Consider the following 56,705-nt stretch of genomic DNA (forward strand, 5'->3'; position numbering starts at 1 on the left):
CTCCGGTGACGGCGACTTCCGCTCCCTGGTCGAGGCCGTTCAGCGCCGCGGCGTGCGGGTCACCGTGATTTCCACGAACGCGAGCCAGCCGCCGATGATCGCCGACGAGCTGCGCCGCCAGGCCGACGTCTTCACCGACCTCGTCGAGCTGCAGTCCAAGCTCGGCCGCGACCCGTCCGAACGCCCCGCCCCGCGCGACCGTGAAGCGCGCGGACACACGATGAAGTTCTTGCAGCAGCCGAAGGGAAACGATCCGCTCGATTGAAGCGCCCACAACTCCTTTTTGCCAGATCGCACTCGTCTTGCTACGTTGCGCGAATATCAGCACAGTAGGTTGTTTCAGGTTGAGGCTCCACGACCGCTTCAATGAGAACGCGGCCTTGCGCTTCCGTGTTTTCCTGATCGTCTCCTTCAAGAGCGCGGCCGCTTGGGTTGATGGCATTTTTCCCGATGGAGCAGCCCGGATGCGGCCGGGGATTTCAGGAGGCACGATCGAGAAAAACCGTCCAACAGGATCTGGGAGGTCGCTCGCGAAATGGCGCGGCGCAAGAGCGCGTCGAAGCGGTACTTCGCGTCGGCTCGAAAAACCGAAGGGCCCAGCGGGTCTCTCCAAGCCTTCGGGCGGACATCGTGATCAGCTTGGTCATCTGCGGAGGTTCTGAGCCGTGGCTAGTTAGAGCGACGAACCGAGGTCCAACGCTCAAGCATATAGTCAAACTTAGACACAATCTGATCAATCAGAGATCGATCATTCCTCGCTCGACGCGTTCAATGGAAGGCGGGACCGAAACAGCGCTTACACTTGGACAGGCTTCTACGCTGGCTCGCGTGGCCTGCTTCTTAGGGACCGGGGCCAAATATCTTGCAGCAAACTTCCAGCTAGTGCGCAGTTTACGTAGCTGTTGCATACTGCCTCCTTGAACGGGCACACTAGCCGCCTAGATTTCCTCGTCGGGCCGACCGATGATCTGCAACTTCCATTTCATCTGCGACTGGCTCTGCTTAATGCAGAAGCGTCCGTCAATGACCGGAAGTTTGAGCACCGAGCTGGGCTGGTTGCGGCAGCAACTTTGCGAGCTGTCGGGAAAACCAGGCTGGTAGAGATACAACCGGGCGTAAAATGGCTCCACAGAAATCAGAACATCGACGGTCTTGACGGCTCGTGGCAGTTTGGCAGAAAGATCCAGCAACCGATCTCCCGGATTACATGCCAGAGCAATCAATGTAAGTGCCAGAACCATGAAAGTACCTTAGCTCAACGCAAGCGCTCGGTCAGCGACAATCCTGAAGCCGAAGTCAACGCCCACCAAGCAGCTACCAGAGCCGCAGCACGTGACGGTTCCGCGACAGCAGTCGGATGATTCCGCTCATGCAATTCGTCACAGGCTGAAAGACGCTCCCACGCGTAACCCCAAGGTTGTGATCCCATTGATCGTAGATGGCAGCGATTGATAATTGCACCCACTTACGAGGATAAACCCAACGGGAAATTGACCGGTAACAATTCGAACGATTGTGCGTCGGATATCAAGCTATTCTCAGCCCTTGACAACATCGTCACGGATCATCTCAGGCGTCCAGAGCGCCGCCCGCACCCGTGGGGTTGTCCCGCGGCTCCTGGCCCCGGGGGGACGAGCGCGGTATTCCTTAAGAGTTGCACAGGGTGTAAGCTGGATATCACCAGCACTGACACGGCTACCTGATTTCGGGCCAAAGCTACATACTGAAGTTGAAGCCTTGCTCGCCCCAATTTCGGCGCGGACGCTTCACCGTGAGCTACAACGACGACACCCTGGGACGAAGCTTCTGCGAGAAGCAGCCGAATTCCGCTTCTCCGGTCGAGGAAGGTGGCGCTATAGGTTGCTCCTGCCGAGGCATTTGGCGTGATGGTGGCGCCTGAAATGGTTCCCAGTTTTGCAATGGCCTTTTGATCCGCAAAACGTAGCAGCGGTTTTCCCCTTCGTGTCCATTCCCGTTTGAGGTTCAGGCGCCTGCTTCGGCTGCGATCCGCCTCTGCGTTCGTTGGAACCGCGCGACATAGGAGTAACGCAGAACGATTTGGCCAGAGGTTGGAAACGAGCCCTTCCAGTGTATCAGTAGCTCACGAGGCCGCGTGGTTTGATTTGAATGACAGCACCAGAAGTCTGCGGTCTTCGTTCTCTCACGGGATCTCGCTTCGCGATCTTGTCGACTGCATCAGACAAATAATCAGGATGGTGATGACCATAGGTGTTGAGCAGCACATCGAGCGACATTCCGAGATAACCTGCTGCTTGCCAAGGGTCCGCGCCCCTTTGCATGAGCCAAGTCGCTGCTGTATGTCGCAGTGTTTGAGGTGAGATACCCTGACCGAGCCCCGCCAGCCTCACCGCACTCTTGAACGCTGTTTTGACCGACTTGACTGCCTTCCCGTTGTATTCGATAAAATGCTGCGCCTCCGGATCAATCCGATGCCAGCGTCTCAGGTGAGCCAGCAGGCGCATGGGTATTGGTACCGTGGGCTGCCGCTTGTTCGTTTTAGAACTTCCCCGCTTCAGCCGGTAGTATCGCCCACGCTCCAGGTCGACATAGGAGCGACCGATCCCCGGATTGGGGGATGCGGCCGCAATCGCTCCCGCACGAGTCCCGCTATAGACGCCAAGCAAGATGAACCGAGCAAGGTGGCGCAGCGGACGTCTGCTTGTCGGGACCTTTACGTCGTCCGCGGATCGGTGTGACCTTTTCTGCATCTCGCGATAGCGCCAGCAAGTCCAGATCAATCTCGCCGTATCGCTACGCGTCAGCCACTTATCTCGCGGCTGGCCCTTCTCAGGCAGCGAGACTCTAACGATTTCCCGATGATATCCTTCGGCCGCATGGTAGCCAATCGCGGCGCGGAGATCTTCAAGGTCTCGGCGCGCGCCTCCCCTTTTACAACGCTGTTTGGCATAGGAACGACATGCCTCTCCGTTAAGTTCACCCAACATCTTTGCTCCCCACCAATCGTTTAGCCGTCCAATTCGCTTCTTGAACTTGCGAACGTCGGGAATGGAATCTTCGCGCTTGGCATCCACGTTAAAGCGCTCCCGAAGCTTCTCTAGCTGCGCCTCAAGGTAAATCGAGAGGAGATCCGCAATTGCGATGTCGTCTGCGTGACGAACCCGACGCTTTGGGGTGTGGTTCGAGATATTATAATTCCTCAACATTTCTTCCGTGGCCGCAATCTCATCGGCAGGGCAGCCTGCGGTAATATCCCGGCCTTTGCCCCTGAAGATCGAGGCTGCCTTGTGAGCAAGCTGTCCGCACTCCTCTTGACGAGCGGCGTTGAGCTGAACTCTCGCCCCCTTGCGCCTTCGCGGCATAAATTTCGCATCCGTTCGACATAAGCCAGCGTTGTGAATTCCTTGCCGGCAATCTTTTCAATTACGAGTCGATTGCAAATCGCGCTCGCGCCGCAACCCTGCGACCGTCGTCCCGCCCCAAAGGAAAAGCGATCTTCACCGCATCAGCAAGACGAAGAAGCGCATCAGATGTAACTTTCGTTTGCGTTCGAACTGTCATCGACTCTCATGGATCGATTAACAAGACCAAAGCGATGATGCCGGCATCAACGCGAATGTAAAGCTGCACCTTCATGCTGTCGCGGAATCGGCGCTCTCCTCGCAAAAGCGAGCGGATCAGACAGGGTTCGGATTGTTAAAACAACAAGCCGATTTTTGTCCGGTTGCGCCGGACGCCGCACCGACACGTCCCCTCAAGTCCAAAAATTTCAAGCTCGAATTCTCTGATCTCGGTTTTTCGTCTCTCCTCGCGTTTCTCCGATCAAACGCCACTCAGGATCGTCTGCGACAAACGAACATAAATTGAGCCTTGGTCCACTCGGCAAAGCCGGTGTTGATCGGCAACCTGAAGAACTGGTGTTCGCAAATCTCCACGAACGTGTTCGCTTTGATACATCCGAAACCGGGCGAGTTATCCGGGTGCTCCAGGCCGACGGCGAGATGCCAATGGTCCGAAGCGGCTCAAACGGCCTCGACGACCTTGCCGGCGAGGGGAACCTGAGTTTCCCGTCGGCATTGCAAAGGGCGGGGCGCCCGGCGCCGAGCCGCCGGGTGATCACAAGGTGCTTTCACGATCCGAGTTTGTGATCGCAGCAAGAGGATGCAGCAGGTTATCGAGTGGTCGAGTCCGCGCCGGCTCGGGAAGTCGATCGCCCGACCGGCGAAATCACGGTGAAACATACGGGCAGGATGGTGACAGCAGCGAGCACGGGGATGCCAACCTGCCAATCCAGATGAACCTGATTTGGCGGCGCCTTGCTTACACGATGACGGCCGGTATGCGGGCCAAACTGGTTAGGCAGTGAGGGCAAGAGCCCGTTGGCGCATTTGGGGCCGCCGTCGGGTCCGACGCTCAGCCCTCGTCAATATCTGGCCGCTGCGAACATGAGGCCGGTTGGGCGGCCGCTCGACCTGATCACGTCAACTCCGAACCCGCGTCTGCGCTGGCTATTCGACCCTGTCCCGGGGTTTGCAGGTGCCGTGGATGCCGCGCTTGCGGGAGAAGCGGTGCCCGACCCCGTCGTTGTGGATGGGTTGGCCGAGCTGGCTTTGGTTGCTGGGGCGCTGGTCTGGTTGGACGCGGTGGTGTCGTTACCAGCGCTGTAGAAAACTGCCGCGATAGCGGCGATCACGACAATTGCGACGACCACCCAGGCCATGGGGTTGTCCCGGTAATTCCGTTCTCGATTGGACATGGGGAATCCTCTCGGGCTAGACAAGCCACCAAACCCGAGATCCCTCCAGCGTTCCTGCCGCCGGTAACACTCACTTTGCCGCCCTGTGAGCAGAGGCGGCGCGAACGGTAACCTCGATTTCCAACACCTCGACCGTTGCTGCGATCGCGCGGTTGAATTGCGGCTGGACACGCTTCCACAGGATCTGTGCATATTGTCTGCGACTAGCATGACAGCGCGGCCAAGTCAGGCCAGGGATGGGGTCGAGGCTTGATTCCAGCAATGAAACTCATCGCCGAACGTCCGTTTGCCCATCCGAAAGTCGCCGCCCGCCAACTCGCTCTGCTGGCTTCGGGTATCGAGGCGGTACAGGACGGCAGAATCCATATCGAGAAGATCAACTACCTCTTTCTCTACACGCTGCGGCCGGTTCCGGCCAGGATCTGCTGGCGACTGCAGTAGGAACCTGGCGTCCTTGCCCGGCTTGCTGCTTCGCTGGCTCGCCCAAGCTAGCGGAGCGGCCCCGGCCCTATCCTCCCAATGACCCTCCAAGCCGGGGCCGTCTCTCCTTCGATAGAGGGAGCCTTCAGCGTTGCTCGATGGTTCGCGCCGCCAATTCCCGGTCCAGCTCCTTCAACCGTCCGAGGAGGTTTTCAACGATCTCCATGCAATCGGAATGCCCCAATGATTGCACACCTCGCGCCGCCAGCTCGCGCTCCAATATACTCGCTAGGATGACTTGGATGCTCACAGACCCTCCCGCCAAAGATTGCTTCGCCAGGTACGGTTCAAAAACGAATTGGGTTCGCTCAGGCGAAAGGCCGCAGCGTGGTTCCAGCCCCACTGCGGCCATCCCGGGAAAATCAACAAATTGGTGCTTAAATCTCGCCGGTGTTCCTACGGTAGAACACCCCGTTCTGAAAATGGACTCCGGAAAACTACCGTACCCCGATCTTCTACGTATTGTCGTCTGAACGTGAAAATGGCACGGCTCGATTTCCAGCCCCTAATGCTCCCGGCAGCCGATCCAATTGCGGATTAGAGCGCCGGGAGTGCCGCGGCCGCCCGTTAGGCGCTGAGCATCTGGACCGGCGTTTCATTCAAGGTGCTGATGCCGCACGTTCGTGTCGCGCCGCCGTCCAGAAAGTCTCGGCCTCGGACGGCCCGATGTCCATGCCGAGAACCTCCCCGGCCGTCGCTGTTGACGCCGACCGCGACAATCACCGCGACTTCTGCGGCCATTCTGGCGTATCTCAGGTAGGTGGCGTCGATCCAGAGATACCGCCAGTCGCCTCGATCGGACGGGCGAGGAAGGCCTGCACCTTGTCGTCGATCTCGCCGCAGCTCGGCGGACCTGGCTCTTGGAGATGCCGGTCATGCCGATGCCTGCACCAGATGGTCGACCGAAGCGAGTCGAATGCCCTGCACACTCCTGCATCACGGCGATGAGCGCCTTCTCGGCCATCCGTCGCGGCTCCGGGAAGTCCGGAAAGCAGGAGCCCTTGCGTAGCTTGGGATGTGCAGCTCGACCGCGCCGGGTCGCCCGGATCCGGTCGCGGTAACCGTTGCGCTGGGCCAGTCTCGCCTCCCGCCAGCTCCCTCAGAAGCTGGGCGGCAAACCCGATCAGCTCGCGCAGAAGATCGGCGTCGGGGTGTTCGTTACCAGCGCGCGCAGGTTGTGTCGTCGGTCGTGTTCCTCGATTGCATTGGCGTGTCGCAACCCGATCCTACCGGAGAACTGCCGGTGGCAACCGCAAAGCCGCCCGCCCGCTACGGCGCTCTTGGGGGCGCGCGTCCGGGCCGCTTTGCTAACCGAGCTACACCACCACTGGGGACACGACCGAGCTCGATCTTAATCAGCTTTGCCAGGTCGCGCGTGAATGCTCTGAGGTCGGTCAATTCGCCGGAATCGGGTGAGATGATGCACAGAATAAAGGGCTGGCGTCCTGACACCGCTCATCAAAAGCCGCGCCTGCGCGGTCTCTACCAAACAGAAGAGCTCGGCGCGCCAACCACCTCGGGTTCCGCCATCGCGCTTCAGGTACAACAGATGGCCATCAGTGGAGCTGAGCGGTGATCGCCCTGAGCGGAAGGATTGCCCTTTTCAACCACCAGCAAGCACCTTCACGAGGAGACGCCGTGCCGGGCTGAGCAACCGGCTGTGGCTGGGGTTGGCCTGCGATGGCCGAACGTCTAGCCGCTATCGCATGCTACAGGCAGCCGGAATCGAGACATGTCGGGTCTTCTTGGCGACACTAGCATGTGGCTGATGGCAGGTCTTGGACCTTGGCACCCGAGTGCTGCAGATACGCTCAGGAAGTCGCGGTCGCCAATGGTCACGCCCGCCCATCTAGGCGCAAAAAGTGCCCACAGTGCCGAAGATGCCTTTGAATGCATTGTTCAAACAGGAAGGCGCGGCACGCGCCCCAACTGAACGGCACGCCGAAACTGAAGCCGTGCCAATGGCTTGTTGTTCGACCGGCGAGCCCCTTTTATCTAGCCGTCTTAATCGGTCGTGTCGTCGCTCTCTTCTCAGCCATTCTCGCTTCCTTTCTCGCTTGCGACAAGCCTCTCTGATCCACGCCATGACACGATGCGCCGCGATGCTCACGAGTCCTGATGCGCCGTGCAGTCTTCCGCGCTCATCGACGACACAAACTCGCTGCAGCAAGGCAGCGCGGACGCCGTCGCGGCGCATCTTTCCATCGGCATGACGGAGCCACATCACAGGCAATCCGGCGCGATCGGTCGGCATCCGAAGATGCATCGTCGCAGGCAAGATAACGTGCGTTCCGTCGTCGTTGTGCTGCACCAGTCCTCATCCGCCGGCGGCGGAGCTCCATGTTCAGGTCGCGGCGATCACCGCGTCGTTGCCAGGTTGAAGGATCACGCGCCTCATGCGTAAGCCCCCAGCAATCTGCGCTGCTTGGCCGTTGTTTCGGCGCGCATCTCCGCCCTCGAGGCGTCCGGATCGCCACAGTAGAACGTGCCGCTGGTCCACATCGCGTGCATGATCACGGCGAGCTTGCGCGCCACCGCCACCGTCGCCTTGCGGTGCGAGGAGCGCTTGGCCAGCGCCAGTCCCCACGCCTTGACCTTGTCTTTTTTCTTGTAGCGGGTCAGCAACGCGCTGGCCGCCTCATACAGCGCCCGCCGCACATCACCGTCGCCCGCCTTGCTGATCCGGCCCCTGACGTCGATCGACGAGCCGGACTGCCAGCGCCGCGAGGTCAGGCCAAAATACGCCGCCACGTCGCGCGAGCGTCTGAACCGCGAGGGGTCATCGACCGCGGTCATAAAACTCAGCGCCGCGATCGGTCCGACACCGGGAATCTGCATGAAGCGCCGGCACAGCTCATGCCCGGCGACCAGGCGCACCACCAGATCGTGCAGCCGGCAGTACTCCTTCCACAGCGCCGCCCGCGCATTCAGCATGGCGTCGATCAGCTCGCTGACCAGCGCATCGTGTGCGACCGCATCGCGCACGGCTTGCGCAAAACCGCCGCGCCCGACCCGGTTCAGCCGGATGCCAAACACCTTTAACGAGTGCCGGATCGCGTTCTCCAGGTCCAAAAACTTGCGCTTCAAATTGCGCCGGTGCGTCAACAACAGCCGCAGACGGTAGCAGGCCTCGCTCTTGATATGGGCGCGCCGGAACCAGCCGGTGCGCATGATGTGGGCAATGCCGAGCGCATCGGCGCGGTCGGTCTTGTTGCGCTGCGCCTTCAGCGCCGCGCGCACATGCAAAGTCTCGAGGCAGACCGCCGGAAGGCCCAGCCTGAGCAGCTCCGGATGCAGCCAGGGCGACAGCGACCCCGCCTCGTGGCCGAGCCGCCGCAAGCGGCCAAGATACGGCGCGAGCGCCGTCTTGATCGCCTCCGGATCGGTCACCACCGCCGTCTCCAGCACCACCTTGCCCGTGGCGTCCACCACACAGATTGCTGTCTCGTCCATGCCGACATCCAGGCCACAGAAGAATTCCATCACACGCCTCCCGCGTTGCTGAAGATGCGCATTGTGCCCGTCATTCATCCCGCAAGCCACTTGATCGCCTGCCGCAGGTCCCGGCGCAGACCGATTACGGGCGGCTTTCCTAATCGGGCGTTCAAAGTCAACTCATTCCTACGCTTTTCTTCGACTCTCTGCATTTCAGTCATCACACACTCCTTGCAACAACAACGCGCACACCGCACCAAAGCCGCGACCGCGGTTTGCATTCTCCAGGCGGGATCCATGCGTTGCTTCGCGTTCAGCACATCGGCCGTCGCATGCTCTTCATCAGGTTCGTAAACAGGGCTGTCCAAGCAGTCTGGCGCTCTCATCACGAAGATGGCAGCAGGCAAGAGATAGCGGACATTCCCCGTTTCGCGGCCCCGCCAGGGGACGCTCACCGCGCGCGCGGATCTCTAGTTATTGCTCCTTCTCAACATGCCGGCCGCAACACCAGCGCTACACTTTTGCGTTCCCGCAGCAATTACTGCGCAGGCTTCAAACGCAATCTTTGTGTGACCCTGGCGCCGAACCCAACGTGGAAGTCGGTCTGATTGACCCACATCCTGTGCAGGATGCTCGCAAGCTTGCGTGCGACCGCGACGATCGCGCACAGCATGCTCGACCGTTTGGCGATCCGCAGGCCCCACGCCCGCAAGGCCGACCATTTCCTGACCCGCAGCAGCAGGCTTGCCGCCGCCTCGCAGAGCGCCTCGCGAACCGCGACGTCGCCCTGTTTGGTAATTCGGCCTTCGTAGTCGATGGACGTTCCAGACTGGTGGCGTCTTGGCGTCAGGCCAAAATGCGCGCCGACTGTCCGGGATCGTGCAAACCGAAGAGGGTCATCAACACCGACCTTGAACGAAAGGGCGGCAACGGGACCGACGCCAGGTACGGTCATCAATCGACGACAGATCGCATCATGCTGGACGACCTGCAGGAGCACCTTACGCAATCGTTCGTAGCCCTCGAAGATCGCTCGCCGTACGTCCAACATGGCCTCAATCATCATGGAAAATACCGGATCGCTGTGCTCGATGAGCTCGCGGATCCGCGCTTCGTATCCTCCGCGGCCGACCGCCCCAACCATCAGACCGTACGCCCTCAGCGTGCCACGAATGTGGTTTTCGAGGTCGATCAGTTTGCGCTTGAGCAACTTCCGGCTGGTCAGCAGCGTGCGCATTTTCTGCATGTCGATGTTCTTGACATGGACGGCGCGGTACCAACCCAACCGCATCATCTGCGCGATGCCACGCGCATCATTCCGGTCGGTCTTGTTCCGCATTGTCGACAGCGACACGCGTATATGGCGTGCTTCCACGACAATGATCGAAAGCCCGGCTGGCTGCAATTCGCGATACAGCCAGATGCCAAGCGATCACGCTTCGACTCCCACTCTATCGAGGCGATCCGCGTAGCTCTCCACAGCCGAGCGGATCGCCTCCGGCTCGGTGCTGACCTTCACTTCGCGAACCGTGAGACCCTCACCGTCGACGATGCAAAGGATGGTTTCTTCAAGACCGACGTCCAATCCAACGTAGAGTTTCATCGGAGTTCTCCTGTGTGGCAACGACGACCTAAGTCGTCGCACCGGGCTCCGGATTCGGCCACACGGCAGCTATCGCCGTGCACCGCTTTCTCGAAGCCCGATTTGAAGAGCCTTCCTAATCGGGCGTTCGTAAGCGTCCGGTTTCTGCACATCTTCCTCCTCGTGCGATGTCGTTCTATTTCGGGTTCTCTGCTGCTGTGGAGATTCTCTGGTGGGACCGAAACACTTCCAGAACAAAGCGCGACGTGAATGGTGGTCGCTGCACATCGAGGCATGGCGCCGAAGCGATCTCGGAATCCGTAAATATTGCCTTCAGCAACGCCTCACCGAGAGCACGTTTCGGCGCTGGCTGAAGCGGCTCGCCGGCGACGAGACTGCGCTTAAGCTCGACAAATATCAGACGGAATTGCGCCGCGAGCGCTGCCGGGACAAACGCGAAAAGGCGCTGCGAAAGCAGAAGCAGCGCAGGTTCATGGTTACTGCGGACGTCCGCAATCAGGCCTTTCAGGCGTTCTGGGCAATGCATGTGGAGGCGATGAATTGGAGCGGAATGGGCCTGCGCGCCTACGCCGCCGCAATGCAGCTGTCGCCGCATTCGTTGCGCAAATGGCGTGACCGACTGGACGCCGGCGAGTTCGCAATCGACTGGCGCGCGCATCTTCACCCCTCCGCTCGCTCGGCCGTTAGCACTAGTGCCAGGAACTCGGCCCCCGAACGTCGCTTGACAGCCGCGGAAATCGGCGATCCGACGGCGCCTCGAGCGCCCGTTCGGCGCTTCTTCAGCGATGAGGAGAAGCTCGCGATCGCGAAGGAAACCGAGCAGCCGGCGCCAAGGTCTCTGCCGTTGCGCGCAAGCACGGGATCGTCACCGGGCTGCTGTTCCGCTGGCGGGCAGTTCGGCATCGCGCCAAAGAAACGCTCCGAGACTCGTCCGTGTCGTGCTGGCCGATGACATGTCGCGCGAGCGCTGCACGACCTCGTGCGTCAGCCGGAGGCATGATAGCGGTCGACCTCGCCGAGGAAGGCCCCACTTCGCTCCAGCCGGCAGCGATCCCGATGCGTTGCGAGCGCAGATCGATCGCGAAGATGTAGCACCATGAGGGCGGCTTCGTGGGCCGGTCATGCCGGGCTAGGACCGCTCGAGCACACTCACATCGGCGCAGCTCGCGATGCTGAACGAAGGAATCGACTGCCGGGCGCCACAACCGTCTGGAAGACCGCAACCGAGATGATTCGCAAAAAGTGCAATATTGAGTCGCGAACTTCTACGAACTAGAGTGTCCGAGAGTGCCATCGGACATGCAGCTCGATCTCGCCAATCTCCCGTCCGGTCCTGAATACTTCGTAACATAGCCGCTATCACCGGCATATTGTTCCGAAGGCTGGTACAACACGGCTGAGCAAGCTCCTACCGGCGAAGCTAGCGGCCGTGAGGGTCACCGGAACGCCATCCGCAACGCTGGTTCTGAACGATCTTGTTGCTGCAACCCGACGGAATGTCAGTTGTCGAATTGTACGATGGGCCACGCGGTCCGGGCTCATCGGCAGCGATCGAGATGCAGTCCGCCGCCAGATCATGCAGCGGGAAACAGCACGATGATGATCGTACTGGCCGACGGGAAGGTGCATCTTGCTGACGCAGCCCGATCGCAAGGCAACTCGGTTGATGCGATCGGATCGACGTCGACAGAACCTTAGCCGCCCAAAAGGTGGTCTCTTTTCTGTAAGACCGCCAAGAGTCATGGTCGAAAGCAGATACCCACCTGCTCCTGAATTCGGGCGTCACTGGACCATCGCGACCGTTAGCAATCACAGCGTTGTAGTTGCGTCCTAATCCGGATTTTGACGCATGCATTCCCATGCAATGTCCCTGGCTTTTGCATTTTGCGGACTTTGGTACGATCCCGGCGAACGCAATCCGAAATCGAACATGACTTCATTTGCAGGCATTGCGCGCATGGAGAAAGAAAATCTTCGTTCGATAGCTCGTGCGACGATTTTTTATATCCTTGCCAATCATTTACGCAGAAGACGCCCCTGCTCAGTCATCCACCTAGCCCGTGCGAGATGGCTTTGAAACGCATGGCGTGCGCGATCCGGCTCCCGAGCAGGATCGATGTGAAGAACGATTCGGGCCACATCTTTCCAGTTTGCGCTTTCGCTGTCGGCCTGCAGAAGCCGAATGTAAGTCACGATATGCAGTTCGTCGTAGTCCGTCAGCTGAGCAGCAGTCGGGGCCACATCCGCGACGTCCGGGTCTAGTGGTAGTGTCTTCATCTAAGTGTTTTTCTTGACAAGAGCCGCACCAAATCTACGGCCAAGCTACCTAAATATGTTGGTTATAGCCAGTGGTTTAATAGCCTGCGAAATGGCTGCTTCCGCGCATGGACGCTCGTGCGCTCGTGGCTTGGAATGTTCGTCGGATCCGCGTCAATCGCGGTGTCCCTCAAGAGCAATTGGCGTACGATGCTGGTATCGATCGTTCATACATGAGCGGCATTGAGCGGCAGGCTGAGAACCCGACCATCGATCTGCTTGACCGGCTCGCCAAGGCTCTTGGTGTTCAACTCTCCGAATTCTTCCTTCAACCTGTCCCTGGCGCAACGACACCAAAGGCGTTGCCAAAGGGTCGAAAGCCAATCCGATCAGCCCCTAAAAAGAAGTAGCTCCTTCGCGATCTGATAGCGGATCAGAATAGCTGCTTGTGAGACCATTGGGTGTCCTGATATTACTCGCTCCATCAAACACTTTGTGTCATCAGGTTCGAGCCACCCGCCCTGATGAACTTTGCCGCGCGAGCGCGGTAATCCGTCAACGGAAGCGAAAAGCCCTTTGCGGCTTGCAGCGTTTTCCACATAGCCCCGCCTTGATCCCCTTCGTTGCGCCGAAAAGCCCTCATCTTGCAGAGAACGGCCTCGATCCTCATAGATGCAGGCAAAATCGGCTCTCGTCCGCCCTCACGATGCCGCTTGGACGTATCGGCGTATACCGCGTCAGTGCCGCGCCGATTGGCCAGGTAGCTCCGGGTATTCCGAATGCCGGGCGCCAGAGATGCGATCGCAGTATACTAGAAGCCAACAATCCCGAACTCGCTGCCGACCTCGTTGGTCGTGTCCCCAGTGGTGGTGTAGCGCGGATAGCAAAGCCGCCCGGACGCGCGCCCCCAGTTGCGCCGTAGCGGGCGGGCGGCTTCTGCGGTGGCACCGGCAGTTCTCCGATAGGATCGGTTGCAACACGCCAACGCAATGGAGGAACGTCGATCGACGACAGAACCTGCGCACGCCGCTAGAGAAGAGCCCCGACGCGATCTGGTGCGCGAGCTGATCGGCTTTACCGCCCCCCAGCGTCTGATGGAGCTGGAAGTGGGAGGGCAGACCAGGGCGGCCTATGGCGAACCTGAGGCTCTATGGCAAACCAGGGGTCTATGGCGAGAAGAATCTTGAACGGCCTGGCCTGGCGCGAAGGTTACCGACCGGATCTGGGAGACCCGGCGCGGTCGAGCTGCGCATCCCCAAGCTGCGTAAGGGCTCCTACTTCCCGGGCTTCCTGGAGCGCGCCGCATGGCGAGAAGGCGCTCACCGTGGTGGTGCAGGAGGCCTATGTGCAGGGCATTTCGACCCGCTCGGTCGACGATCGGGTGCATGCCATGGGCATGGCCGGCATCTCCATGAGTCAGGCCCGCCGACTGTGCGGCGAGATGCAAGGTGAAGGGCATTCCTCGCCCTTCCGATCGGGGCGACTGGCCGTATCTACTGATCGACGCACCTACGTTAAGGTGCGCCAGAACGGCGGTATCCTGTCGGCCGCAGTGACAGGCTCCGTTGGCGTCAAGTGACCGCCGGCGGGAGGTTCTGGGCAGGGACATCGGCCCGTCCGAGGCCGAGACGTTCTGGACCGTGTTTCTGCGCGACCTAGCCCGCCGGCTGCGCGGTGCTAAGCTGGTCCTGTCGGCCCCCAACGCGCTGGCGCATGCCGGCATGATCGGCTTGCGCGCGGTCTCCGCCTTCATGTTGCCAAGACGATGACAAGGCCGCAACTCCGCAATGGAGCAAAGTCGCCGATCAACTCCGCCCCAAGCTGCCAAAGCTTGCCCAGCTTCCGCCACGAGGGCGAGAACTGAGTTGCTCGCCTGCATGACCTTCTCGTCGCAGCATCGGACCAAACTGCACTCCACCAACCCGACTGACCGTATCACCCGCGAGAGCAAGAGCCGGACCGAAGTCGCTGCTTGTCTCTCAGTGAAGCTTTCATCGTCCGCCTCGCCAGAGCAATTCTGGTCGAGCAATCGCTTTCTGCGTGCCCGCTACACGAGCCCAAACAATCGCGCCATGGAGCTCGATCCGCCCCTCAGCCTTCAGGCTATCGCCGACCGACACCCGGCTCTCGCTGCCGAGCGCGGCGACCGGCCGCCGGCTACACCACGGTAGGTGAGACGGCAGGACTCGAACCTGCAACCAGACCGTTATGAGCGGCCGGCTTTCCGATAGCGCTCGTTGGGCTTACTACGTTTTTGTTCGGGTTCTATCCGGTTCGATAAACTTAATCAGATCATTCGATTGCCAAACTGGTGAGATCGAAGCCGGACTTCAGGCGCGATGCGAGTTTTGTCCTCGCCTCGCTTCCGCCGTGCCCCGGCCCCCAATGAAGACCTCGAGCCGCCACATCGATTCCGTGAGAGCAATACGCACTATGCCCATTCCAGGCTTAACTTTGAAACCAACCTGCAACTCGCAGATCACACCGTCATGCTTGCAGCATCGGTTTTTATGCTGGCAAATGAACGATGCTGCGTCGTCCGAATACAGGGAGTGAACGAACGGACCGATCGGCACTGTCCCAGGCAGCCTCGCTCTGCTCGCAATCGAGGTCGGCGATCACATCTTCGAAGGCAGAGATTGCCTGTTGAAGGACCGCGATCTGCCTCATTTCATCGTCGTCGATCTCACCCACGCGATTTCGTAGCGCCACAACAAGTTCTCGACGGCGCTCCTTCAACTGAACGAGTGGCAGGCCGTGATCAGGCGGATAATTCATCGCGATATCTCCGTTTCCAAGCCTATCCATCTTAAGCCAGACCTGCTTCAACTGCGTTGAAACTGCTGCTAAATTTTTATGGTTCGCCTAGACCGCAAGTGCAGCTTAGCTCGTCGTGGAGATCAGGTTCGACGTAACGGTGCATGTGATCCAGCAGACCACAAAAACGACGGGGGCGATGGGCATCCTCTGATCCACCAGCCCGGAAAGCTCGCCCTCCTGGAGATATTACTGCACTCCGTTGAAGCGACCGCATTGAATTGGCACGGAGGCCGCACCGATAAAACTCCCGGACGTCCCGCCACCAGCTGCGCATCGGTCGGCCTGCTGACAAAGCGTCGTCAGACGAAAGGGGCTTCACGCGGTAAGGTTGACCGGTTAGGTTAAAAACCGAGTCGTATTGTTTGTTCCGCGAGCTGCGCTATTGCTCTGCCCATGGGCAAAAAGCAAACCAGGACTTCAGACAGCCAGCCGCCATCCGAAGCTCTCGGCCGCATGCACCAGGAAGTACTCAAGCTGAGGGAAGAAGTCGAAGCAGAACAAGCGCGAGCGGATCGATCAAAGCTCCGCGGCGCGGTCACGTGGCACATGTCAAACAGGCGGGCCCGTTCCAATTCGAAAGCGTAAAGGGCGGCGTGCCGGGCGGTACCCCGACTCGAACATTCGATGAAGGACGACGGCCCAGTACGAGTAGACGATCAGGTGCGCGATGCTGAACCGAAGTGCAACGTAATGCCTTCCGGGAAAGTACTTTCGTCTCCCCTTAGCATCGCACAAAAACCTCTCAGCCGAACGCGCGAGCACGGTTTTCGTCAGCCACATTCCCGTCGCTCGCCGCAGCCCGCTGTCTCGAAAGTTCTGCACCGGACCTTAGTGCCGGGTTTTTAACTTGAAGGCGCATACGCTAGACTGCAAACGGAAATGAACTATCCCGTGCATCAAGCACGGAGTTTGATGGCTTCGTCCCGATCGACTGTTTCCCGAAGCTCGCGACCTACGTCCCACATCGAACCCCGGCTTCTTCAGACTTGCCGCACCCGACACCCCTTCGGAAGATGAAGGGACATCAGCCGTCTCACCCGTTGTCTGCCCAGGCGCGATTCGTGCTCACCGCTGGACCCGTCTTCTTGTTTCCCTTTCCGGTCGGCCCGAGCGAGTAGACATTGTAGTCGCCCTGCTCAGTGACGGAATACTGATAGGGCCGACCCCAGGGATCCTGCAAGGTTCTGGCGTTCTTCAAATAGGGGCCATTCCAGCGAGGAGCTTCCGGAGTCGCTTCAACCAGCGCCCGGAGTCCCGCGCCCGGGCTCGGATATGAACCATTCTCCACATAATACATCTCGAGAGCCGTGTTGATGTTCTCGATCTGAAGCTGAGCGGACTGCGTCTTTGCTTTTCCGAAATACCCCATGACTTGCGGTGTCGCCATGGCAGTCAAAGCCGCGAGAATGCCCATCACAACGAGCAACTCCAGCAACGTATAGCCGGCCGCCGCGGATCGCGGCTTGGCATGACGAAGATTTTTGAAGCGACGTGGCGCTGAAGATTTACGCGTGTCGACGGTCATGATGCCCCCAAACAGATACGCTCGTATTTCGGGGTATCCTCATCGCGTCCCGTGTTCATCGGGTTAACAGAACCGGTAACTTCGAGCCAGCCTGAATACGGGCGTAGTAACCCGGTGAAAATGCCAGGCTGCGCGCAAGGAAGGCGTTAAGCTTTTCGGCGAGTTAACGGCACTGATAGATGTGCCAGATCGGCCATCAAGCTTAACCAGCGACTCTGTTTGTCGCGCGGTCAGGCCATTCCTATAATCCGCACCATAGCTCGTAAGGTCAGAAGCCAACCTGAATGGTTGCGGGAGTAATCGACTTGCAGCGTATCAACATATCCAAGAGCATTGTGCTCGACCCGGTCGAGAAGTCTCTATGCCTGCGCTATGCAGAGGTTCTCGCGCTTCGCAAGGCCGTACGGAAGGAAAGCTCTACCCTGGCAACCAAGAGGCCCAAGCGGAGTGAGCTCAAACGAATGCATGGCAACGGGAAGTGACCTTCATTCACGCCGTATCTTGATCGATGCTTGCTGCGGCTCACGCTTAACGCCGTAAACCAATCCGTCAGCACTCGACCCGATTAATCGCAGCGGTTGAGAGTACGCAATCGCGGCCCGTCAAACCAGACCAGACGACACCGCACCGCGTCGGGCCGTCCATAGGCGTCTCGCGCCCACTTACCATAAATTGCGTATTCGCCGTATCCGAAGGGATAGTCGTAACCGTCATCCAATCTGTTGTGGACGTAACGTCCAACCGGGTGGGAGAGATCTGGTGTCACGACTGTCACAACAGGAGGTACAATCCTGGAAAGGCGGGCATCGTAACCGTACGCGTTGCGCCAATGAGGCTTGCGATAAGGTCCCGCCCTGTCGTTCGCTTCGACCATGGAAGGCGCGAACATTGTCAAAACTGCAACGGTGGTTAGTGTGAACGTCCTGGCTTTCATGGATCTCCTCGCTCTGTTCGGCCATAACAAAAAGCGCGACGGTGATCAGTCTATCCTGGTCATGGACCAGACAAGTACTTCTCGCCTGAGATGTGGTTAAGCTTCCAGCGAGGTGATGGTTAAGATGCACTGACCAATGCAAGGTGCCGTGGTGCCAGGGGCACTCATCGCTAAAAGTTATCGACGTTTGGCCCTTTGCCCTGCATAAAAGGAGCATGAACAGATCGATCGTCACGACGACGCTTGCAATTGCTGCCTGGGGAATGGTGTCCCTGATTGGCTATGCGACGCTGACCAAAGTCCAATTCATCTATGTCGTCTACGGAAAAATAAAGCCGTTTTTGTTCGGGGCGAACATGGCGACGTGGGCGCACCTGGAGCACGTGATCGCCTTCTCGATGCTAGGCATCCTGTTCGCACTGGCTTACCCACGGCGTCCGCTTGTAACATGCTCGATCGTAGCCGGCATCGCTGTGGTTTTTGAACTGCTTCAAACACTAACTCCCGATCGGCACGGCACCCTGATGGACGCGTCCGAGAAGATCGTAGCCGGCTGCATCGGCATTGCCGTCGTCGCAACGATTCAGTTCGTTCGATCTGCCAACAAGCCTTCGGGCTAGAGGCCCGGCGCCGCTTGCTTGTTTATCCAGGAAGGGTTGCCATCGGATCGAATACCCACGCCAGCCACAGCCCAACGGCGAGATGGGGGCCAAACGGAATGGCATGCCGCCCCTCGACTTCGTATCGCGCAGACCTGAGCAGAAACGCGCTGGCAAGCGCCGAGACGACAGCGATCAAAAGCAGGGCCGGCAGCGAACCAAAGCCGATCCATAATGTAGCGGCAGCGAGAAATTTGACGTCGCCAAAGCCAAACCCGTCGTAGCCACGGACCCAACGATAGATCGAACGGAAAGCCGTGATCGCGATCAGCACGATCACGACTTCCGCAAGCCGGTACATTATCTCGCCCAGATCCAGGAGCCACACTGCTGCGAAGCCGCAGACAGCCAGCGCTCCGACAAGTCTGTCCGGGATGATGCCAAAACGGGCGTCGATGGCGCAGATAGCTGCCAAAAGTGATCCGAGCATCACGCTCAGCAACAGATAAATGGTCCACGTCTGATTGGCAGACCCGGACGTGAGAATCCCGATTAATCCAGCAACAAGGAGCCAAGCGACAATTACCTGGTCTCGATAGGGCTCGCGGCAAGCCAGAGCACGCGCCAAATAGTGTCCGGTCCGCGTCGCTGTTTTGCGCAGCGCTGCGATCATTTCGCCAGGACAGTCAGCTGCAAGGTCTGCCGTTCACCATCAGCCTCGAGCACAATCTGGTTCGGCTTGATTTCGGAGAGCCGCCAGCCCAACCATTGCTCATTCAACGCGATCCAGAACCCCACCGGGTTCTCCGAAAAGGTCAGAAACGCCTTGGCTTGCTCGCCGTTGATGAAGACACCTCTGAGCGCGACGCTGGGGTCGAGCATCGCTCGCGTCGATATCGATGGGACAACGGCAGGAGGCGCGGCAACAGCCAGAAGCTGGCGGCTCCTGGAAAAGAGCGGACGCTGCAGGATGTTCTCGTAGGTTCCGCCACTCCGGCTCTCCCGACCCGCCGATGCTCGGTTACCAGCGCCTGACGCCGACTGGTTGGCAATCGCCAGCTCCAATGACACGATGGCCAGGATCGGCCCAACGGCGGCGAGCCCTGTCAGCACGGAAAGACCGACCAGCAATCCTCGCCTGAGAGGCGCCAACGACTTCAGCTCGCGGCGGCTGGGGATTTGACCCGGCAGACGCCGGCGAACACCCGCGGACGCCAGTTCAAGACGGGACCTCAGGGCTGATTGCCAGTGTTGCCACCGAGTGTTTTGGGAAACCAGCTCGGTCATTTGTTCGCCGCCTTCGCGTCGCTGTCGTGCCGGTTCTCGGTCAACAACGGTCCGGCGGTCGAAGCAGGCGAGCTACGCAGCGCTCCTTCAACCGTCAGGCTTGCGCGCATACGCATATCGTCTCCCTCGGTGAGCGTTCGTAGCGACAGGTCTGTGACGAACAGGAACGGCGTCTGCGTCTCGATCGCGGCAATAAGCTCCCGCACGGCCGCAGCCGCGCCCTCGACTTCCAGCCCGACCGCAACTGCTCGCCACTGTCCCGCCGGACGCCCCGCCAGGCCGCGGACAGCCTGCACCGCCAAACCCTTCGCGCCGGCCACGGCCTGCAGATTGGCCTGAAGGTCTGCACTCGCGACACGCTCCTCGGCTCCCGGCAGATACGGGTCAGTATCCGATGGAGAGGACTTGGCGATCCTGGACGCCTCATCTGCGACATGCCGGATCTGTGCGAGCTGCGCTGCGCTATCCAATATGTCATCGTTTCGCTCGGCGAAATGAGAGGCGATTGGGCCCGTAATCGTAAAGAATACAGCCGATACGATCGCACAGTTCATGCCGAAGAAAATCAGCCGCCGCCGGAGAAGTGCGCCAGTCATGATTGTGGCCTCTCCGCCGGCATCGCAATCCGGCCCGCACCCTTCCGGAGCTTCAGGCTGATGCGAAACCGGTCCCGCTGCTCGTTGGCATCCGGCGTGATCGGCCCGACCAGAGTTGCTCCCGTGAAAAGCCGGGAACCGTCCAGAATCCGCACCAGTCGGGCAGCATCAGACGACACACCAGATAACGTGATGGTGCCCCCGGCAACCCGGACTTCCGTCAGGAATGTATGGTCCGGAATGACACGAGACAGTTCGTCCCAGGCCGCGAGGCTGCCCGGCACAGCTTTGAGCGCCACAAGTTGCGCAGGCGATCCTGCACCCTGTTGCCCAAGTTGTACGCCCTGCTTTGCTTCGTAAAGTTCTTCCTCGAGCCCCGCCGCTCGCCTCGACTGCCACCACTCGAATGCGAGCATACCGGTCATCGTCACAACCAGCAGAGCGAGCGCAAGGATGCGGGTCGCTCGCAACACCCAGGCTGGATCCTCCTGCCGGCTTTCTCCGAGGGTCACAACGGCGATCGGAGTACCAGTCGCCGGCTTGACCGCAATGAAGTCGATCTCGGATACCTGAAAACCCAGCCGTGCAATCTCGGACCCTGCCCGATCCTTGGGAATGATCCAGTGGCGGAAGCCCGCCACGCCGTCATTCGAAGGCTTGTCCGGAGTCACACCATGCCAGATGTCGGGAAGCTGAAACGGCGTGCGGTGAACGACTTCTTGCGCGAGAATCCGTTTCAGCGCGTCGAGCTCTGATCGAGGTAGCCTGAACTCGCGCTGGAAGAAAAGATCGGACTGCAGTACGACACCGACCTGTACGGCATCGCCGGTGCATCCACATTCCTTGATCCACTCATCCAGCTGCAGGCGATTCAGACGACTTGCCTGGAAGCGGCATTCCCGAACGCCAGGCGGAGCCACCAGGTGACACACGACGGTATCGTCCTCCGTCCAGACGAATAGTCGCCTTTCACTTCGAGCCTGCAACGCGTGACGCCAGGCGGCTGGCATGCACTCACGCAACTCATCCATCCACCAATGGGTGAATTGCCGCCACCCCTCCGCAAGCGCACGCGGGGTCTGCAATCTGCTCACCGAGACGTGGGTCATCGGCCTGATTTCCCTGCAAGTCCGAACATCGAGCTGTCGAGTATATTTACCAATTGTTTACGAGGTGTAACGCCGGGTGTGGATTACGAGCCGCCCGGCATCCCTTCGTTACGAAGCGCCACGATCATCGCGGGACCGTTGCGTCCCGTGTCCCTGAAATTCATGCTTATTTCGACCAGCGCAGGCAACCGCGCGGCCTTGATCCAGTCGTCGCGCCACACAGCATCGCCTTCCCTGCCAGCGACCCCGAAATAGCGAAAACGTATGTCGCGCAAGCCCTTGACGATGGTCGTCGAGGAAACCGGCGACTTGCGAGCCTCGCTTTCTTTCAACAATCCGAATACCTCGACAATCAGTTCATCGTTACGGCGACGAATGCGGACGTCCTGCAAGCCCCCTTGCAAGGTGCGCCCCTCGCTCAGAACGACGAGGCGCAATTCTTCTTGTTGTCCATCAAACAGCAAGCTGCCGGCCTGCTTCGCACCGGGCGCAGGCATGGCCGAAGCGATCAGGCTGCGGAGGCTCTCTCGCGCCGCATTGGTCGCCGCTTCGATACTATTGCGTCGGTCTGCATCAAAGGCACGAACAGCCATAGACAATCCTCCGACGATAAAGCCGGAGAGGATCGTCAGGATCGCCAGCGACACCAGAAGCTCGATCAAGGTAAGCCCGCGCTGGGACTCGTGCTGACAGGATCTGCGAAGCCTTTTAAGCCGAAGTCGGGTCATTGCTTCTGTCCTGGGGCAAGCTTGAGAGCGGCCAGCCTGGCTTCTGCTCCTGCCTCATCCTGGACGACAATCTCAACCCATAACATCGTCAACAGGGTTCCCGCTGGAGCGGCTCCATCCGGCGTTCGGAGTTTAGCGGGCTGAACGGGCGTCACGATCTCGCGCCAGCGGTATCGCCCGATCCGCCCCTCGCGACGACCGCTCCTGAAGGGGGCGGCGCGGCCAACCATCTCAAGCCTGGATTCAGCGATCTGATCAAGGACCTGCTTGTTATGCACTTTGGCATCGGCCCGCAAAGCCGTCGTGATTCCAACCACCAGAGTGCCGAGGCCAACGGCAAGCACAACGAAGGCGATCAGCACTTCTATCAGGGTGAAGCCGCGTTGGGCTGCGAGGCGCCTGCCATGAGCGGGCGAACTGTATGTAGAAGTGCGAGCGGACATCACTCGATTCTCGAGTCGCCGGTGAACCAGTTGACGACGACGCGCTCCCTCCGCCCCCGATAAGTGAGCAGGATCTCTCCACCGCTCGAACGGCCATCTGGATAGAATCGTACGCCTCCGACTGCACCATGTCGTTCAGTCACCGCGACGGTCAGGGCCAGCTCCATACCCGCAGGCAACTGGCGCATCGCGTCGATGGCTCCGAAGCGGCCGTTCTGCGTATCGACGCCAACGACAATTTCAGCGTTGCGAGCCCGGGCCCTGCTGCGGGCCAGCTGGAGACTCGCTGCAATCGAGCGAGCTTCGGCGTTAATCCGCGCAGCCGCTGTTCTTGGCTTCGCTGCCATGACAGAGGCCGAGACAAGCGCTATGATCGAAAGCACAACGAGTGTCTCTATCAGCGAGAAACCGCCAGAACCGGAAGCGATCCTTTTCATTGATACGCCAGATTGTTGATGGACAGAACTGCGCTCATCACCTGTAGGATGAGGGCTCCCACCAGTCCCCCGATCCCGACGGTAAGTAGCGGAGTCAGAAGTCCGACAAGTTGCTCGATCTTGCCCTGAACTTCACTTTCCAGGCTGGAAGCGACGCGGACGAGCATTTTTCCAAGCTGGCCGGTCTCCTCGCCCACTGCGATAAGGCGTATCATTGCTGGAGGAATCAACCCCGATCCACCGAGCACCTGACTCAGCGCCTTGCCCTCGGGCACCTGACTGATTGCCTCGCTGTAACGGGCGCTCAGATATCGATTGTTCACCAATGAGCGTGCCGTTTGCAGCGCGGCCATGAGTGGTACCCGGGCTTCCACGAGGCTGCCCGCCGAGCGAGCGAACTGGCTCGCCTCACGTCGCTGGATGAGAGATCCGACGACAGGGAGGTGACATTTGAGATGATCGAGCCTCTTCATCGTCTGTTCGTCACTGACTATCCTACGACAGGCGATCCAACCAGCGATCGCCGCCAGTACGCACCAAAGCAGAAGCCGGGCCCAACTATCCGGAAGATCGGCAAGGACTGCCAGAATGCCGGGCAGGGGCAGACCTGAGTCAGAGAAAATCGGCGTGAGATTCGGAATGAGCACGAAGATGATCACGGCAATCGACATCAGCGACATCAGCAACAGAATTGCAGGATAGACCAGAGATCCGCGGATTTTGTTTCTGATCTCAACCCGCCGAGCCAGCATTTCTGCGATCAGCATGAGCGCCTGTGCCGTCTGTCCTCCGGCCTCTCCGCCTGCCAGGATTGCAATGTAGTCAGGCGGGAAAACCTCTGGCCTCCGCCCCATCGCCTCAGACAGCTGCAGGCCGGCCAGGATATCCTTCAGTAATCCGTTCGCGAGGGCAATCCGCCTCGGTGACGCGCCAGCGCCGGCGAGCACTCGAAATGAAGCATCGACCGGAATGCCGGAACTCACGAGTGACGCAAGCTCAGTGGTAAATGCAGACAGCTCCTTCAGTCCGACGCGCCTGGAGCCCCGCCCACGCAAGCCAGCATTTCCGGGTTCAATCAGAGGGGTAGTCGAATGTGAACGGCTGTCCGCGCGAAGCACTGTCTCCACTGGCGTGAGGCCGGCGCTGTAGAGCGCCTCGACCGCCGCATCCAGCTCTTCGGCGACGATCGTGCCCGAGGTAACGACGCCTTGCCTGGTATAAGCACGATACTGGAAAGTGGACACGCGATGCTCCCTAACTCGATCGCGAGACCCTGAGCACTTCCTCAATCGTCGTCTCACCGAGAGAGACTTTGATGAGGCCGGCCTCGTAGAGCGTGTGAAAACCCGCACGTCGTGCGAGAGAGATCATGGTCCGTCGATCGTTGTTCCGTCTGCCAACTGCTTCCCGCATGTCGTCGTCAACAACCAGAAGCTCGGCAACGCTCGTTCGCCCGAGATAACCGGTGCCGTGACAGGCGTCGCAACCGACGGCCTCACGTGCACCCGACCAGTCAATTGCAAGTCCTTCCGGAACTGGCCATTTCAGGCGCGACGTAACCTCGGCGCGATAGGCGGCTGGACACGCGCAGTGCGGGCATAACCTGCGTACCAGACGCTGAGCCATCACACCGGTGAGCGTCGAGGCGAGCAGATAACGTTCAATGCCAATGTCCATCAGGCGGGTGATCGCGGCGATGGCACTGTTGGTGTGGAGCGTGGAAAATACAAGATGACCGGTCAGCGACGCCTGAACGGCTATGCGGGCGGTCTCCAGATCACGGATTTCACCGATCATGATGATGTCCGGATCCTGGCGCAGGATCGAGCGAAGGACGGCGGGGAAATCCAGCCCGATCTGTGGCTGGACCTGGATCTGATTGACGCCACCGAGTTGATATTCAATCGGATCTTCAACAGTAAAGAGCTTCGATTCCGGGCGATTTAGCTCGTTCAACGCAGTGTATAGCGTTGTCGTCTTGCCACTTCCTGTCGGGCCCGTGACCAGAATGATGCCGCTTGGCAGCGACATGAGACGATGAAGCCCCGCCTGAATGTCTTGATCTAGACCGAGCTTGGAAAAATCCAGTTCGACCCTGGTCCGGTCGAGAATTCTGAGGACAAGGCTCTCGCCGAACGCCGTCGGCAGCGTCGAGACGCGCACGTCAATCTCGGTTCCGCGGACTGCGGTCTTGATACGCCCATCCTGGGGCAATCGACGCTCGGCTATGTCCAGCCTTGCCATGATCTTGATGCGTGTCGTCAGTGCAGCCTTGAGCGTCGATGGCACAACGCGCTCTTGTTGTAGAAATCCATCAAGCCTGATTCGAACCAGAACTGTGTCCCGTCCCGGCTCGATGTGGACGTCGGACGCTCCACGCTCGACTGCACCTGCGATGATCTGGTTCACCAGACGGATGATCGGCGCTTCATTGGCGATGTCACGCAAGCGTTCGACGTCAATCTCGTTTCCATCCGCTACGCCGGGCGCGACAATGCCCTGATCGTCGCCGGATGCTTGCGCACCAGTATCCTGGTAGAGCTTGCGAAATGCGCGCTCAATGTCCGCAGGAGCGATGACAGCGAGATCCACCTTCCGGCCAAGCATGTAGCCGATCGCTCTGTGCGCCTCCTCGTCGAACGGATCGACAGTTGCTAACAGCAGAGCCCCGTTGGAAGTCGATATCGGCAATGTGCGACTGGTCTTCAGGAAAGGGAGCTTCAGGCGATCTGCGAGCACCGGTTGCGCCGGGACATCGGACGATCGCACGACCTCGAGCCCGCAATAAGCAGCATATGCACCACAGAGATCAGCCTCCGAAAGCAGGCCGAGCTTCACCATGACGATATCCAGGCGCTCGGAAGCGGCTTCCGAAGCGCGCCTCGCCCGGGCAATCGCTCCTGCATCGACAAGGCCTTCGCGCACCAGAAGCGCTGAGAACGCATCGGCGAAGCCGTCCTCCTTCGGCTTGGGAACATTGACCAAACCCGTCGTCGGCGACTCCTCGCATATCAATGTCTGTGCATGGGCGAGCATGGGTTTTCGGAGATCCTGACATCCGGCCATCCACACGCTAGAACGATTTTGTTAATTAAGGCTTTTCATACTTTATTTGCCATTTTCATATACGAACTCGCAATCGATGCGGCGAACGAGGTCAATCCTTGCAAGGACGGTCCATGTCGATTGCGCCTGCATGTCGCCGCATGCGGCATCGTCGCGAAGTCCCGAACAGCCATCCCTGCGGCTCCTGCGGGCGCCGCGGCTTCGCGTTGATTACGGTGATCTGGGGTCTTGGTCTCCTCACGCTGCTCGGTGCAGCCGTGATCGTTGGCGCTCGTTATCGCGCCAGGACCGCGCTGGCTGACGGCTCGGTGCTCTCAGCGGCTGCAGCTGCAGAAAGTGCCGTGAATTTCTCCATCGCAAGCATGCTCTCGCCGACGCCGGATACCGGCTTTCCAAAGAAATGCCGAATGCCCGGAGGCGAGCAGGCCGAAATAGTCGTCGAGGAGGAGGTCGGCAAGATCGACATCAATGCCGCCGGGCTGCCGACCCTGGAGCGTTTTTTCGTGGCGGTCGCGAAGGACAAGGCGCTCGGGGACAGAATTGCCCAGAACGTCGTCAATTTCCGGAAGTCACTCCAGCACAAAGAGACCGCTAGTCAAACCCCGCTCACCGGCAATCAGACCGCACCAACGAACGCGCCGAACGACGTAAAACGCTCGGGCTTTTCGACCAACCTGGAGCTGGATCAGATCGACGGCATGTCGCCCGCATTGCTCCGCTCAGCAATCCGCTACACAACCACTCTATCGGGCCGGGTAGAGCCTGTGCCAGAGGCGATGACGCCAGCCTTGCGCCTGCTGATGGGTCTCGATCCAGCGCGGGCCGAAACCAGACGCCCGACCCTGCCCGGGAGCTTCACCATTCGGGCCGACATCCGCGCAATCGACGGGTCACGGTACATTCGGGAAGCTCTGGTGTCATTTGGAGGAGCCTCCACTCAACCCTACCTCATCCGCGAATGGCGACGTGGCGACGTCATCTCAGCCGCCGCCGCAAGCCAACTGACGAACAGCGGCCCGGCCCAGACCTGCTTCAAGCTATAAAGCCGACACAGGACGTTCAACCCTTTGACCGAAGAACGGCCTGAGACCTGGAATTTCTTGCTGACTCCTCCAGCCGCTCTCTCTCTTCGGCTACAGCAGGACCAGGCTCGAGCACCGTGCATCCCTTCGTACGCTGAAGATCGGTCAGAGCATCCAGCCGCCGGCGTTCGTCAGCCAACTGCTTTGGTGCATCGAGCGGAAACCGGTCAGAATCATAGCCCGCCAGCGATCCTGCCGCGAGCCAGTATTCGAGGCGAGCAGCGCGCTTGACCGAGAAGCGGAACGAGCCCGCGATCGCGTTGCAGGACATGGATTCATCGACGGGCAACAGCATATAGGGTGGCGGCGGATCAATCACGTAAGGCTGGCTGGTCACGCAGCCGGCCAATAGATACGGCAATGCGCAAACGCTAACCAACCGGGAGACCAGGCGAGCGCCTCGTATCACGGCGTCACCAGGCGCTGCGCGGTATTGAGGGGCGCCCGCTGGCGCGTTGTGGCGTGCGGCATATAGACATTCATCTTGCGGCGATATTCTTCGGTGACCAGCCGGCTTTCGGTCCCGTCGCGAACAACCTTCGGCGTGATCAAGATGACGAGCTCAGTTTTCGCAACCGCGTCCTTCTTGTTTGCAAACAACGCACCAACCCCCGGAATGTCTCCCAGGATCGGCAACTGGTTGCTGCTTTTGCTGGCGCTGTCCTGGATCATGCCGCCCAGCGCCAGGACCTCACCGTCGCTCACGACAACCGTCGTCTTGACCCGTCGCTGCTGAATGGTGGGAGAATTGATATTCGACGTCGTTGTCCTGACGACACTACTGACTTCCTGCTCGATATCGAGCTGGACCCGCCCGCTCTCATTGATGCGCGGGGTCACTGAGAGGATCACGCCCGTATCTTGCATCGTGATGGAGTTCACGATTGCTGTCTGGGCGGTAACCGTGCTCGTCGCAGTCTGCGTCGTGATCGGAACCTGATCGCCGATTTGAAGGCGCGCCGTCTTGTTGTCGAGCACCATCAGGGACGGTGTGGAGATGATATTGACATGAGTCAGGGCGTTCAGCGCGCTCAGGGTCGCCGCTATGTTCGCAGTGTTGATGGCATAGTTGAAACCGGGGAACGCGGCTGCCACGCCGCCGGTAAGAGCATTGGAGAATGTTGCGGTCGGAGTTCCATTCTTCGCAAATTGCCACTGCAGCCCAAACTGAAGATCATCATTAAGGGTCACCTCCGCGATCACAGCCTCGATCAAGACCTGGCTCGCCACCACGTCAAGACCCTGCACGACGCGCAGCACGCGTTGGTAGTCGCGCTCATTGGCCATGATCAGCAGCGAATTCTTGGTGTCGTCAGCAACAATCTTCATCACTGGCTCAGCGCCCGTGCTGGATGCCGTGTTGTTGTCCACCATGTCAGCCAACGCTCCGTCGGGATCGCCGTTTGAAGAGCGCGATGCCACCATCGTGTCTGCCGCTTTCCCCAATCCTGCTTGCATGGTGAGGTCCGAAGCGCCGATGCCGGTCGCCGAGGATTTGCTCGCATCGCTTCCGAAGGAGATCTGCTTCGATTTCGGCGAGACGTTGCGGCTTGTCGGGCGCACGACCTTCATCTCTTGCGAGAACATGGACTGAAGGATTCCGGCGAGTTCACCGGCTGTCCGGTTCTGGACTTGATAGACGTGAAGTTGCGGTTCTGTGCCGCTGGCGCGGGCGTCAAGCCGCCTGATCCAGGATTGCGCGCGCGGGATGTAACCTGGATTCGAGGTCACGACGAGGATTGCACCGAGCCTAGTGTTGGCGATGAACCGCACCCTCCCCTTCAGGGGGCCCTCCTTGTCAGAGGCAAATACCGCTTTCAGCTCGTCGACCATCCTTTCAGGCTGAGCTGCCCTGACAGGTACGACTGCGAATGACATGCCCTTCATCACATCAACGTCAAAGATCGAAACCGAGTCGAGCATGCTGTCGATTTCGGCCTGTGAGCCCTTCAGCGCGATGATGTTGCGCCCATCGTCCGCCTGCACAATAGCTCCCTTTGGCACCATCGGTTCGAGCACGCGCGCCACTTCCGTGGCTGCGACGTATTTCAGCTGGACGATGCGAACGCCACTGCCGGTAACCGCACTGTTGGTAGCATCGCGGACAGTGCTTACAGCCCCGGTCGCAGACTGGTCGGCCGGAGCGATCCGGTAAATGCCACGGTTCTGTACCAGCACTGCGCCGATCGGAGCGATGGCCGTCTGGAAAATCTCGAGGGCATCCGTTTTGGAGACCGGGTTGCTGGTCTGGACCGAAACGACGCCGTCGACCCGGGGGTCGACTACATAGTTGACGCCGAGGAGATCTCCCAAAACCGTCTTGGCTGCCTGCTGCAAGGGAACGTTGGCCAGATTGAGGACGACATTGCCATTGGCAGCCACCGAGCTTGACTTGGCCGCTGCCGAGCCGATCATCCGGCCGTCGCCACCCTCAACGGTGGCGACTGCCCTGGATGATGGTGACGGCAGCGCGATGGCACCCGTCGGCATCAGGTCCTGGGCGTTCGCCTCGAAGGATACCGGCTGGCCTGATAACCTGGGCTGAGCGTTCAGGGTCGGACTGACGATTCCCGGGGCGCCACAGCCGGCGACGAGGCTTGCGAGCAGGCAAACCACAGAACCCGTGAGGGGGCCACGAGACATCGGCAAAGCAAGCTCCGAACATAAAAAGGCGCACGCGCGGGAATTCGAGCGTAAACAACTGGTAAATCATCATGGTTAACCCAACGTAAAAGCCGTTCCGGCCCCCGGGATCCCGGGCGGCGGGTTTCAGCGCGTGGGGAAGCTGAATCGGAGCGATCCTGCCTCAAGCCGGTTCTCTCGGGACGGCAGGGCTGCACAGAGCCTTCCTCGAGACGAGGCGCAAAAGTGCACGGTCAGATTGGCTTCGAGACTGCCGTAGCGCCGAATAACCGAGCAGGGGTCCCGGTAGATCTTACCTGGGTTGGCAACTCTGGCGACAGACCTGCGCCTGGCTGTCACAGGACGCGAAGCATGGAGCGCCGAGGGTGGTCGGACAGACCCGCTTGCATGCTGCGTTCTGATTGTCGCAATTGGCCGTGCAAGCTTCACTTGCCGCATCGGTGAGCCGGAGCTTCGCGCGGCTGAAATCTTCCGTCGATGCCTGCGCGAGCTGAGGCAAGGCAAGGCCGATGATCAGGGCCATAACGAGTTTCACCTGGGGCCTCCTCCTTGCTGAATGGAGCGCTTGAACGGCGCGATTGATTCCAGATCCGAATTAGCGGCGGCTTGAGATCAGGAAGTCGTCGATCGAGCGGCCGGCCCGTAGTGCGGCCGTGAGCCATTTCGGCTGCTTTCCCCGACCCGACCATGTCTCGTAGGGAGCACTCAGATTGCGATACTTGGGGTGAACTTGAGGATAAGGCCGTCGTTCGCGCGAAGAGGGAGCGGCGGGCGGATTGGCGGCCTCGTTCTCACGACGAAGCTGCGCCAACCGCTTCTCAAGAGCTCGCTTCTCGGCGTTCAGCCGTACCGACAAGAGCTCATTGAGCTCCTCGTGTAGCTGCCAGAGCTCATCCAGCGACATGCTTTCCAGATTGGGCTTCTTCATCCGTCCGTCGTAGCGTAGCAGCTTCCGCTGCGTGAACTCGGCACATCATGATTCGATATGTTGAATGATGTTCCATTTTTTCACATTTTTCCAAGTGCGATTTATTTCCGTCCCCGCAAAGTTGGTACTTCGCGGCATGGAATAAGTACAAGCCATTGAAAGAAAGAAGCTAAGAATAATTTATTGGCGAATTGATGTCACCGCGGGAAAGCAATCCTGCAGTTGCGATCCGCATGCAATTCTCGCGCTAATAGGCATTCCGCTTTCGGGCAACCTCGAAAAAGGTCTTGATCAGGATCTGGACATCGAGCCAAAGGCTCCAGTTGTTGACGTACCAAAGATCGAGTTTTACGCGCTCGGCGATGGCCTCCACGGTGGGCGTGGCGCCCCGGGAGCCATTGCACTGCGCCCACCCCGTCAGCCCCGGCTTGACATGATGCCGGAAGGCATAGTCTTCGAGGATTCTCTCGAAATAGCTATCATGGGCAAGCGCATGAGGTCTGGGACCGATCAGAGACATCTCACCCGTAAGAACGTTGAGCAATTGCGGGAGTTCGTCGATGGAGGCGGCCCGCAGGAAGCGCCCGATCGGCGTCACCCGCGGATCCTCCCGACTGGCCTGAACCACGACTGGACCATCCTCCTGCACTTTCATAGTGCGGAATTTCAGCATTACGAATTCTTTGCCGTTGAAGCCTTTTCGACGCTGACGGAAAATGACCGGCCCTTCACTGTCCAGTTTGATGGCAATCGCCGTGAGAACAAAAATCGGAAGCAGTGCAGCCAGAGCCGGTCCAGCAACCAGGATGTCCATCGCACGCTTGACGACCCGCTCGACCGCGCTCAGCGGCGCACGCTGGATTTCGACGGCGAGCACCCGTTGACGCGCCGACGACACGAAATTGGACAGCGATCGAACGTGCAAATCCGGCAGCAACCGCGAGGAAACCGGTAAGTTCTTGACTTTCTCCCGCGCAAATTCAATTCGCGCGTCATCGTTCCAGGGGAGCACCAGAAGCACCTCCCGGCAGTTGTTGCGACGAACAAAGGCCCCGACCTGGCCAAAAACGCCTTCGTCGGCAGCCAGCCGCTTCTCGCAATCGGGCTCGCTGCTCAACAAGAACTCTTTGACGTCCGTTGCCCCGAACAGCGCGAGGCGATCTCTCGGGGCAAGGGCAAGAAGCTCTCTCTGATCACCGACAAGGACTGCATCCCTGCGTCTGATTCCCCCCTTCGCAACAGCCGACGCCAAATTGGTCTTGGTCGCCTTGCGGACAGCCAGGAGACCGATCGGAGTCACCAGATAAAAAGCGAAGAAGGTGCCGCGCGAATAATCTCCGCCGATTTTCAGGATGAAGGCAAAGAACGCCAGCAGGATTCCGGTGCTGAACCAGCAAACGAGGATTTCCGTGATCTCGACCCCGGGCTTGGCGCTGTCGGGCAGGTCATAATAGCCGATCCCGCTCATACGCAGGATATAGATGAATGCAGCCATGAGGCCGACCGCACAGCACGGCAGCAGGCTCGGTACGGGGCTGCCTGCTGCAAGATGGTAGACTATTCCACCACCAATGCTCGCCAGAATGATGACGAGCGCGTCCGAGGTAGACAATGCGTAGGGAATAAAGTCCGACGACCAGATTGTTCCCTTTTGGACATGCGCCTGGTCGACCTGACGCGCTTCTTTCTCGCGAATATCCGAACCAATCGACATCAAACTTCACCAAATTCTAACGGCAAATTAATCGGGGAGATGAACCACAAAAATCGGCTTTTGACAAACGTCCCAATAACTTTTTGTTAGCAATTTTAAGCTTAGGCTCGTTGTCTGTGCGGCGCAACATGAATTTAGGCGCCGGCTCTCTGCCCCGAAGCATGGTTAAGGCAGGGCGACGCTGCACTGGCTGTTGTGCGCCAGCACGTTCCTGCACCTTCACTCCGGCGTCATCGTCCTGCTCCTGCCCCGTTAGGGCGCCACCTCTTTGAAGGATTCGCCGTCAGGTTGGACGAGGGCCTTGTCGGATGGATTGGTCATCACCGCCGCCCGGTCTTCCTGAGCGTCCGGCGGCATGCCTGGATTGAGCGCCCGTGCCTGCTCAACCAGGTTCCCCACAGTCTGACTTACGCTCGGCACCCAATATGAGCCGAGAAGCTCTGTGGGGTCGCCTTCCAAACGACATGCGCATGGATCCGTCCCCAAAAGGGTCAACTTCTGTTTTGGCCGCCCGGAGCCTAGAAGCCATGAAACAGAGTTACCGGGCCGTGCCGGAGAATGAACCAGCATTGCGCAAACATGAGAAGGATCGTGAATGCTCGCACTGGTGCCACCATGACCAGCAACGCGAATCCCTCTGACGCGGGCACCACTGCCAGGCGAGACCCTGGCCGATTCGATGATCGCAGTGCAACCAACTGAGAAATCAAGCAGCACGGATTGGCAGTCATTGCTTCCGTGCCGGATTGACTCGCCCGCAACCATAGAGCCGAATGGTCTTTTGTCTTCGTGGGCGCATTTATGAGCTACTTCGCAGAACTGCAGACCGGTCATTGGCTGATCCTGGCTGGATGCGTTTCGATCCTCGCAGGGGCAATCGGGATGTCGATAGCGAAATCGGGCTGAAGAACCGACCAGGGGTCCCATGAAAAGGACCTGTCAGAGAGTGCGGTTGTAAATTGCGTTCTCAGGCGTCGGGTTCTCAAGCACTCTCAAAGGACCCTTCGGTAGAATCACGAGCCCACTTCGACGCGACAACCGGAGCAGGGCACACTCCGGACGGATTGAATTTAGCTTGGCGACAAACTTCAACCCGACGCCTGGCTTGGTGAGAGGTATCTTGAGCCCGTCCGGTGATCACTACGCCTTCGGACCTTTCCTCCTACCCTGTTCAAGAACAGCGGTACCAATCACGGGGTCAAGTTGGTCGGCTTCGGTAACTTCGCAGGCGATTACTTTCCAACTCAGCATCCAGCTTCAGTTTTGCGGAAATCTGCCGGCAACTGACGATCCATACGCCGGAGTGACGAGCTATACGTCAGGCACATTGATTGTGCCTGAACCATCAACCTCGTCGATGATGCTCTCCGGCTTTCATGGTGTACGCTTTCCAGCCTGACATCGTCGCAAGCAGGCCCGCTTGTTGCCTGATCTCAATTGCTCATCAACAACTACAGAGAGCGCCTCGGGCGGTCTTTCTTTTCATTGGTCGCAGGCTCGGCGCACTCTATCCTGATAGCGCGGCCGAGCATTTGGATTGAGCTGATCCACTTCGGCGCAATCGCTCTGGTAAATCGAGTTCTGACGACTGCTGTTACCTTTATCGGCGGCACTCGGCGGCAAGCCCTCGCGCTTGTTCGGACGTCCATCGACACGCAAGTCAACGGGCCCGTTTGGTTGTCGCAGATCGACCTGCGCCAGCGCAGGTGTAGAGACCAACATTACGGCAATGACCCAGGTGGTGAAGCGGGACATCTTGCCCTCCGGACAGCTGTTGTAGGGATAGGCCAGTATCGGCGGTTTCGTTCCGCAAGCCCGATCACGTACTTGGGAACGGCACCGGCTGGCAATGTATCGAGAATACTGCCGACAGAGATGGGGATTGCAAACAATGATCGAGCTCAACCTGGCCATCGCAACTGGTCTCGGCGCGTTGCTTGCCGGAGGGCTTGTGCCGATACGACGTGCGGGCGGCGCGCACCACTGATGCAGAGACGGCCTTGAGCGTCCTGCCTTGTCGCTAACGGAGACGGGATCTCCCTTAACCTTGAGAAGTGAGGTTAATCCGAACCTGTCCTTGAGACCAGGGGCGCACCCGGCTAATGCTTGTCGCGCCGGTCGCGGATGGTCTTGCCCCCAGGTCGATCCCCGAAGACCACGATTTGAACTGTCCGGCATGGGCCGCCAGCAACGCCCCCAGGTCTGGCGGCCCACCTTTTGCTGGAGCGCGCGGATGTCATTCAAAGACCCTCGGACCACTTCATCGTTCGCATGTACGAAAGCCTGCGGGATGAAGCGCTCACCCATGACAGATTGGGCTTCCCTCCCGCCATCGACAAGGCGAGAGAGCGCGCCGAAGAGCTGTATCAGCAGATCGAGCGGCACGCTGTGTTCTGCACGCGTATCGAACGGCCGGAGGAAAACACGATGGTTGAGAACCTGTTCAGAGGGTCCGTGGACAGCGGCTGGGCGAGGTCGCCGCACGTCCGGAGCCTCGAATGAGCGGTCGTCCCCCACAAGCACATAGCTCTGGTGAAAGAGCTATCAGCGAATCGAGCGGCGGCTGAGCTAAAAGATGCGACTTTGCATTGCAGACAATCCAGTAAGCAGCCGGACGTCAACGCCACAGCCGCAGTCGAAGGTCAAGAAACCCCAATGTTCGACAAGACAGCAGATCAAAGTGATGTGGCGATTGAGAGCCGCAAACGTTCCGACCTGGTCTTCCCTCTGGTATTCAGTGCGAGTGCGGTCGTCGTTACTGTCGTCTGGCTTGCCGCGATTGGTTGGTTGGTATGGCAACCGATCGGCTACCTGGCTGCCTTGTTATTCGAATAAACAATCCTGCTTGGCAGCACATGAGTCTACCCAGGCGAACAGGAGTGTGCGATTTCGATAGCATCCATCTGCTTTGTGCTTGGTGCCTGCTTCTCGTTGTCCTTTGTCGCGTTTAAACCCAGGATCGACGCGTGGCTTGACAAGCAATAGCCTGGCGTCGACCAAACTCCCACGGACGCTCGACAATCGGTCAGAACCTGTCCATGTCAAGCTGCGCGGCCAATATTGAGCACAGCGAATCACCTTTTCAGGTGGTTCAGCAGAAGCCTTCGGCCAGCCTTGTGGTTTGCGCGCGCCGGCCCCTTCCGGGCCGAACAATGCAGGCAAATACAGCCTTGCCGGGCTGTTTACGCGTGCTTCCCACTTTCGCTTCTCCGATCACTTTCGGGTGCAACGCAAACTGCCAGATTGCCCCCTTTACCAGCACGGGCCTGCTCCTGAGCCTCCTGGCTGCGGCTAGGGCCAACAGAGTGCGCCTGCCTTATCGCACCCCGACTTCGTTGGAGTTTCACGTCTTATGCGAGCAGCCAGAATCCTGTTGCGCCTCGCCACCCTCGGGTGGCTTGCCTTTATTGTTTTTGCGACCCTGTCCCGGCTTTCCTCGAGGCCAACTCTTGTCAACACCGACACGGAGCTGATCACAGCTTTTGAACGGTTCTGCGCTTACGCCGTACTCGGCTTCCTTTTTCGGCTTTCAGTCCCTGATCGCCCACGGCTGGTCGCGATCTCTATCCTGGGGATTATCGTTGGACTCGAGTTTGCGCAGTTCGTCGTTCCAGATCGAGACCCGCGCCTGATCGACACACTGGAAAAAGCGCTTGGTGGCTCGGTTGGGTTTTTCGTCTCGTTTCTCGCCTATAAGGTTTTCCGTCGCGTCTTGCGCCTCGGCTAGGCGCCATCAAACGGCTCGCACTGTGATGTCCGGTTTGCCGCCAGCATCGGCCGAGGAGCGGGTGGCCCCCGGCGTCCGTTGATGGGCCAACTTGCTATATCGCGCCTGCAGGCTGGCAAAGAGCCGCCCGAAGGCCGCCCAGTATCAAATCTTGATCACGGATCAGGTGGCCCTTAATGCTGGCCTCGACTTGCGCCGATAAGCCGTCAAGCTGGTGCCCGCGAAGCCAGAAATGAGCACGGCCCATACGGAGGGCTCGGGTAAAGCAGCTACAGCAGCAGGCGTATAGTCCCAGGTGATCTCCATACGGGGATTGAAATCCTCCGCGACTACCGCGACGCAATCCCCGGTATCAAGTGAGCTGGACTGTTTGAGCACCGCCGTCCCCGAGCCTGTGTGTTGCGGACCTCAATCGGCATCGCCGTCACCCGATCAATGGCCGGCGCCATTCAAGGCCTTCAGCAAGCTGACACTTGTGATCCGCACGGACTCGTGCCTCATTGCACACTTGTCCGGACGTCGAGTGCATCGAACTGAGAGATCACACAGGGACGCACATCGTGCGAAAGCGCCCTGATCCGTGACGGCGTCCCGGTCTGAAGTCGCCGACAAGGTGCCACACCGCTGGCTTCACCGACCACCCTGGCCGACTTTCGCCAGCCAAACGCCGCATTGACTGTGACGCCTCATGCAATGCAACTTCACTGAAGTCTCAGGCTAGCTGCGCGAGTCTCGAAAGCATCGTCCCGGATGGATGCCGTCCGGCAATTGCGCCCGCTGTCGCACGCGGGCTATAGTCCGGCGGGACCCGCATCGCCTGGGTCGCTCTGGAGATGATTAAGTGGTCTATAGGGAAGCGCGGAAATCGTTTGTTGTGAGTTTTCTTTTCACAGCACGGCGATTGCTTGGAATTGCGACATTCGCCCTCGCGCTTACGCTGCTCGCTCCCAAGCTTTTTCTTCTTTTTGACAATCCGAAGGGGGCCAGATTCTCGGCAACATTGCTGGACGCGCGGGACCTTATTCTCAAGAAGGCATCACCGCTCCTTCATCATTACATACCGACGAACATTGCCGGCGCCGATCGATCTGACTGGATTCTGATAGGCTTGGCGATCCTCGTTACTTTCACGGTTGGATCTTTGGCTCAAAGGAGCCAGCACTCGTTCAACCGCCGCCTGCTTAGAGCCTCTGCGCAGGAGTGGCGCGAGAAGGAGGGTGTGAAACCCGGCTCCGCCCTCGACAAGCAGCTGGAGAGCAAACTGCGGGTCGCGGAAAGCGATAACGCGGTAAACCGGCAAGACCTTTTGAAGGTGTTCGCTGAAACGAAGAAAAAGCTCGATTCATTCGGACGAGAAGTTGCGTTTCTGGCGGTTGATGTCGTCGGATCTGCCCAGATGAAAAACGGCGAGGATCCTGCGTCGGTTCAGTACGACTTTGCTGAATACCGAAAGCTGGTGGAGCGCATATTCCGGGCCCGCGGTGTCTTGAAGACGGCCTGGACACCTGACGGGGTCATGGCCTGCTTTGCTCACGTGGAGGACGCGTGCCAGGCCGGCAAGGACGTGATCAAGAGCCTCAGGGCGTTCAACCGGGACGTGAAGATTTCGAAGGCCGATTATTCTGTCCGCTGCGGCGTCAACGCCGGTCTCGTCTATTTCGACGACTCGACCCCACTGGAGACCATTTCCGACAGGGTCATCGATGTGGCCGGCCATATGCAAAAGCACGCCGAGCCCAACACAGTCCTGATCGCCCGAAAAGTTATCGAACCCCTGCGTCAGCTCGAAGAATTTACCCACACGAGCCAGATCATCGACGGGTATGAGGCCAGTGTATGGCGCGATTCGGCAACCGTATAACCCGCTCGTCTGGCACCAGCTGCTCCCCTCCGGCGTGCTCATTTTTCGGGTACATTTACCCTGTATTGCCAATGCTTTGTTTTCCCTTCATGATTGCCGAAACATCATTTGTCTGAAGGGCGGGCTCCGATTAAGCTGGTTCCCCTAAACACCGACAGATAATTCGGCCTTGTGCGGCGTGTCGATCGCACTGGCGAGTCGATTTTGGGGCTTCGGACATGCATCTCCCGCATCGGGACGAGTTCACGCGTTCTATTCCTGTTCGAACCTTTCTCGTCGTCATCGGCACCCGGCCGGAAGTCATCAAGCTGGCGCCGGTTATCCGGCGCCTGCGCGGCACAGGATGGGCCAACGTCAGGGTCGTAACCAGTGGTCAACAGAGCGACTTGCTTGATCTGACACTGGCCGAATTCGGACTCATACCTGACATTGCAATCCGGCACCGTGGGACCTCCCTTAGCCCCGCGCAGACCGCAAGTCGACTTCTCGGCAGACTGGATCGCATTCTCGAAAGCGAACAACCGGACTGTGTCATCGCGCAGGGAGACACAACCACGGCATATGCAGCCTCGGTTGCCGCATTTTACCGAAAGGCACCCTTCGTTCATATTGAAGCCGGATTGCGGACCCCCGAGCTCGACGCGCCCTTCCCTGAGGAATTTCATCGGCGCGCAATCGCCGTTTCGTCAGCGCTACATTTCGCCCCAACTTCAGCAGCGGCTCAAAACCTGATCAATGAGAACGTGCCGAGAGACAAGGTGTTCGTGTCAGGCAATACGGTGATTGACTCGCTCCTGGAAATCGCCGCCACCAGGCCGCCTGTCCCGCCGGAGTTTCAGGCGAGACGCATGATACTGCTGACTGCGCACCGCAGAGAAAATTTCGGCACGAGATTGAGGGACGCTCTCACGGCAGTGAGAGCTTTTGTCGACCTCACCCCGGATGTTGGCGTCTACTTCCCTGTCCATCCGAACCCGAACGCCCGCGAGGCGGCCATGGAGGTTCTCTCCGGTCACCCCAGGATTAATCTCGTTGAACCCCTCAGCTACCGGGCCATGGTCGCGGCCATCCAGAATGCCTGGTGCGTCGTGACGGATAGTGGGGGATTGCAGGAAGAGGCTCCGGCCCTCGGCAAACCAGTCCTGGTCCTGCGGGACGTCACCGAACGTCCGGAGGCAGTCGCGTCGGGCGTTGTAGAGCTCGTGGGGACCTCTCGCGAAGCAGTCTTCAAGTCGCTCCACGAGCTAAACAAAACGCCGGCAAAATATACGAAGATGGCGCGCTCCGTATTTCCGTATGGCGACGGGCACGCCAGCCGCCGAATCGTCGAGGTCCTCTACCGGTATTTCGTGACTGGCCAGGACCAGAAACCAGCAACAATTGCTCCTCTTCGGCATGCATCCTGACTCATGGCCAATCTGACCGCCTATCTTCCGTGGTATCTTTATTCGGTTGAGATCATGATGCTCGTGGCGGGCATCATCATTGTTGTGTCCAGCTTCGACGATCTCGTGGTGGATGTGCTGTACTGGACCGGGCGGCTGTTCGGCATCACGAAAACCAGGGACTTGCCCGACGTAGAGCTTCTCGAGCAGCTGCCGGAGAGGCCAATCGCGATCATGATCCCATGCTGGAAAGAGCACGACGTTATTTTTTCCATGCTGTCTTCAAACTCCCGGCTACTTCGCTATCAACAAGCTCACTATTTCGTCGGCGTCTATCTCAACGATCCGCCGACTCAGGATGAGATCCGAAAGGCGCAGAGCCTCTATCCGAACATTCATATGGTCCTGGTACCCCGGGATGGTCCGACCAGCAAGGCAGACTGCCTGAACCAGATTGTCTCGGACATCTTCATGTTCGAGGCCGAGAAATCGATCCAGTTTGCCGGGGTCGTCATGCACGACTCCGAGGATCTCATTCATCCTCTCGAGTTGAAGCTCTTCAACAAACTCGTCGATCTCTACGATTTCGTTCAGCTGCCGGTCTATTCGTTCTCTCGCCCCGTTCTGTCATTGATCGGCGGCATCTACATGGACGAGTTTGCGGAAATGCACACCAAGGACCTCGAGGTCCGGCAACGCATCTCCGGCGTCATTCCTTGCGCGGGCGTGTCCGCCTGTTTCAGCCGCGAAGCGATGCTTCATCTCGTCGACCAGAACCAGGGCGAAGCCTTCCGCGTCACGTCCTTCACCGAAGACTACGACATCGCCTTTCGCGTTTCGGAGCTTGGTTTCAAGTCCGCCTTCATCGCCTACCCGGCGAAGTACGCCATCGACATCGATATCGATACCGGCAATCCTGGCATCCTCCACCGGAGCCTTCCGATCGCAACGCGTGAATTCTTTCCCTCCGCGCTGGAAGCAGCGTACCGGCAGCGCGCCCGATGGTTGCTGGGGATCGTCTTTCAGGGAACCGAAGAAATCGGCTGGAAGGGCAAGTTCGGCACGAAGTACTTTCTGGCGCGCGACCGAAAAGGCGTGATCACCAGTCCTGCGGTCATGCTTGCCTACTTCGCCATGGCGAATTTGATCCTGTTCGAAGCTTTCCGCTGGTATCTCGACCCCAATCACGAGCTTTCTTACGCCATCCTGTCGTCAGATTGGGCGAAGACCCTATTTTGGGTGACCTTCTGCTTCCTCATATGGCGGCTGCTGAACCGCATGATCTTCACTGGCATGATTTACAATCTGCGCCATGCTCTTATGTCGGCGCCACGGCTCATCGTCGGGAATTTCGTCAATTTCTTTGCCACATGGCGCGCTGTCCGCATCTATACAAGCCACCGCGTTTCCGGCCGGCCTCTGGTGTGGGACAAGACTTCACACTCCTATCCCATCCAGATGGGCGAGTTGGAGCTTCCCACTTCGGACAGCGAGCTGCCGGGCGGGGCGGGTGCGTCCTAGCTGTATTGGAGAGCGGAACGATTCGCCGAACGCCGGAGCGGACAGGTCTGCTCGGCGGGTCCGAGTACCAGTCGCCACACCGGGCGCACGGCAAATAGTGCGATACCGACTCCGATGGCCGCTAGCTGCAATTCAGGGTGAAGGACGACGGCAACGAGAACGGCCCAGCCCAGCGCGATCGCGCAGATATCAAGAAACTGACCGCGCGACTTGGCCGCCCCGACGAACCCCTGATCAAGCGCCGAAGCGATTGCCGCGAGCCCATCGACAGCCTCACGGCTCGGAGCCGCGGAAAAGTCAGCTGAAAATCCATAGTTTGCAGTAGACATTAACGCCCCCGTCGTCAGCCTCTTGCGGGCTCCATGGGGGTTTTTTGACATGCGAGCTGTTTCGCGCAGCTCAAACCAAATAATACAGTTTTATCTACCTCCCGGGTTCCACCCGGCTATCGCCTCCCTTTGGCGGGATGGGCAACGTTGAGTTAACAGCATCAGCTTGAACCGACCCTGCCCGGCGAGGTCGGCCAAGAAATCAAACGCCGACCTCCGGGAGGCGTTCCGCGCGTCCTCGTGGTTTGCGACATCTTTATCGATGGAGATAATTGAGGCAGACTTGCTCTCGAAACATCGGCATCAACGCCATCTCTGGCATGCCCGTCAGTTCATCTTCCAGAATATTACATTTCGATCGTTCATTGCCCTCGCACCAGTTTTCCGGCGTTGAGCTGACGGTTCCTACCCGGAGATGAGCTCGAACGAGCCCGGTTGCGTTCGAGGCGTGCTGTCGTTCGATGATGTACGCGCAGCAACTCGCGCGAACTCTGATGCCGATCATGTCCCAAAGATGTCTCTCGTGCGGCAAACTTTGCTCACAAATCAATTGTGGCGAGAAAGCAAACATGTTGCCTAGTCTCTGATCACAAAAGCTGACAATGGATTACGAGTAAGTTGCAGGAAGGCCACAAAGTCGCGCGTTTCTTTTCGATAAAACCCGATGAGAGTGACTCGACGATAGGATGATTGCTACGCTCGAGCGCAGTAAACGGATGGCGTGAGGTGATAGTGGCAAGCGAAACAACTGGACCATCGATTCAGATCGGCATTCATCACGCCGTGGCGCTGGCCCTTGTCCTTGTGATGATGACCGGCTGCGCTGGTGTCATTCCGATGGACGCACCGGATGCCGCTGCCGTTCACGAGAATGCCGCCATCATCACGGCCCCATCCGCACCGCTTCCTTATGTCCTGATGCCGGTCAATCCGGTCGTCCTCACAGCGTCGAACGCGATCACCAATGCGACAGGCATCTCCTTCGCTTCTGTACCGGGCGGGCACTATCGTGAAGCGCCCATTAGCGTGGGCGACATTCTGACTGTCACCGTCTTTGAGGCACAGGCGGGAGGTCTTTTCATTCCCGGTGAAGCCGGCGTCAGGTCCGGCAATTTCGTCGACATTCCGCGACAGCAGGTTGATCAATCGGGAAGCATCAACATCCCTTACGCCGGGTCAATCAGGGTCGCAGGACAAAATCCGCGCGCGGTGTCAAATATCATCCGCGACCGCCTCAAGGACCGTGCAATCGAGCCGCAAGTCGTCGTGGCTGTCGCCGAACAACGAGGTAACCAGGTCAGCGTGCTCGGAGAGGTCAACACCCCGTCGCGTTTCCCGATTGACCCGGGTGGACTGCATTTGCTGGCGGCGATCGCCAAGGCCGGCGGCCCCAAGTTTCCGGACTATGAGGTCACCGTCACTCTCAAGCGGGGAAACCGGACTTACACGCAGTACGTTTCGAGCGTGGTCCAGCGACCTTCCGAAGACGTGTTGCTATCCCCGGGAGACGTCGTTTTCCTGACCCGCGTTCCGCGGGTATTCATGGCCTTCGGGTCCACACCTTCGCCCGGCTCCATTGGTGGCACCAACAATCGTCGCTTTACCTTCGAAAATGCGGAGATGTCACTGGCTGAAGCCTTGGCCAAGGCTGGCGGTCTCGACGGCAGCCGCGCCAACTCAAAATCAGTTTTCGTCTACCGTTTTGAGCCCAGGCGACTGATGGAAAGCGTTGGCCTCAATGTAGCTGGATTCCCGACAATTGAGGTACCTGCCGTTTACAAATTCGATATGAGCAAACCTGACGGCTGGTTCCAGGCAGATTCGTTCAGAATGCGTGATCACGACGTGATTTCGGTCGCAGAATCTCCGTCGACCGAATTCATCAAGATCATGGCGCCGCTGGACGCGGCCACAACCAATGCAGCAAACATAAACTCCATCGTAACCGCGAGGTAGTCTGACGGACACAAGACCAGGTCGGCCCCCAAACCTGATGAGGGATGGAAACACACACCATTGGTATAGCCGTCCAATTGAGCAGTTGGCTCGTTTGCAATGGGTTCTGTGACTTCCGAAACTGCCGTCCGCGCCGGCCCGAGATTGATGTCCAAGTTCATGTTGAAGACAAATTGAAGCATCGACTTCAGCCAATCTTAGAGCGCCGGCACTAGAGCTAGGGGACGGTTTGGAGTCCCTGAACGATGTTGCTGATAGCAGGTAGTATTTCGACGGGGCTTGTCCTCGGTCTGCGGTACCGAGTCTTCGTCCTCGTGCCTGTTATTCTTGTTGGGGCGGTCGCGATTTGCGCGATCTCGCCGCAATCGCTTTGGCAAGCCTGCGCTTCTGTTGCAACCTTTGCTGTCCTGCTGCAAATCAGTTATCTCGCCGGCGCGCTGTTGAGATTTGCTACCGGCGGAGGAATGATCGCCAACGGCCCAGGTCAGTTAAGCCGCGCCCGACCGCACTGATGTTAGCTTTTTCCGCGTCAGGACACGCGCGACGGCTTGGGATCTAATGAAGCCGCCAAGGCGCTCAAGGCCGAAAATCCGGGAACCGGCTCTGCATGGCCACCTTGACGAACCTGAAGTGGGCGATCGCAGTCCCAAGCTCTTTTAGCCGCTTTTGGCTGTTTACGATCTCGGCGTCGAACAGGTCGTGATGATGGCTATCGAGCGGCTCCCGATGCAGATACTCGTCGTCGCCGTTACCAAGAGTAACCGCCGCTCGGGCTAACACATCGTCGACCCGCCGGCCAAGGCCCGCCCGCTCACGTTCCGCCGCCTCCAGAGCACCCTCGATAGCAGCCATGATCGCTCCGACCCGATGCTGATCGGTTTCGGCGTCTCGATCAGCCGAGCGCACCCGAAATTCGGACACACCGACACGGCGAAGGAAATTCTGGCTGCGAGCACTCAGAAACAGCTGGAACATGGATGAAATACTCGTTCGAGATCAGCGTTCGAAGAAGATCGCTCTTCTGTGGTTAATGAAGATTTAACGACTAGACACAGACCGCGTGAACGATCCAGTTCCGCCAAGCGCTGTCATGCTTCTCGTAAAGCGCCATCCATCTCTGTTCATCGGGCCCGAGCGCACTCGTGGTCTCTCCGTCCCGATCGCTCGTGCCCTGCCCGGCCTGTTTCCGATCCAAGCCTTCGAATTCTTGTGTTTCCTCGATCGTCAGGCCAATCAGAACCCGCCGACCAACTGCATCAACAAAATATCTTCGGGGAGGCGCGTTGCCTGGAGCAATCATGTTGCAACCTGCGTCAAATACCAAAGTTAATACTGGCTATTGCGTGAAGCCACCTGAGCCCAAAATACACACCAGACATAATCTCTACCGTCTACACCCAAATGATGGCGGCGCAGATTACCTGCAACTAGCGCCTTGGCCAAGTCCGCGCAATTCAGATCTCGCACCAAAGTTAAGTACCGGGCCAAACCCGATCAGTCGCCCCGCAGCAAGGCAAGCAGGCTCGCGGCTGCGTCCGGTAAGGTTGAAGAGTTAGCTTAACACCCGGTGTTTGTTGCGAAACTTTCCAGATCTCCTATCCCTCTCTTCACCGGGCTTTCGAAATGCCCAGCCCAACCAAGCAAGCCGTTGAGCATCCGCTTGGCGGCTTTCGTCTTGTGTACGAGAGGATCAATCGAGAAAATGGCACGCAGGCCCTGGTCATTCAAAGAGGATCGCCGGCTCATGGAGCTGGCGAAGTCTTCGATCTCGCTGGAAGATGCAGCAAAACAGCTCGGACGACCACCTGAAGCGATCAAGCGCATGGCGCTGCGGCTCGGCGTTTCGTTCAAGCCAAAGAATGCCAAGAAAGTCTGAGTACTCTGGGTGGACAGCCACCTCCGAGCGAGCTCCACTGCACGGCAATCGGAGGCTTCGTTACTTTCCAATCGCCGCCTGAATGGCTCGGATCACGCCTGGCGTCTGTCTCGTTGGGCCGCACGTTTCAATAGCTTGGGCCAACGCCCCACCAAAGACTGTTCATGCAGCAAGCGCTCCTGGCCATCTTCGCACTAAATGCATTTGAGCAATCCCACCGACCAACGAAGCGGAGAGCAACGACGCTACGGGGGACACTTCAAACGCTATCGCCTCCGGCGCACGGAAGTTCGGCAACCTGCTCGCCCTCGCAGCGCTCGACTGCAACCCCCTACTCCGATTAACGAGACCGCACTGCTGGCCTGGCCGCGCGGGACCCAATCGGGGACAGATAGCTTTAGAAAAAGCCTTGCACAGTTTCGCCGCGCAGTCCTCAAAGGCTGCACAGCACTGGTAGTTGCACCGCCTTAACGATATTCATGCCTTTCGCAGCGATGCCGCCGACGGATTGGTTATGCTACAACATGCGTCGCAATCATCTCATGACGGCAGCCGGACTCTGCCTTGCGCTCATCACTTACGCTACGCTAGCCCGGCTGTCAGGAAGGCCCGTGATCGTCGGCCATGCCGAGTCCTATCGGGTCATTGTCATTGAGCGCTTCAGCTTTTACGGCCTGCTTGGCTTTCTCCTGTCCTTTCTGCTGCCAGGTCGGATTGCTGCTGCCTGCTGCCTCGTAATCGCAGTCGCAACTGGACTCGGGCTTGCACAAATGCTGATCCCAGATCACAGCTTCGCAGCCATGGAGGTTCTGCAGAGGGCGGCCGGCGGCATCGTCGGCGTCCTCTTTTCTCAGACAATCCTTGCTTTTCTGCCCCGCCCGACCACCTAACGCCGGCCTCCGCCACGCGGACCATATCAACCGATATCAAGAACAAACGGGGACTTGCTTCGCCATCGGTCCGCGCAGCTCGGCGATGGCCGCGCTGTGGATGTTCGCGCCAAACTTGTCGCCCAGAAGATCCGCAGCCTGCATATCGCTGAAGGTCCCCGTGCCCTTGATCGGGCTCGACGCCGACCTGAATGCGAGGGCAGTGCCGGCGTTCTTGTCGACCGCGCCGGGCCCATGAAGATCGGAACACGTGCCCGTGTAGGTTACAACCTTCGTGCCGCTGTCGAACCCGGCTTCCGCCTGCCTAACCGGCACTCGTGTTCATCGGCACGTTGTTCCCATCCTTGAGCTCGACCTGCAAATTGACCGTTCGCAACCAGCGACTGTCTCGGACCAGACGGAGCGCAACAACGTCGCACCGGCAAGATGCCAGGACTCCTTCATGGCATCCTCCGACCGTACCCATTGCCCCCGATCCGCTGTGGAACACTGTCAGTCGCGCAGAATTCCGGTTGAAGGATTATACCGGATCGAAGATGTCAGGAGCGAGCGGCGTGCTAGGCGGCTCCTCGGCCGAGACTCACCTTTCTCGGCCTGAAACCTCCTGACATTTGCTGGTGAGTATCGCGCAATGCAGCGATCGCGTCGTCGAGATCAGGCTCGGCTTCGCGCATTGTCTCGAGGAACCGGGCGATCAAGGGAGCATTCAACTTCACTCGGGTGTTTCCATCACGGCTCCTACGCCGATCCAGCAGCAGGTGCTGAGCCTGCAATCTGGCCTGATCAGCACTAACTCCGCAAAGTGTCCCAAGCTCCTGATAAGTCATCCAGATCTGAGGCATGCCCTGTCCATTTCCTGTTATGGGCTCAACCTAGGTTGCAGGTTTGAAGGTAATGTTGCGACGGCGCGATCGCGCGACCTTTTCGCGGCAAAATGGTCAATTGAAGTTAAACAAGCGGGGGCGATGAACGCGTGACCCCAATGGAAGAAGTTGACGGGCCTGCGGGCGAGCGGCCCCGGAATGTCTCGTTCCCGAGAAGGAGCAAAATGGGCATTGTACGCTCCATACAGCCGAACAAACCCTGACGTCTTGGATCCTCGAGGCGTTTCTGAACCGACCTGCTTGCAGGCGGACGCGATAATTCTATGCTCCGGATGTTTGCTGCCAGGCGGTCCAATCCCATATTTGAATCGAGAGGCATTTGCTTGAGTTCGCTCGAATTTCCGTCTCTTGCTATGCCGCCGAAAGCGACCTCTTGTGCCGAGAGCCTTTCGAGCGACATATCGTGCTTGAGGCACCACTTCGCCCGCTTGCGCCGCAAAGGACCTGGGTGGCTCTCCCTTGCGCTGCTTGTGCTTTGCGTGAATCTACTGCTAGCAACGGCGGCTTGGATGATCGTTGCGCTCGTTTTGGGGTAAGCATACATGACCGACCGACCGACTGTTCTCGTCACAGGAGGCGCGGGCTATATTGGCTCGCATGCCTGCCGTGCCCTCTTTGCTGCTGGCTATCGCCCCGTTGTTTATGACAATCTCACAACGGGTCATCGCGGCTTCGTTACAGGGGAGCTGGTGACGGGCGATCTGCTCGATGGCGCGACACTGGCTCGCGCCTTTGCCGATCACAAAATCGAGGCGGTGATGCATTTCGCGGCGGCGAGCCTTGTCGGCGAGTCCATGAGCGACCCGCAGAAATACTATATCAACAACGTTCAGGGCACGCTGTCACTGCTCCAGGCGATGCGCAACGCCGGCTGCCGCCGCGTCGTATTCTCCTCGACCGGCGCAGTCTACGGTAGTGCCGATTCCAAGGCGCTACGGGAGGACTTTCCCTGTTCGCCGATCAACCCATACGGTGCTTCGAAGTGGATGATCGAGCGCATGCTCGCCGACTACCGTGCAGCTTACGGCTTCGGCGCATTCTGCTTGCGCTATTTCAATGCCAGCGGCGCCGATCCGGCAGGCGGCATCGGCGAATTGCGTGAAAACGAGACGCATCTTATTCCCCGCGCGATGATGGCGCTGCAGGGGCATGTCGACTTCGCCGTGTTCGGCGACGACTACGACACGCCCGACGGAACCGCGATCCGCGACTACATCCACGTTGCCGATCTCGCTGCTGCCCATGTCGCGGCTTTGAAGCTGCTGGAATTGGGGCATGCTGGCGGCAGCTTCAATCTCGGCACCGGCTCAGGCTTCTCGGTGCGCGAGATCCTCACTGCCATCAGGCAGGAGACCGGACGCGAGGTGCCGCATGTCGTCAAGCCGCGCCGCGCCGGTGATCCCACCTATCTCGTCGCAGACCCCTCGGCCGCCCGAAAGGTGCTGGACTTCGTGCCGCGACATTCCGATCTGTCGACCGTGATCCGCACCGCCTGGGCCTGGCACCAGAAGGCGCATCCGCTTAAATCAACCGGATAACCTGGCTCAGGTGCAGGCTTAAAGCTCGCACCTGGAAGCACTTATCCAATAAACCGAGAGCTACCGGCGAATTCAACCGCAAGCGATAGCACGGGCGGCATGTCTACAAGGCCGTCGATTCATTTCATCGCATCTCGTGCTGCTATTTCTTCCATACGACCGAGCTCCTCAATGTCGCCACCTTCCCGTCTTCGAAGGTCGCATATCGAAGCGTCGCCTCGACGGTCCGCGCCTCGTTGAATGCAGCATTCCATTCACGCATCTCAGTCGCAGCGCAAGCACCAGTACGTCGGCTGGCATACATCGGACATTCCAGCGGTGGCCCCTTTCTGGAGGATTCGACTCATGAGATCAACACGCCCACGTAGCTGCGAGATCAGCGCGCTCAGCCATAGCTTTCCCTGTGATGCCTGATCAGGACATTTCTTGGATGTCTGCCTCGACCTGAAGCAGCGCCTCGCCCTGGGCAGGCCCTTTCGCGTTAGCGGAGGAAACCACTTGCCCAAGCACGCGCCTGCCCGGCCCGGATCTAACTCGGGAGCCAGAAAGCTTATCTGCGATCTCGATTTTGGGCCCCCGACGTCAGGTCAGCAGCCAAACGGCAGGGGCCTTAACTACAGGCCCAGAACCGCAACAACCGACACGTGAGGCGTCGGGTTATTAAAAGTAACGGGGCCTGCAGGAGCAAGCGCAATGCACACGACTACCGCAGTATTCTTCGTCCTTGCTACGGCGTTTTTGGTTAGGTTCCTAGTTGTTAAGCCTCGCATCGATGCTTGGCTCGACGGGTAGAACAACATCTTGATGCTGCTTGCGACCTCGTGGTCTAGCCGGGCCGAGTTTTCGCGGCCGGCTTTCCAGAATCAACCTGCCCGCGCAATATCGAGCTTGATCCGAGAGTCCGGTTGTCGACGCTCACAAACTAGCGTGCTCAAACCGTGCTTTGCCCCGATGGGGCCCTCATGGCGGAGCCGGCGCGCCAACATATTCGGCCGCGTCGGTCCGTTCATCGGCGAGAGCAGCAAGATGCGCAAACTACTTTTGATCGCGTTCGACGTGTGCTTCTGGACCGCACTGATTGCCTCCATCGTCACGACGATCGCACGCCTCGGCGCGCACGCGAAAGGGCTCCGTGAGCAAGCAACGGCTCCTACCCCCGCAAAGTCAGCATGAGCTTGCTCGTGGCGTTCACGTGGGCGCTCCTTGAGCTTGGCCGTCAATCACCACTTCTGACGATGCGGTGCAATATTCGCTGTCATGACACAGCGCTGGTTGATCGCGAGCCTGGACGGCCTGGGCCCGGATGCCGAGGCGGATGAGAGCTTTGCCGATCCTCAACTTCCAGCGTAGAGTTTCGCGACCGTTCGGAGAGCCGGCTGGACAGCGGCCTCTAAGCTCTCGGATGCGCCCAAAATACATTCTCTCGTTTGCTCAACGGATGGATCGGCAGCGCGACTCTGGTACCGGGACAAAATACCGTACTACGCAGCGGCCTCGCCCAGCTCTGCATGCCGAGAGGACGCGTCACAGCGCGATCGCCTTTCAAGGCCGTCACGCCGCCGAGGAGCTTGATACACCCGCACTTCGACGCATGTTGAGCACGCTGCCGTTTGTGAACTAGATCATATCGGAGCCCGGAAATCTCCGGTACGAGGTTCACCGGGGGCTTCGAGCTTTCCACCCGGATTTTGACGCGCCGGCCGCAGCACTCACCTGCTGCAGCGTTCGTGTTCACAGTGCTTTGCGCCAGAATCAAGATGGCCCGCCACCGCAATTTATTTATCCAATTTGCCTGGATTTATCGCGACTTTCTGATCGCCATGGGAGGATAGTAGTGCCCAAAGAAAATTGCCTCGTCGTTCATGCTGCCGGAAGACAACTGGACCTCCTGCGCGGCGAAGCTTCCCGCATCGCCAAAGGCAAGAATCTTGATTGGTGGATCGATCGCGCGGAGGTCGGAACCCGTTTTTGCTTCGAGGATGCGAAGGCAAAGGAGTCGTTCGCTCTCGTTTGTGACAATTTCGGTATTGCTTGCCGAGACGTGTAGCCACGGTCGCCACTACAAGCGGGCGCCATTGCGCCAATTACGATGGCAATTCAGCGCCAATCCGGCCCCCGTGCCTGGAGGTCCGCACCTGGTCCGGAGCACGGGAGCCGAGCGCTTCGGCGCCGCCGCCGATAGCGGAGCCTTGTAGCACGCCCTTATGCGAGACGAAATAGAAGTCGGCGAGTGTGTCAGCTGCCGAGCAGCCATCGTCCCGCGGTGGTTTGAGGTAAGTCATGTGCTCCTCCGCCAGCCGCAGGCGGCAAACCATCATGAAGTCTCTTTTGAGATTGATGATTGAATGTGCGAATTACGTGTGTCGATCGCAGGCACGATCGCGAAGAGGCGTCCCGCCGGTGAGGTGCGGCGTATGCAAAGCCGGTGACAAAGGAAGTCGCGTCCACTAGCGAGAAGCGCGGACCTGTTCTCCAGTTTTGCACGAAGCATTTCGTAACCTCGGCGAAATCCCTGGAAACACAGGAGCAACGCGTGGCGCCGAGGTGCCCTACAGGCAGGCAGCGGCGTCCCGCAGCCGCTTATAACTGCTGCGTTGCCCCATCTGCCGCTTCTAATTGGCCTCCTCAGTACCACTTCGGAAACGTCGCGGTCACTACCATAGCGCGATCCCCGCACCTGCCAATTGAGCATGATGATGCTGGCTTTCTGCGGAGTTGGTTCAACGGCCGCTTGTCGCCGACATAGCTGAGCATCAGCTGTCAGCGCCGCCTGATATCAGCCCAGTCAGCAGCAGAGAGGCCTTTGAGCGGTCTTTTTGTTTGTCGGAGCGTCAACTTGGCCTTGAAATGACCGGCTCCGACCCATGCGAAATGTGCCTGTAGGTGGTGATCGAAGCCAGGATCAGAACGAAGCAAAAAACGCCAACAAATGCAGAAAGCAAAATACGGCTGTCCATAATCGACTCCGAATACCTGATTACGGGGCGCCAGCCTCGGGAAGTCAAGCTCTGCGGCCCAAACGCATGCGCGCCAGCTACAGTGAGGCCGGCGCCGTCCGCGCACTTTTGGGGCGGCCAATACGCGCCCGGGCGCAGGGCCCAAGAGGATACTGGGGAGCATGGAGGAACGCTTCCAGCCAGCAAGACGTTAGGGAAAACTTGGCATAGGACGGATTGTGGTCGATCTGAGTTTGGTAGTCGCGATCGCGCTCGGCGCATTTCTTGCCGGTGGCCTGTGCGGCTACGGCGTGCGCGCTGCCGTGTCGGCACGCCGGCGGGCAAAATTCATGCGAAGGCGATTGTAACGCGAAAGCTTTCTGAGCAGCCGGGCCGCCCATCAAGGCTTACAGCTGGAGGGCTGATCGAAAGATGCAATGTCCGACAAAGCGCGCCAGATCACGTACATCGCAGCCATAACGCTCAGCACCTTGGGTTGGCTGATCTTTCTCTATGAGCTCGCGGACTATCTGCTCGAAGGATAATCATGGACGCTCGCACCCTGCAGCTCGAAGACAGGCTCATCCTTTGCCAGCGGTTGGCCGCCTATTGGTTGGGGGTCTCGGCGGCGCCGCCGCGAGCATGAAATTTGGTCGCCAGCGTACGGCCTGCCGATCTTTTGTCGGAGCGGGCTGACGCAGTTGCCGCCATCTACAGGGGAGTCGCCGCCCAGTCGCGTCGTCACCGGATGCGCCACCCGCTCAACGGCTTCGCAGAAGAGCGAGCGCGATTCTGGTGTGGCGGGCATCTTCCGGTGGAAACCCGATGGAGATCGCGCGGGAGTCTGGAATTTGGCGGTGATGCTGATTGAAAACCCGGGGTGAGCTTTGCCGGTGTGCAATGTCCTGCAGTATTGTCTTACGGTCCAGTTTCGATCATCGGGAGGCTTCGTGCCATTGAGGATCAGCCATGAATGTTTCTTAAAGGGATTCAAGGCATTCTTGGACGGCATGGACCGCGATGATGTATCGACCTGGTTGGTGCCTGCTCTCAGGCGAAGTTACGCGCGTCTAGCAGCATGGATGACGCGCGGAAACCGCGCGCCTGAGCCAGGCCGCTTGCCAGCGCCGCCACGCACGGAGCGGCCCTCCCGATCTCCGGACCCGTCGCGCCGACCGGCGCCGCCGCGCATTTAGAACGTTGCAGGGCTTTGCGGATGACCAATAATCGCTCCTTAACGCGTCCGTGGTTGCCGAACGAAGAGGGGAGACTGCTCGCGCTGTTCGGCGAGGGCGCCACAGCTGACGAGATCGGAGAAGAGCTGGGCCGCACGCGTCAGGCGGTCTACGCTCGCTTGCAGCGCTTTCGAAAGCAGCGGGGGCGAGCGAGCAGGACGAGCGGGGAGTTCTTTGCTCAGCTGCCGGAGTAATCGCGTGCGGCTGTCGATTTCTGGAAACATCATCAGACCGGAGGCAGGCCAGCTTGTCGAGCGGTCGGTTCTCCGGCAGAGCAGAACGTCCAGGGATGCCGTCTTTGGCTGCCATTCTAACCTAGCGATCCTGAAGCCAGGCCAGATTGAAGGTGGCAACTTTGTCGGTTGCGTTGCCGGGTCGCAACCTGATCCTGCCGGAGGACTGCCTGTGACCACTGCAAAGCCGCCGGCCCGCTACGGCGCTACTCGAGGGCGCCCGTCCGAGCGGCTTTGCTTTACCTACCGACTCGCACCCGGGAGACGCCCCCCAATCACCCGGGCGCGAATGGCGCCCGCGCCCGCGACCGCGACCGGCTGTCGAGCCCCTTGGGCAATTTATCGGGATTGAGCTTGACGACCGCGCTCTTGGCATCGGCTGGCAGTGCTCCTTCCTGACTATAGATCAGCGTGCACTCGAACCGAACCTCTGGCACCTCTCGCGCTGTGCCCGAGCAAGTAGCCATCGCGCCGCTGCATTTGCCCGTCAGGTTGACCTCGACCTCATCGGGACCAAATACGCTCGGGTTGCCCTCGGTATGACGTTTAACGGTCAGGACGGCCGTGAAACCCTGCTCATGGACCTGATAGGAGCCGCCATAGGTGAAGAAGCTGTCACGGCCGGAGATCCGCCCGTCGACAAGGTCCACAAGGCCCGTGCCCTGGCCACGCGGAGTCCTGAACCAGGCCGCATATTTGCCGTCGCTCAGCATGAAAAACATCCGTCATAGTATTCAGACGTATTTGCAATCAACTCCAGGGCGTGACAATGACCCATACGCCGCGTATTGCGGCACGGTTAACGGACTGCAAAGCTGATTGCTCAATTGCCGGTGCCGCATGCGCAACGCAGGCGACAAACTCAGAACAATTCTATGCCGTCGTCGGCGGTCTCGACCCGGCGCACAGCGGCAATCGACATCAGCCCCGGCGCTTGAAGGAATTCCGGAAAACCGCAGCGCGCGCTCCGCTGCATTGTTTGAACCACCCGGACCTGGGTACTGCAAGGTACGGCATCCCCGAACCTTCCACCGCCGTGTGGGCGCGTGCCCTTCAGCGGGGTTGATTAACGACGAACGTAGGTCACGAGCGCCCTATAGTCTGCAGTTGATCATCGAGGGCGGACAGGGCCACAAGCGGAAGTTGGGGCGACGCGTCGTGCCTGTTGCCGGTGGACGACGGCTCGCCAACTTTCGGCTGTGTGGACGACCAGAAGTCGGCATGAAAACGAACTTCGCCGAAATCAGAAGACGGGAGGTAGCGCGCGCTTGCATGGTTCTTCGCCAGGCTGCCTCTTCATTATTCAAAGCGCGAGCGAGTTTGATGCTATTTTGAGCGCCCTCTACGTTGCCTTCGTGATCAGGGAACCTAACATGGTCCTCGGTGCATCACACTTCTGGAGATTTTATGAAATACATTTCCATTATCACAGCCGCTGCGCTGGCAGCCGCAATCGCCACGCCTGCGCTTGCAGGGAGTGCGACGCAGAGCCCCGAGTGGCTCACGAGGCAGAAGGTTTGCAAGAAGGAGGCTTCTACGCAGGGGCTCCATCTGTCGAAGAAGCGGGCGTATGTCAAAGAATGCATGGCTAAAGGTTAGCATTGACCAGCATCGCATCAACAACCCCGCTTCGGCGGGGTACTTTTGTTCGCTTTTGCTGCCACTATTCTCGCCCGCCTTCATGACCTTCTTTCGCGAATCGCCAAGCTTTGTGCAAATGGCAACCTATTGCGCCGGTGGCACAGCGGGCACCGCGCTCTCCCCTTGGGATAGTCAGAAAGCAAACTGGAATCGTCCAAAAGTGATCAGCAAGCAGGCCAGTTTTGGCCGGTGGCAGAAGGGCTTCAAGTCCGCTAAGCGGCAGCTTCGATCTCGAGAGTGGCGCAACGTGAGCGGCGGCAAGGCTAATCAGGCGCACTCGCCGGGTCGACGGCAGAGATCTGCAGTCCCGCCGGCACTTGCCTCTTTAGTTCTGATTTTACGGAACCTTAATAGGTCATTTCTAATGTCGAGAGCCAGCAACTCGTCGCGGCAGCGACTTCGTTTCCGCTAGTTATCGTCTAGACCTGCTCGGTTGGCAGTCTCTTCGTGGGAGAGACCGTTATGCTCAAAGCATGCATGATTGCTACTTTCGCGCTACTTTTTTTGGCGTTATGCGATCATCAAGTATCAAACGGGAAATATATCGATGCGGTTCTCGTCATGGCAAAGCAGATAACGCGTTCGTTCGGCGTCTGACACAGCGAGACGGGCTGCGCGCGTCAACGGCTTCCTCGTGCCGACGCCTCCAGCCGGGTACGGTGACCTTGGGGAGCCCCGACCAGTCGTCCCTCCCATGCCGAAAGCCGTTCTCGGAGCGCCCGCGTCCTGCAACAAACGGCTGGGCTTTGCTAGCGCAACAGAGACGCTCAACCGCGTTCAAGCTCTTCGAGAGGGAATGGTTTTTCAGGCACCCGTCGGCACCGTATCCGCTAGCAAACGCAAACGGAATGCCCGTCCCTTTCAGCAATTCTGGGATCGGTTCAGAACTATGTGTTTCCAGCAGTATATCGAGAATGGCTGCATCGATGCCCGATGCAGATGTAAACAAGAGCCCGCTTTGCAATCTTTAGCTTCACCAGCGACGCTATGACCGAGCTCCGCCAGCATGTCCGCAATCATCATGCGGATAAGCGATCAATCCTCAACCAGAAGCACAATGCCACAACCGACCCCTAATGAGCATTGTACCTGAAATGCTTCAGCCGTGGGAGAAAGTCAGATTTCCGTCTACGACAAAACTGTCTCCTCGGACACAAAAGCGATCCCGATGCCTTTGGCCGAGCGCCACACGGCTCGGCACGGCCGCTGCAATTCCGCCGTCGGAATGCTTAAACTGAACTCGTGCGGAATACCAATTTGACCTGGTACCTCCAAGAGGGCTCCGACGTCCGAGAGGTCACGCACCACGCAACTGAAGGCGCCTCCGGGAAATTGGATCATTGCGGCTTTGAAGACGCGCCGTCGGCGTACTTTGCGCTTTTCCATGACCGCGAGATTACGACGCATAAATGAGAAATTGTTGAAACTTATTGCGGAAAGTCCTGCTCCAATTCTGGCCGTCACTCAAGGGGGCGGTAACCACGAGCGGCATCGGTCGTCGCCGTCTTCGACGGCTTGACGACACGACGACCGTATAAAGAGCCGATGCCGCTGAACGTGGCGCGAGACTATCTGGTCGAAAACCAGGGCCGGCAGTTCGACCCGGCCTGTGTCGAGGCCTTCCTGTCGCGCTGGGAGGAAGTGGTCGAGATCGCCGCCGGTCAGCAGGCGACGCCGTATCAGAAGACCGAGGCCACGCTCGCGCCCATTATAGATATAGAGAGTGCAGCGGAGGGCCACCCGGTCGAGGCCGTCCCAGCCGAATGACATGATCCATCCGGCCAACAGCTTGCCGGCGCACTGTTTTCTCCGGTCGCCGGTTTGAACCTCTTCCTGATAGAGTGCACCAATATCTGAGAGTGATTCCGGTCACACTTGCCTGGGCGTTTCGCTGCTAAGCATCGGCCCTGGACGGGGACCGGGCAAATATCGGTCGAACTGGATGAGAATTCCCATGAAAAGCCTGATCGGCGCTGTTGTCGGCGCGTGCTGCCTTGCTGCCCCCGCTTTGGCAGAGACCCCGGCCGCCATCGTCGAGGACGTGCAAGGCAAGGTCGACGGTGTCGCGTTCATGGATTATGTGGCGCCGGGCAAGATCATCAAGCTGGGCCCCAAGGCAACCATTACGCTCAGCTATCTCAAATCGTGCCAGCGCGAGACCATCAGCGAAGGCGTCGTCATGGTCGGCACCGAGCAGAGCACCGTGCAACTCGGCGAGGTCAAGCGGGAAAAGGTGCCCTGCGATACCAACGCGGGAAAACTGTCGGAGCGCG

53 protein-coding genes, 1 tRNA gene and 2 pseudogenes (1 of these 56 running past the window's edge) are annotated in these 56,705 nt (G+C 59.0%); 25 read left to right on the forward strand and 31 right to left on the reverse strand.

Annotation, left to right across the window (positions count from 1 at the left end):
• Positions 1–265: NYN domain-containing protein (locus tag AC0L3J_RS23575; RefSeq protein ID WP_473348435.1), on the forward strand; the 265-nt coding region annotated here is incomplete at its 5' end.
• 673 nt (positions 266–938) lie between these two features.
• On the opposite strand, the gene AC0L3J_RS23580 is transcribed toward AC0L3J_RS23575, so the two are convergent.
• Together AC0L3J_RS23580 and AC0L3J_RS23585 are read right to left on the reverse strand one after the other, a co-directional pair.
• Positions 939–1,241, reverse strand: a complete 303-nt coding sequence (locus AC0L3J_RS23580) for a hypothetical protein (RefSeq protein ID WP_473348436.1) — start codon at positions 1,239–1,241, stop codon at positions 939–941.
• 852 nt (positions 1,242–2,093) lie between these two features.
• Entirely contained in the window at positions 2,094–3,341 is a 1,248-nt protein-coding gene (locus AC0L3J_RS23585; RefSeq protein WP_473348437.1) for a tyrosine-type recombinase/integrase, read from the reverse strand.
• A 1,655-nt stretch (positions 3,342–4,996) separates the two neighbouring features.
• Here AC0L3J_RS23585 and AC0L3J_RS23590 point away from each other — a divergent pair.
• On the forward strand, positions 4,997–5,176 hold the full coding sequence (locus AC0L3J_RS23590) for a hypothetical protein (protein WP_473348438.1): 180 nt from the start codon (positions 4,997–4,999) through the stop codon (positions 5,174–5,176).
• 124 nt (positions 5,177–5,300) lie between these two features.
• Here AC0L3J_RS23590 and AC0L3J_RS23595 read toward each other — a convergent pair whose 3' ends face one another.
• The 4 genes and pseudogenes from AC0L3J_RS23595 to AC0L3J_RS23610 all read right to left on the reverse strand — a co-directional run bounded on the left by AC0L3J_RS23595 (position 5,301) and on the right by AC0L3J_RS23610 (position 10,253).
• The gene (locus AC0L3J_RS23595) at positions 5,301–5,465 is read right to left on the reverse strand and encodes a hypothetical protein (protein WP_473348439.1); all 165 of its coding nucleotides are present in this window, start codon (positions 5,463–5,465) and stop codon (positions 5,301–5,303) included.
• A gap of 385 nt (positions 5,466–5,850) precedes the next feature.
• Positions 5,851–6,351, reverse strand: a pseudogene (locus AC0L3J_RS23600) (transposase); the annotation flags it as partial.
• A gap of 1,258 nt (positions 6,352–7,609) precedes the next feature.
• Positions 7,610–8,698 carry an IS110 family RNA-guided transposase gene (locus tag AC0L3J_RS23605; RefSeq protein WP_473348574.1) on the reverse strand — a complete coding sequence of 363 codons (1,089 nt, stop codon included), beginning with the start codon at positions 8,696–8,698 and terminating at the stop codon, positions 7,610–7,612.
• Positions 8,699–9,188: 490 nt separating this feature from the next.
• Positions 9,189–10,253 (reverse strand): annotated as a pseudogene (locus tag AC0L3J_RS23610) (IS110 family RNA-guided transposase).
• 211 nt (positions 10,254–10,464) lie between these two features.
• On the opposite strand from AC0L3J_RS23610, the gene tnpA reads away from it, so the two are divergent.
• Together tnpA and AC0L3J_RS23620 are read left to right on the forward strand one after the other, a co-directional pair.
• Positions 10,465–11,205 carry an IS66 family insertion sequence element accessory protein TnpA gene (gene tnpA, locus AC0L3J_RS23615; protein WP_473348440.1) on the forward strand — a complete coding sequence of 247 codons (741 nt, stop codon included), beginning with the start codon at positions 10,465–10,467 and terminating at the stop codon, positions 11,203–11,205.
• Positions 11,127–11,345 (forward strand): hypothetical protein, encoded by a 219-nt coding sequence (locus tag AC0L3J_RS23620; RefSeq protein WP_473348575.1) that lies wholly within the window; start codon positions 11,127–11,129, stop codon positions 11,343–11,345. The genes tnpA and AC0L3J_RS23620 overlap by 79 nt, the downstream gene beginning before the upstream one ends.
• 738 nt (positions 11,346–12,083) lie before the next feature.
• On the opposite strand, the gene AC0L3J_RS23625 is transcribed toward AC0L3J_RS23620, so the two are convergent.
• Positions 12,084–12,212 (reverse strand): transcriptional regulator domain-containing protein, encoded by a 129-nt coding sequence (locus AC0L3J_RS23625; RefSeq protein ID WP_473348441.1) that lies wholly within the window; start codon positions 12,210–12,212, stop codon positions 12,084–12,086.
• A gap of 57 nt (positions 12,213–12,269) precedes the next feature.
• Positions 12,270–12,530, reverse strand: a complete 261-nt coding sequence (locus AC0L3J_RS23630; RefSeq protein WP_473348442.1) for a DUF2285 domain-containing protein — start codon at positions 12,528–12,530, stop codon at positions 12,270–12,272.
• 107 nt (positions 12,531–12,637) lie between these two features.
• On the opposite strand from AC0L3J_RS23630, the gene AC0L3J_RS23635 reads away from it, so the two are divergent.
• The 3 genes from AC0L3J_RS23635 (at position 12,638) to AC0L3J_RS23645 (ending at position 14,278) form a co-directional block, all read left to right on the forward strand.
• Positions 12,638–12,919 (forward strand): helix-turn-helix domain-containing protein, encoded by a 282-nt coding sequence (locus tag AC0L3J_RS23635; RefSeq protein ID WP_473348443.1) that lies wholly within the window; start codon positions 12,638–12,640, stop codon positions 12,917–12,919.
• A gap of 773 nt (positions 12,920–13,692) precedes the next feature.
• A complete protein-coding gene (locus AC0L3J_RS23640) occupies positions 13,693–14,088 on the forward strand; it encodes a transposase (RefSeq protein WP_473348444.1) in 396 nt (131 codons plus the stop codon).
• On the forward strand, positions 14,075–14,278 hold the full coding sequence (locus AC0L3J_RS23645) for a transposase (RefSeq protein ID WP_473348445.1): 204 nt from the start codon (positions 14,075–14,077) through the stop codon (positions 14,276–14,278). Before AC0L3J_RS23640 ends, AC0L3J_RS23645 begins: the two co-directional genes overlap by 14 nt.
• A 402-nt stretch (positions 14,279–14,680) precedes the next feature.
• Here AC0L3J_RS23645 and AC0L3J_RS23650 read toward each other — a convergent pair.
• The 3 genes from AC0L3J_RS23650 to gspG form a co-directional block, all read right to left on the reverse strand.
• Positions 14,681–14,746 (reverse strand) — tRNA-Ile (locus AC0L3J_RS23650).
• A gap of 271 nt (positions 14,747–15,017) precedes the next feature.
• Positions 15,018–15,287 carry a hypothetical protein gene (locus AC0L3J_RS23655; RefSeq protein ID WP_473348446.1) on the reverse strand — a complete coding sequence of 90 codons (270 nt, stop codon included), beginning with the start codon at positions 15,285–15,287 and terminating at the stop codon, positions 15,018–15,020.
• Between the two features lie 1,075 nt (positions 15,288–16,362).
• Positions 16,363–16,854 carry a type II secretion system major pseudopilin GspG gene (gene gspG, locus AC0L3J_RS23660; protein ID WP_473348447.1) on the reverse strand — a complete coding sequence of 164 codons (492 nt, stop codon included), beginning with the start codon at positions 16,852–16,854 and terminating at the stop codon, positions 16,363–16,365.
• 1,149 nt (positions 16,855–18,003) lie between these two features.
• On the opposite strand from gspG, the gene AC0L3J_RS23665 reads away from it, so the two are divergent.
• Positions 18,004–18,408 carry a VanZ family protein gene (locus AC0L3J_RS23665; protein WP_473249183.1) on the forward strand — a complete coding sequence of 135 codons (405 nt, stop codon included), beginning with the start codon at positions 18,004–18,006 and terminating at the stop codon, positions 18,406–18,408.
• 22 nt (positions 18,409–18,430) lie between these two features.
• Here the strand turns inward: AC0L3J_RS23665 and AC0L3J_RS23670 are convergent, their stop codons facing one another.
• The 9 genes from AC0L3J_RS23670 to AC0L3J_RS23710 form a co-directional block, all read right to left on the reverse strand.
• Positions 18,431–19,060 (reverse strand): prepilin peptidase, encoded by a 630-nt coding sequence (locus AC0L3J_RS23670; RefSeq protein WP_473348448.1) that lies wholly within the window; start codon positions 19,058–19,060, stop codon positions 18,431–18,433.
• A complete protein-coding gene (locus AC0L3J_RS23675; RefSeq protein ID WP_473348449.1) occupies positions 19,057–19,674 on the reverse strand; it encodes a hypothetical protein in 618 nt (205 codons plus the stop codon). Before AC0L3J_RS23675 ends, AC0L3J_RS23670 begins: the two co-directional genes overlap by 4 nt.
• Positions 19,671–20,270, reverse strand: a complete 600-nt coding sequence (gene gspM / locus AC0L3J_RS23680; RefSeq protein WP_473348450.1) for a type II secretion system protein GspM — start codon at positions 20,268–20,270, stop codon at positions 19,671–19,673. The genes AC0L3J_RS23675 and gspM overlap by 4 nt, the downstream gene beginning before the upstream one ends.
• Positions 20,267–21,379 carry a PilN domain-containing protein gene (locus AC0L3J_RS23685; protein WP_473348451.1) on the reverse strand — a complete coding sequence of 371 codons (1,113 nt, stop codon included), beginning with the start codon at positions 21,377–21,379 and terminating at the stop codon, positions 20,267–20,269. The genes gspM and AC0L3J_RS23685 overlap by 4 nt, the downstream gene beginning before the upstream one ends.
• Before the next feature lie 83 nt (positions 21,380–21,462).
• Complete coding sequence (locus AC0L3J_RS23690; RefSeq protein ID WP_473348452.1) at positions 21,463–22,107, reverse strand: prepilin-type N-terminal cleavage/methylation domain-containing protein; 645 nt, start codon at positions 22,105–22,107, stop codon at positions 21,463–21,465.
• Positions 22,104–22,550 carry a type IV pilus modification PilV family protein gene (locus tag AC0L3J_RS23695; protein WP_473348453.1) on the reverse strand — a complete coding sequence of 149 codons (447 nt, stop codon included), beginning with the start codon at positions 22,548–22,550 and terminating at the stop codon, positions 22,104–22,106. Before AC0L3J_RS23695 ends, AC0L3J_RS23690 begins: the two co-directional genes overlap by 4 nt.
• Entirely contained in the window at positions 22,550–22,987 is a 438-nt protein-coding gene (locus AC0L3J_RS23700) for a GspH/FimT family pseudopilin (RefSeq protein ID WP_027516169.1), read from the reverse strand. Before AC0L3J_RS23700 ends, AC0L3J_RS23695 begins: the two co-directional genes overlap by 1 nt.
• Positions 22,984–24,231, reverse strand: coding sequence for a type II secretion system F family protein (locus AC0L3J_RS23705; RefSeq protein WP_473348454.1), 1,248 nt, complete (start codon positions 24,229–24,231; stop codon positions 22,984–22,986). Before AC0L3J_RS23705 ends, AC0L3J_RS23700 begins: the two co-directional genes overlap by 4 nt.
• A gap of 10 nt (positions 24,232–24,241) precedes the next feature.
• Complete coding sequence (locus tag AC0L3J_RS23710; RefSeq protein WP_473348455.1) at positions 24,242–26,023, reverse strand: GspE/PulE family protein; 1,782 nt, start codon at positions 26,021–26,023, stop codon at positions 24,242–24,244.
• Positions 26,024–26,166: 143 nt separating this feature from the next.
• Between AC0L3J_RS23710 and AC0L3J_RS23715 the strand changes: the two genes are divergently transcribed.
• Positions 26,167–27,096, forward strand: a complete 930-nt coding sequence (locus tag AC0L3J_RS23715; protein ID WP_473348456.1) for a hypothetical protein — start codon at positions 26,167–26,169, stop codon at positions 27,094–27,096.
• 16 nt (positions 27,097–27,112) lie between these two features.
• Here the strand turns inward: AC0L3J_RS23715 and AC0L3J_RS23720 are convergent, their stop codons facing one another.
• From AC0L3J_RS23720 to AC0L3J_RS23745, 6 genes are all read right to left on the reverse strand, one after another.
• Complete coding sequence (locus AC0L3J_RS23720; protein WP_035968497.1) at positions 27,113–27,472, reverse strand: hypothetical protein; 360 nt, start codon at positions 27,470–27,472, stop codon at positions 27,113–27,115.
• Positions 27,473–27,540: 68 nt separating this feature from the next.
• Positions 27,541–29,778 carry a type II secretion system secretin GspD gene (gene gspD, locus AC0L3J_RS23725; protein ID WP_473348457.1) on the reverse strand — a complete coding sequence of 746 codons (2,238 nt, stop codon included), beginning with the start codon at positions 29,776–29,778 and terminating at the stop codon, positions 27,541–27,543.
• A gap of 595 nt (positions 29,779–30,373) precedes the next feature.
• Entirely contained in the window at positions 30,374–30,706 is a 333-nt protein-coding gene (locus AC0L3J_RS23730) for an H-NS histone family protein (RefSeq protein ID WP_473348458.1), read from the reverse strand.
• Positions 30,707–30,953: 247 nt separating this feature from the next.
• A complete protein-coding gene (locus AC0L3J_RS23735) occupies positions 30,954–32,420 on the reverse strand; it encodes an undecaprenyl-phosphate glucose phosphotransferase (protein ID WP_084462213.1) in 1,467 nt (488 codons plus the stop codon).
• Positions 32,421–32,672: 252 nt separating this feature from the next.
• Complete coding sequence (locus tag AC0L3J_RS23740; RefSeq protein ID WP_473348459.1) at positions 32,673–33,254, reverse strand: hypothetical protein; 582 nt, start codon at positions 33,252–33,254, stop codon at positions 32,673–32,675.
• A 648-nt stretch (positions 33,255–33,902) separates the two neighbouring features.
• Complete coding sequence (locus tag AC0L3J_RS23745; RefSeq protein WP_156948718.1) at positions 33,903–34,175, reverse strand: hypothetical protein; 273 nt, start codon at positions 34,173–34,175, stop codon at positions 33,903–33,905.
• 516 nt (positions 34,176–34,691) lie between these two features.
• Here AC0L3J_RS23745 and AC0L3J_RS23750 point away from each other — a divergent pair.
• The 6 genes from AC0L3J_RS23750 (at position 34,692) to AC0L3J_RS23775 (ending at position 40,914) form a co-directional block, all read left to right on the forward strand.
• The gene (locus tag AC0L3J_RS23750) at positions 34,692–34,922 is read left to right on the forward strand and encodes a hypothetical protein (RefSeq protein ID WP_473348460.1); all 231 of its coding nucleotides are present in this window, start codon (positions 34,692–34,694) and stop codon (positions 34,920–34,922) included.
• Positions 34,923–34,952: 30 nt separating this feature from the next.
• A complete protein-coding gene (locus AC0L3J_RS23755) occupies positions 34,953–35,255 on the forward strand; it encodes a hypothetical protein (RefSeq protein WP_473348461.1) in 303 nt (100 codons plus the stop codon).
• Positions 35,256–35,772: 517 nt separating this feature from the next.
• Positions 35,773–36,147: a VanZ family protein gene (locus AC0L3J_RS23760; protein WP_473348462.1), complete on the forward strand. Its 375-nt coding sequence runs from the start codon at positions 35,773–35,775 to the stop codon at positions 36,145–36,147.
• 841 nt (positions 36,148–36,988) lie between these two features.
• A complete protein-coding gene (locus AC0L3J_RS23765) occupies positions 36,989–38,008 on the forward strand; it encodes a hypothetical protein (protein WP_473348463.1) in 1,020 nt (339 codons plus the stop codon).
• A gap of 218 nt (positions 38,009–38,226) precedes the next feature.
• Positions 38,227–39,414 (forward strand): non-hydrolyzing UDP-N-acetylglucosamine 2-epimerase, encoded by a 1,188-nt coding sequence (gene wecB, locus AC0L3J_RS23770; protein WP_473348464.1) that lies wholly within the window; start codon positions 38,227–38,229, stop codon positions 39,412–39,414.
• Positions 39,415–39,417: 3 nt separating this feature from the next.
• A complete protein-coding gene (locus AC0L3J_RS23775) occupies positions 39,418–40,914 on the forward strand; it encodes a glycosyl transferase family protein (protein ID WP_473348465.1) in 1,497 nt (498 codons plus the stop codon).
• On the opposite strand, the gene AC0L3J_RS23780 is transcribed toward AC0L3J_RS23775, so the two are convergent.
• On the reverse strand, positions 40,911–41,243 hold the full coding sequence (locus tag AC0L3J_RS23780) for a hypothetical protein (protein WP_473348466.1): 333 nt from the start codon (positions 41,241–41,243) through the stop codon (positions 40,911–40,913). The genes AC0L3J_RS23775 and AC0L3J_RS23780 overlap by 4 nt on opposite strands.
• Before the next feature lie 732 nt (positions 41,244–41,975).
• Between AC0L3J_RS23780 and AC0L3J_RS23785 the strand changes: the two genes are divergently transcribed.
• Positions 41,976–43,199, forward strand: coding sequence for a polysaccharide biosynthesis/export family protein (locus AC0L3J_RS23785; protein ID WP_473348467.1), 1,224 nt, complete (start codon positions 41,976–41,978; stop codon positions 43,197–43,199).
• Positions 43,200–43,444: 245 nt separating this feature from the next.
• A complete protein-coding gene (locus tag AC0L3J_RS23790; RefSeq protein ID WP_473348468.1) occupies positions 43,445–43,711 on the forward strand; it encodes a hypothetical protein in 267 nt (88 codons plus the stop codon).
• Positions 43,712–43,775: 64 nt separating this feature from the next.
• Here AC0L3J_RS23790 and AC0L3J_RS23795 read toward each other — a convergent pair whose 3' ends face one another.
• Positions 43,776–44,174 carry a hypothetical protein gene (locus tag AC0L3J_RS23795; protein ID WP_027516158.1) on the reverse strand — a complete coding sequence of 133 codons (399 nt, stop codon included), beginning with the start codon at positions 44,172–44,174 and terminating at the stop codon, positions 43,776–43,778.
• A gap of 769 nt (positions 44,175–44,943) precedes the next feature.
• Between AC0L3J_RS23795 and AC0L3J_RS23800 the strand changes: the two genes are divergently transcribed.
• A complete protein-coding gene (locus tag AC0L3J_RS23800; protein ID WP_256375666.1) occupies positions 44,944–45,075 on the forward strand; it encodes a hypothetical protein in 132 nt (43 codons plus the stop codon).
• 611 nt (positions 45,076–45,686) lie between these two features.
• Positions 45,687–45,965, forward strand: coding sequence for a VanZ family protein (locus tag AC0L3J_RS23805; protein ID WP_473348469.1), 279 nt, complete (start codon positions 45,687–45,689; stop codon positions 45,963–45,965).
• Positions 45,966–46,001: 36 nt separating this feature from the next.
• On the opposite strand, the gene AC0L3J_RS23810 is transcribed toward AC0L3J_RS23805, so the two are convergent.
• On the reverse strand, positions 46,002–46,280 hold the full coding sequence (locus AC0L3J_RS23810; protein ID WP_473348470.1) for a hypothetical protein: 279 nt from the start codon (positions 46,278–46,280) through the stop codon (positions 46,002–46,004).
• A 302-nt stretch (positions 46,281–46,582) separates the two neighbouring features.
• Between AC0L3J_RS23810 and AC0L3J_RS23815 the strand changes: the two genes are divergently transcribed.
• The 3 genes from AC0L3J_RS23815 to AC0L3J_RS23825 all read left to right on the forward strand — a co-directional run bounded on the left by AC0L3J_RS23815 (position 46,583) and on the right by AC0L3J_RS23825 (position 50,434).
• Positions 46,583–46,942: a hypothetical protein gene (locus AC0L3J_RS23815; protein ID WP_473348471.1), complete on the forward strand. Its 360-nt coding sequence runs from the start codon at positions 46,583–46,585 to the stop codon at positions 46,940–46,942.
• Positions 46,943–47,391: 449 nt separating this feature from the next.
• On the forward strand, positions 47,392–48,387 hold the full coding sequence (gene galE / locus AC0L3J_RS23820; RefSeq protein WP_027516155.1) for a UDP-glucose 4-epimerase GalE: 996 nt from the start codon (positions 47,392–47,394) through the stop codon (positions 48,385–48,387).
• Positions 48,388–50,221: 1,834 nt separating this feature from the next.
• The gene (locus AC0L3J_RS23825; RefSeq protein ID WP_084462212.1) at positions 50,222–50,434 is read left to right on the forward strand and encodes a hypothetical protein; all 213 of its coding nucleotides are present in this window, start codon (positions 50,222–50,224) and stop codon (positions 50,432–50,434) included.
• Between the two features lie 2,632 nt (positions 50,435–53,066).
• Here the strand turns inward: AC0L3J_RS23825 and AC0L3J_RS23830 are convergent.
• Complete coding sequence (locus AC0L3J_RS23830) at positions 53,067–53,504, reverse strand: hypothetical protein (RefSeq protein ID WP_473282283.1); 438 nt, start codon at positions 53,502–53,504, stop codon at positions 53,067–53,069.
• Positions 53,505–54,361: 857 nt separating this feature from the next.
• On the opposite strand from AC0L3J_RS23830, the gene AC0L3J_RS23835 reads away from it, so the two are divergent.
• A complete protein-coding gene (locus tag AC0L3J_RS23835) occupies positions 54,362–54,844 on the forward strand; it encodes a hypothetical protein (RefSeq protein WP_473348472.1) in 483 nt (160 codons plus the stop codon).
• A 716-nt stretch (positions 54,845–55,560) separates the two neighbouring features.
• On the opposite strand, the gene AC0L3J_RS23840 is transcribed toward AC0L3J_RS23835, so the two are convergent.
• Positions 55,561–55,839 (reverse strand): PilZ domain-containing protein, encoded by a 279-nt coding sequence (locus AC0L3J_RS23840; protein ID WP_027516149.1) that lies wholly within the window; start codon positions 55,837–55,839, stop codon positions 55,561–55,563.
• Between the two features lie 138 nt (positions 55,840–55,977).
• On the opposite strand from AC0L3J_RS23840, the gene AC0L3J_RS23845 reads away from it, so the two are divergent.
• Together AC0L3J_RS23845 and AC0L3J_RS23850 are read left to right on the forward strand one after the other, a co-directional pair.
• Positions 55,978–56,199 (forward strand): hypothetical protein, encoded by a 222-nt coding sequence (locus AC0L3J_RS23845; RefSeq protein WP_473348473.1) that lies wholly within the window; start codon positions 55,978–55,980, stop codon positions 56,197–56,199.
• A 187-nt stretch (positions 56,200–56,386) separates the two neighbouring features.
• Positions 56,387–56,705, forward strand: the start of a protein-coding gene (locus AC0L3J_RS23850) for a hypothetical protein (RefSeq protein ID WP_473348474.1). The gene runs 353 nt beyond the window's last position; only the first 319 of its 672 coding nucleotides appear in the window; it begins with the start codon at positions 56,387–56,389; the stop codon falls past the right edge of the window.

Source organism: Bradyrhizobium sp. Kon37 (assembly GCF_055807535.1).

Excerpts from the sequence above, each read along its gene's own strand:
- AC0L3J_RS23580 (WP_473348436.1), bottom strand. The coding sequence starts at position 1,241 with ATGGTTCTGGCACTTACATTGATTGCTCTGGCATGTAATCCGGGAGAT.
- AC0L3J_RS23585 (WP_473348437.1), bottom strand. The coding sequence starts at position 3,341 with ATGCCGCGAAGGCGCAAGGGGGCGAGAGTTCAGCTCAACGCCGCTCGT.
- AC0L3J_RS23590 (WP_473348438.1), top strand. The coding sequence starts at position 4,997 with ATGAAACTCATCGCCGAACGTCCGTTTGCCCATCCGAAAGTCGCCGCC.
- AC0L3J_RS23605 (WP_473348574.1), bottom strand. The coding sequence starts at position 8,698 with ATGGAATTCTTCTGTGGCCTGGATGTCGGCATGGACGAGACAGCAATC.
- AC0L3J_RS23625 (WP_473348441.1), bottom strand. The coding sequence starts at position 12,212 with ATGCGCGCAATGCCTGCAAATGAAGTCATGTTCGATTTCGGATTGCGT.
- AC0L3J_RS23630 (WP_473348442.1), bottom strand. The coding sequence starts at position 12,530 with ATGAAGACACTACCACTAGACCCGGACGTCGCGGATGTGGCCCCGACT.
- AC0L3J_RS23635 (WP_473348443.1), top strand. The coding sequence starts at position 12,638 with ATGGACGCTCGTGCGCTCGTGGCTTGGAATGTTCGTCGGATCCGCGTC.
- AC0L3J_RS23655 (WP_473348446.1), bottom strand. The coding sequence starts at position 15,287 with ATGAATTATCCGCCTGATCACGGCCTGCCACTCGTTCAGTTGAAGGAG.
- gspG (WP_473348447.1), bottom strand. The coding sequence starts at position 16,854 with ATGACCGTCGACACGCGTAAATCTTCAGCGCCACGTCGCTTCAAAAAT.
- AC0L3J_RS23665 (WP_473249183.1), top strand. The coding sequence starts at position 18,004 with ATGAACAGATCGATCGTCACGACGACGCTTGCAATTGCTGCCTGGGGA.
- AC0L3J_RS23670 (WP_473348448.1), bottom strand. The coding sequence starts at position 19,060 with ATGATCGCAGCGCTGCGCAAAACAGCGACGCGGACCGGACACTATTTG.
- AC0L3J_RS23675 (WP_473348449.1), bottom strand. The coding sequence starts at position 19,674 with ATGACCGAGCTGGTTTCCCAAAACACTCGGTGGCAACACTGGCAATCA.
- gspM (WP_473348450.1), bottom strand. The coding sequence starts at position 20,270 with ATGACTGGCGCACTTCTCCGGCGGCGGCTGATTTTCTTCGGCATGAAC.
- AC0L3J_RS23685 (WP_473348451.1), bottom strand. The coding sequence starts at position 21,379 with ATGACCCACGTCTCGGTGAGCAGATTGCAGACCCCGCGTGCGCTTGCG.
- AC0L3J_RS23690 (WP_473348452.1), bottom strand. The coding sequence starts at position 22,107 with ATGACCCGACTTCGGCTTAAAAGGCTTCGCAGATCCTGTCAGCACGAG.
- AC0L3J_RS23695 (WP_473348453.1), bottom strand. The coding sequence starts at position 22,550 with ATGTCCGCTCGCACTTCTACATACAGTTCGCCCGCTCATGGCAGGCGC.
- AC0L3J_RS23700 (WP_027516169.1), bottom strand. The coding sequence starts at position 22,987 with ATGAAAAGGATCGCTTCCGGTTCTGGCGGTTTCTCGCTGATAGAGACA.
- AC0L3J_RS23710 (WP_473348455.1), bottom strand. The coding sequence starts at position 26,023 with ATGCTCGCCCATGCACAGACATTGATATGCGAGGAGTCGCCGACGACG.
- AC0L3J_RS23715 (WP_473348456.1), top strand. The coding sequence starts at position 26,167 with ATGTCGATTGCGCCTGCATGTCGCCGCATGCGGCATCGTCGCGAAGTC.
- gspD (WP_473348457.1), bottom strand. The coding sequence starts at position 29,778 with ATGTCTCGTGGCCCCCTCACGGGTTCTGTGGTTTGCCTGCTCGCAAGC.
- AC0L3J_RS23730 (WP_473348458.1), bottom strand. The coding sequence starts at position 30,706 with ATGAAGAAGCCCAATCTGGAAAGCATGTCGCTGGATGAGCTCTGGCAG.
- AC0L3J_RS23735 (WP_084462213.1), bottom strand. The coding sequence starts at position 32,420 with ATGTCGATTGGTTCGGATATTCGCGAGAAAGAAGCGCGTCAGGTCGAC.
- AC0L3J_RS23740 (WP_473348459.1), bottom strand. The coding sequence starts at position 33,254 with ATGACCGGTCTGCAGTTCTGCGAAGTAGCTCATAAATGCGCCCACGAA.
- AC0L3J_RS23745 (WP_156948718.1), bottom strand. The coding sequence starts at position 34,175 with ATGTCCCGCTTCACCACCTGGGTCATTGCCGTAATGTTGGTCTCTACA.
- AC0L3J_RS23750 (WP_473348460.1), top strand. The coding sequence starts at position 34,692 with ATGTACGAAAGCCTGCGGGATGAAGCGCTCACCCATGACAGATTGGGC.
- AC0L3J_RS23760 (WP_473348462.1), top strand. The coding sequence starts at position 35,773 with ATGCGAGCAGCCAGAATCCTGTTGCGCCTCGCCACCCTCGGGTGGCTT.
- wecB (WP_473348464.1), top strand. The coding sequence starts at position 38,227 with ATGCATCTCCCGCATCGGGACGAGTTCACGCGTTCTATTCCTGTTCGA.
- AC0L3J_RS23775 (WP_473348465.1), top strand. The coding sequence starts at position 39,418 with ATGGCCAATCTGACCGCCTATCTTCCGTGGTATCTTTATTCGGTTGAG.
- AC0L3J_RS23780 (WP_473348466.1), bottom strand. The coding sequence starts at position 41,243 with ATGTCTACTGCAAACTATGGATTTTCAGCTGACTTTTCCGCGGCTCCG.
- AC0L3J_RS23790 (WP_473348468.1), top strand. The coding sequence starts at position 43,445 with ATGTTGCTGATAGCAGGTAGTATTTCGACGGGGCTTGTCCTCGGTCTG.
- AC0L3J_RS23795 (WP_027516158.1), bottom strand. The coding sequence starts at position 44,174 with ATGTTCCAGCTGTTTCTGAGTGCTCGCAGCCAGAATTTCCTTCGCCGT.
- AC0L3J_RS23800 (WP_256375666.1), top strand. The coding sequence starts at position 44,944 with ATGGAGCTGGCGAAGTCTTCGATCTCGCTGGAAGATGCAGCAAAACAG.
- galE (WP_027516155.1), top strand. The coding sequence starts at position 47,392 with ATGACCGACCGACCGACTGTTCTCGTCACAGGAGGCGCGGGCTATATT.
- AC0L3J_RS23830 (WP_473282283.1), bottom strand. The coding sequence starts at position 53,504 with ATGCTGAGCGACGGCAAATATGCGGCCTGGTTCAGGACTCCGCGTGGC.
- AC0L3J_RS23835 (WP_473348472.1), top strand. The coding sequence starts at position 54,362 with ATGTCAAAGAATGCATGGCTAAAGGTTAGCATTGACCAGCATCGCATC.
- AC0L3J_RS23840 (WP_027516149.1), bottom strand. The coding sequence starts at position 55,839 with ATGCGTCGTAATCTCGCGGTCATGGAAAAGCGCAAAGTACGCCGACGG.
- AC0L3J_RS23845 (WP_473348473.1), top strand. The coding sequence starts at position 55,978 with ATGCCGCTGAACGTGGCGCGAGACTATCTGGTCGAAAACCAGGGCCGG.